This window comes from Dactylosporangium sp. NPDC051484, assembly GCF_040689395.1.
Classification (GTDB): domain Bacteria; phylum Actinomycetota; class Actinomycetes; order Mycobacteriales; family Micromonosporaceae; genus Dactylosporangium.
This window is the reverse complement of the sequence record NZ_JBFAZX010000004.1, coordinates 187583-242973: the sequence shown is the minus strand read 5'-3', so window position 1 is coordinate 242973 and position 55391 is coordinate 187583. Positions and strand designations below refer to the sequence as shown.

The 55391-nt window shown below is 72.0% G+C and carries 57 protein-coding genes and 1 pseudogene (2 of these 58 running past the window's edge); 24 read left to right on the top strand and 34 right to left on the bottom strand.

The annotated features are described in order from the left end of the window. Positions 1 to 349: the final stretch of a DUF58 domain-containing protein gene (locus AB0367_RS09900; protein WP_366225840.1), read on the top strand. 791 nt of this gene lie to the left of the window's left edge; 349 of the gene's 1140 nt are visible here — the last part of the coding sequence; its start codon lies beyond the left edge, outside the window; the stop codon is at positions 347 to 349. Beyond that, positions 343 to 2589 carry a DUF3488 and transglutaminase-like domain-containing protein gene (locus AB0367_RS09895; RefSeq protein WP_366225839.1) on the top strand — a complete coding sequence of 749 codons (2247 nt, stop codon included), beginning with the start codon at positions 343 to 345 and terminating at the stop codon, positions 2587 to 2589. Before AB0367_RS09900 ends, AB0367_RS09895 begins: the two co-directional genes overlap by 7 nt. 27 nt (positions 2590 to 2616) lie before the next feature. Here the strand turns inward: AB0367_RS09895 and AB0367_RS09890 are convergent, their stop codons facing one another. Next, positions 2617 to 3282 (bottom strand): response regulator transcription factor, encoded by a 666-nt coding sequence (locus tag AB0367_RS09890; protein WP_366225838.1) that lies wholly within the window; start codon positions 3280 to 3282, stop codon positions 2617 to 2619. Next, positions 3279 to 4523, bottom strand: a complete 1245-nt coding sequence (locus AB0367_RS09885; RefSeq protein WP_366225837.1) for a histidine kinase — start codon at positions 4521 to 4523, stop codon at positions 3279 to 3281. Before AB0367_RS09885 ends, AB0367_RS09890 begins: the two co-directional genes overlap by 4 nt. 189 nt (positions 4524 to 4712) lie before the next feature. On the opposite strand from AB0367_RS09885, the gene AB0367_RS09880 reads away from it, so the two are divergent. The 4 genes from AB0367_RS09880 to pth2 all read left to right on the top strand — a co-directional run bounded on the left by AB0367_RS09880 (position 4713) and on the right by pth2 (position 7146). Beyond that, positions 4713 to 5186 carry a DUF1707 domain-containing protein gene (locus tag AB0367_RS09880; RefSeq protein ID WP_366225836.1) on the top strand — a complete coding sequence of 158 codons (474 nt, stop codon included), beginning with the start codon at positions 4713 to 4715 and terminating at the stop codon, positions 5184 to 5186. 82 nt (positions 5187 to 5268) lie between these two features. Continuing rightward, a complete protein-coding gene (locus AB0367_RS09875) occupies positions 5269 to 5919 on the top strand; it encodes an SDR family NAD(P)-dependent oxidoreductase (RefSeq protein WP_366225835.1) in 651 nt (216 codons plus the stop codon). Positions 5920 to 5962: 43 nt separating this feature from the next. Then, positions 5963 to 6772: a metal-dependent hydrolase gene (locus tag AB0367_RS09870; RefSeq protein ID WP_366225834.1), complete on the top strand. Its 810-nt coding sequence runs from the start codon at positions 5963 to 5965 to the stop codon at positions 6770 to 6772. A gap of 11 nt (positions 6773 to 6783) precedes the next feature. Further along, the gene (gene pth2 / locus AB0367_RS09865) at positions 6784 to 7146 is read left to right on the top strand and encodes a peptidyl-tRNA hydrolase Pth2 (protein WP_366225833.1); all 363 of its coding nucleotides are present in this window, start codon (positions 6784 to 6786) and stop codon (positions 7144 to 7146) included. A 77-nt stretch (positions 7147 to 7223) separates the two neighbouring features. Here the strand turns inward: pth2 and AB0367_RS09860 are convergent, their stop codons facing one another. Further along, the gene (locus tag AB0367_RS09860) at positions 7224 to 7430 is read right to left on the bottom strand and encodes a hypothetical protein (RefSeq protein ID WP_366225832.1); all 207 of its coding nucleotides are present in this window, start codon (positions 7428 to 7430) and stop codon (positions 7224 to 7226) included. Positions 7431 to 7579: 149 nt separating this feature from the next. On the opposite strand from AB0367_RS09860, the gene AB0367_RS09855 reads away from it, so the two are divergent. From AB0367_RS09855 to AB0367_RS09845, 3 genes are read left to right on the top strand one after another with little or no spacing between them, the layout of a single operon-like run. Beyond that, a complete protein-coding gene (locus AB0367_RS09855) occupies positions 7580 to 8548 on the top strand; it encodes an LLM class F420-dependent oxidoreductase (protein WP_366226040.1) in 969 nt (322 codons plus the stop codon). Beyond that, complete coding sequence (locus tag AB0367_RS09850; protein WP_366225831.1) at positions 8545 to 8685, top strand: hypothetical protein; 141 nt, start codon at positions 8545 to 8547, stop codon at positions 8683 to 8685. Before AB0367_RS09855 ends, AB0367_RS09850 begins: the two co-directional genes overlap by 4 nt. Beyond that, the gene (locus AB0367_RS09845; protein ID WP_366225830.1) at positions 8682 to 9323 is read left to right on the top strand and encodes a nucleoside/nucleotide kinase family protein; all 642 of its coding nucleotides are present in this window, start codon (positions 8682 to 8684) and stop codon (positions 9321 to 9323) included. Before AB0367_RS09850 ends, AB0367_RS09845 begins: the two co-directional genes overlap by 4 nt. A 298-nt stretch (positions 9324 to 9621) precedes the next feature. Here AB0367_RS09845 and AB0367_RS09840 read toward each other — a convergent pair whose 3' ends face one another. Further along, the gene (locus AB0367_RS09840; RefSeq protein ID WP_366225829.1) at positions 9622 to 10209 is read right to left on the bottom strand and encodes a permease-like cell division protein FtsX; all 588 of its coding nucleotides are present in this window, start codon (positions 10207 to 10209) and stop codon (positions 9622 to 9624) included. Next, on the bottom strand, positions 10202 to 10699 hold the full coding sequence (locus AB0367_RS09835) for a sigma-70 family RNA polymerase sigma factor (RefSeq protein WP_366225828.1): 498 nt from the start codon (positions 10697 to 10699) through the stop codon (positions 10202 to 10204). The genes AB0367_RS09840 and AB0367_RS09835 overlap by 8 nt, the downstream gene beginning before the upstream one ends. A 125-nt stretch (positions 10700 to 10824) precedes the next feature. Here AB0367_RS09835 and AB0367_RS09830 point away from each other — a divergent pair, with 125 nt between their 5' ends. Beyond that, positions 10825 to 11424, top strand: a complete 600-nt coding sequence (locus AB0367_RS09830) for a hypothetical protein (protein ID WP_366225827.1) — start codon at positions 10825 to 10827, stop codon at positions 11422 to 11424. Positions 11425 to 11482: 58 nt separating this feature from the next. Beyond that, the gene (locus AB0367_RS09825) at positions 11483 to 12634 is read left to right on the top strand and encodes an FAD-binding oxidoreductase (protein ID WP_366225826.1); all 1152 of its coding nucleotides are present in this window, start codon (positions 11483 to 11485) and stop codon (positions 12632 to 12634) included. A 57-nt stretch (positions 12635 to 12691) separates the two neighbouring features. Here the strand turns inward: AB0367_RS09825 and AB0367_RS09820 are convergent, their stop codons facing one another. From AB0367_RS09820 to AB0367_RS09810, 3 genes are all read right to left on the bottom strand, one after another. Then, the gene (locus AB0367_RS09820) at positions 12692 to 12940 is read right to left on the bottom strand and encodes a hypothetical protein (RefSeq protein WP_366225825.1); all 249 of its coding nucleotides are present in this window, start codon (positions 12938 to 12940) and stop codon (positions 12692 to 12694) included. An 84-nt stretch (positions 12941 to 13024) separates the two neighbouring features. Next, on the bottom strand, positions 13025 to 14137 hold the full coding sequence (locus tag AB0367_RS09815) for an XdhC/CoxI family protein (RefSeq protein ID WP_366225824.1): 1113 nt from the start codon (positions 14135 to 14137) through the stop codon (positions 13025 to 13027). A 280-nt stretch (positions 14138 to 14417) separates the two neighbouring features. Continuing rightward, positions 14418 to 14987, bottom strand: coding sequence for a nucleotidyltransferase family protein (locus AB0367_RS09810; protein ID WP_366226039.1), 570 nt, complete (start codon positions 14985 to 14987; stop codon positions 14418 to 14420). 92 nt (positions 14988 to 15079) lie between these two features. Here AB0367_RS09810 and AB0367_RS09805 point away from each other — a divergent pair, with 92 nt between their 5' ends. Then, a complete protein-coding gene (locus AB0367_RS09805) occupies positions 15080 to 15577 on the top strand; it encodes an NUDIX domain-containing protein (RefSeq protein WP_366225823.1) in 498 nt (165 codons plus the stop codon). Here the strand turns inward: AB0367_RS09805 and AB0367_RS09800 are convergent. The 7 genes and pseudogenes from AB0367_RS09800 to AB0367_RS09770 all read right to left on the bottom strand — a co-directional run. Beyond that, complete coding sequence (locus AB0367_RS09800) at positions 15559 to 17244, bottom strand: bifunctional 3'-5' exonuclease/DNA polymerase (protein WP_366225822.1); 1686 nt, start codon at positions 17242 to 17244, stop codon at positions 15559 to 15561. The genes AB0367_RS09805 and AB0367_RS09800 overlap by 19 nt on opposite strands. 46 nt (positions 17245 to 17290) lie before the next feature. Further along, positions 17291 to 18208, bottom strand: coding sequence for a carbohydrate ABC transporter permease (locus tag AB0367_RS09795; RefSeq protein ID WP_366225821.1), 918 nt, complete (start codon positions 18206 to 18208; stop codon positions 17291 to 17293). An 11-nt stretch (positions 18209 to 18219) separates the two neighbouring features. Continuing rightward, positions 18220 to 19101: a sugar ABC transporter permease gene (locus AB0367_RS09790; RefSeq protein ID WP_366225820.1), complete on the bottom strand. Its 882-nt coding sequence runs from the start codon at positions 19099 to 19101 to the stop codon at positions 18220 to 18222. 40 nt (positions 19102 to 19141) lie between these two features. Then, a complete protein-coding gene (gene ngcE, locus AB0367_RS09785) occupies positions 19142 to 20563 on the bottom strand; it encodes an N-acetylglucosamine/diacetylchitobiose ABC transporter substrate-binding protein (protein ID WP_366225819.1) in 1422 nt (473 codons plus the stop codon). A gap of 22 nt (positions 20564 to 20585) precedes the next feature. Further along, the gene (locus AB0367_RS09780; protein ID WP_366226038.1) at positions 20586 to 21338 is read right to left on the bottom strand and encodes an SIS domain-containing protein; all 753 of its coding nucleotides are present in this window, start codon (positions 21336 to 21338) and stop codon (positions 20586 to 20588) included. 38 nt (positions 21339 to 21376) lie between these two features. Then, the gene (locus AB0367_RS09775; protein WP_366225818.1) at positions 21377 to 22402 is read right to left on the bottom strand and encodes a MurR/RpiR family transcriptional regulator; all 1026 of its coding nucleotides are present in this window, start codon (positions 22400 to 22402) and stop codon (positions 21377 to 21379) included. A 519-nt stretch (positions 22403 to 22921) separates the two neighbouring features. Then, positions 22922 to 23293, bottom strand: a pseudogene (locus tag AB0367_RS09770) (aminotransferase class III-fold pyridoxal phosphate-dependent enzyme); the annotation flags it as partial. 53 nt (positions 23294 to 23346) lie between these two features. Here AB0367_RS09770 and AB0367_RS09765 point away from each other — a divergent pair. Then, positions 23347 to 24360, top strand: coding sequence for a hypothetical protein (locus tag AB0367_RS09765; RefSeq protein WP_366225817.1), 1014 nt, complete (start codon positions 23347 to 23349; stop codon positions 24358 to 24360). Between the two features lie 9 nt (positions 24361 to 24369). On the opposite strand, the gene AB0367_RS09760 is transcribed toward AB0367_RS09765, so the two are convergent. From AB0367_RS09760 to AB0367_RS09750, 3 genes are all read right to left on the bottom strand, one after another. Continuing rightward, positions 24370 to 25902 carry a PucR family transcriptional regulator gene (locus AB0367_RS09760; RefSeq protein WP_366225816.1) on the bottom strand — a complete coding sequence of 511 codons (1533 nt, stop codon included), beginning with the start codon at positions 25900 to 25902 and terminating at the stop codon, positions 24370 to 24372. 136 nt (positions 25903 to 26038) lie between these two features. Further along, positions 26039 to 26764 (bottom strand): hypothetical protein, encoded by a 726-nt coding sequence (locus AB0367_RS09755; RefSeq protein WP_366225815.1) that lies wholly within the window; start codon positions 26762 to 26764, stop codon positions 26039 to 26041. A gap of 184 nt (positions 26765 to 26948) precedes the next feature. Then, positions 26949 to 27749: a DUF4184 family protein gene (locus AB0367_RS09750; protein WP_366225814.1), complete on the bottom strand. Its 801-nt coding sequence runs from the start codon at positions 27747 to 27749 to the stop codon at positions 26949 to 26951. Between the two features lie 122 nt (positions 27750 to 27871). On the opposite strand from AB0367_RS09750, the gene AB0367_RS09745 reads away from it, so the two are divergent. Then, the gene (locus tag AB0367_RS09745) at positions 27872 to 28696 is read left to right on the top strand and encodes an RNA methyltransferase (RefSeq protein WP_366225813.1); all 825 of its coding nucleotides are present in this window, start codon (positions 27872 to 27874) and stop codon (positions 28694 to 28696) included. Positions 28697 to 28784: 88 nt separating this feature from the next. Here the strand turns inward: AB0367_RS09745 and AB0367_RS09740 are convergent, their stop codons facing one another. The 3 genes from AB0367_RS09740 to AB0367_RS09730 form a co-directional block, all read right to left on the bottom strand. Then, the gene (locus AB0367_RS09740; RefSeq protein ID WP_366225812.1) at positions 28785 to 29906 is read right to left on the bottom strand and encodes an SPFH domain-containing protein; all 1122 of its coding nucleotides are present in this window, start codon (positions 29904 to 29906) and stop codon (positions 28785 to 28787) included. A gap of 6 nt (positions 29907 to 29912) precedes the next feature. Continuing rightward, positions 29913 to 30347 carry an NfeD family protein gene (locus AB0367_RS09735; RefSeq protein WP_366225811.1) on the bottom strand — a complete coding sequence of 145 codons (435 nt, stop codon included), beginning with the start codon at positions 30345 to 30347 and terminating at the stop codon, positions 29913 to 29915. Positions 30348 to 30605: 258 nt separating this feature from the next. Then, positions 30606 to 31409, bottom strand: a complete 804-nt coding sequence (locus tag AB0367_RS09730) for a DUF3097 domain-containing protein (protein ID WP_366225810.1) — start codon at positions 31407 to 31409, stop codon at positions 30606 to 30608. A gap of 75 nt (positions 31410 to 31484) precedes the next feature. On the opposite strand from AB0367_RS09730, the gene AB0367_RS09725 reads away from it, so the two are divergent. Further along, a complete protein-coding gene (locus AB0367_RS09725; protein ID WP_366225809.1) occupies positions 31485 to 32267 on the top strand; it encodes a hypothetical protein in 783 nt (260 codons plus the stop codon). A 244-nt stretch (positions 32268 to 32511) separates the two neighbouring features. Here the strand turns inward: AB0367_RS09725 and AB0367_RS09720 are convergent, their stop codons facing one another. The 7 genes from AB0367_RS09720 to AB0367_RS09690 form a co-directional block, all read right to left on the bottom strand. Then, on the bottom strand, positions 32512 to 33300 hold the full coding sequence (locus AB0367_RS09720) for an HAD-IIA family hydrolase (RefSeq protein WP_366225808.1): 789 nt from the start codon (positions 33298 to 33300) through the stop codon (positions 32512 to 32514). Between the two features lie 23 nt (positions 33301 to 33323). Continuing rightward, complete coding sequence (locus tag AB0367_RS09715) at positions 33324 to 34328, bottom strand: ferrochelatase (RefSeq protein WP_366225807.1); 1005 nt, start codon at positions 34326 to 34328, stop codon at positions 33324 to 33326. A gap of 20 nt (positions 34329 to 34348) precedes the next feature. Then, a complete protein-coding gene (fabI, locus tag AB0367_RS09710) occupies positions 34349 to 35119 on the bottom strand; it encodes an enoyl-ACP reductase FabI (protein ID WP_366225806.1) in 771 nt (256 codons plus the stop codon). Between the two features lie 87 nt (positions 35120 to 35206). Further along, the gene (gene fabG / locus AB0367_RS09705; RefSeq protein WP_366225805.1) at positions 35207 to 35911 is read right to left on the bottom strand and encodes a 3-oxoacyl-[acyl-carrier-protein] reductase; all 705 of its coding nucleotides are present in this window, start codon (positions 35909 to 35911) and stop codon (positions 35207 to 35209) included. 524 nt (positions 35912 to 36435) lie between these two features. Then, positions 36436 to 37386 (bottom strand): VWA domain-containing protein, encoded by a 951-nt coding sequence (locus AB0367_RS09700; RefSeq protein WP_366225804.1) that lies wholly within the window; start codon positions 37384 to 37386, stop codon positions 36436 to 36438. After that, positions 37383 to 38246, bottom strand: a complete 864-nt coding sequence (locus AB0367_RS09695; RefSeq protein ID WP_366226037.1) for a DUF58 domain-containing protein — start codon at positions 38244 to 38246, stop codon at positions 37383 to 37385. The genes AB0367_RS09700 and AB0367_RS09695 overlap by 4 nt, the downstream gene beginning before the upstream one ends. Before the next feature lie 56 nt (positions 38247 to 38302). Continuing rightward, positions 38303 to 39382 (bottom strand): MoxR family ATPase, encoded by a 1080-nt coding sequence (locus AB0367_RS09690; protein ID WP_366225803.1) that lies wholly within the window; start codon positions 39380 to 39382, stop codon positions 38303 to 38305. Positions 39383 to 39655: 273 nt separating this feature from the next. Here AB0367_RS09690 and AB0367_RS09685 point away from each other — a divergent pair, with 273 nt between their 5' ends. The 5 genes from AB0367_RS09685 to AB0367_RS09665 all read left to right on the top strand — a co-directional run bounded on the left by AB0367_RS09685 (position 39656) and on the right by AB0367_RS09665 (position 43089). Further along, a complete protein-coding gene (locus tag AB0367_RS09685; RefSeq protein ID WP_366225802.1) occupies positions 39656 to 39865 on the top strand; it encodes an acetone carboxylase in 210 nt (69 codons plus the stop codon). Further along, positions 39862 to 40365 (top strand): PH domain-containing protein, encoded by a 504-nt coding sequence (locus tag AB0367_RS09680; protein WP_366225801.1) that lies wholly within the window; start codon positions 39862 to 39864, stop codon positions 40363 to 40365. The genes AB0367_RS09685 and AB0367_RS09680 overlap by 4 nt, the downstream gene beginning before the upstream one ends. 19 nt (positions 40366 to 40384) lie before the next feature. Next, complete coding sequence (locus tag AB0367_RS09675; protein WP_366225800.1) at positions 40385 to 41713, top strand: PH domain-containing protein; 1329 nt, start codon at positions 40385 to 40387, stop codon at positions 41711 to 41713. Positions 41714 to 41831: 118 nt separating this feature from the next. Beyond that, positions 41832 to 42260: a hotdog domain-containing protein gene (locus AB0367_RS09670; RefSeq protein WP_366225799.1), complete on the top strand. Its 429-nt coding sequence runs from the start codon at positions 41832 to 41834 to the stop codon at positions 42258 to 42260. A 28-nt stretch (positions 42261 to 42288) separates the two neighbouring features. Next, positions 42289 to 43089 (top strand): MBL fold metallo-hydrolase, encoded by an 801-nt coding sequence (locus AB0367_RS09665; RefSeq protein ID WP_366225798.1) that lies wholly within the window; start codon positions 42289 to 42291, stop codon positions 43087 to 43089. Positions 43090 to 43124: 35 nt separating this feature from the next. Here the strand turns inward: AB0367_RS09665 and AB0367_RS09660 are convergent, their stop codons facing one another. Together AB0367_RS09660 and AB0367_RS09655 are read right to left on the bottom strand one after the other, a co-directional pair. Beyond that, a complete protein-coding gene (locus AB0367_RS09660; RefSeq protein ID WP_366225797.1) occupies positions 43125 to 45170 on the bottom strand; it encodes a catalase in 2046 nt (681 codons plus the stop codon). 29 nt (positions 45171 to 45199) lie between these two features. Beyond that, positions 45200 to 45814, bottom strand: coding sequence for a TetR/AcrR family transcriptional regulator (locus AB0367_RS09655; protein WP_366225796.1), 615 nt, complete (start codon positions 45812 to 45814; stop codon positions 45200 to 45202). 93 nt (positions 45815 to 45907) lie between these two features. Between AB0367_RS09655 and AB0367_RS09650 the strand changes: the two genes are divergently transcribed. Next, entirely contained in the window at positions 45908 to 46960 is a 1053-nt protein-coding gene (locus AB0367_RS09650; RefSeq protein ID WP_366225795.1) for an alpha/beta hydrolase, read from the top strand. Here the strand turns inward: AB0367_RS09650 and AB0367_RS09645 are convergent, their stop codons facing one another. Next, entirely contained in the window at positions 46961 to 47731 is a 771-nt protein-coding gene (locus AB0367_RS09645) for a DeoR/GlpR family DNA-binding transcription regulator (RefSeq protein WP_366225794.1), read from the bottom strand. 303 nt (positions 47732 to 48034) lie between these two features. Between AB0367_RS09645 and AB0367_RS09640 the strand changes: the two genes are divergently transcribed. Continuing rightward, a complete protein-coding gene (locus tag AB0367_RS09640; protein WP_366225793.1) occupies positions 48035 to 48925 on the top strand; it encodes a sugar isomerase in 891 nt (296 codons plus the stop codon). A 60-nt stretch (positions 48926 to 48985) separates the two neighbouring features. On the opposite strand, the gene AB0367_RS09635 is transcribed toward AB0367_RS09640, so the two are convergent. From AB0367_RS09635 to AB0367_RS09625, 3 genes are all read right to left on the bottom strand, one after another. After that, complete coding sequence (locus tag AB0367_RS09635; protein WP_366225792.1) at positions 48986 to 51493, bottom strand: DUF3516 domain-containing protein; 2508 nt, start codon at positions 51491 to 51493, stop codon at positions 48986 to 48988. Further along, a complete protein-coding gene (trmB, locus tag AB0367_RS09630) occupies positions 51490 to 52137 on the bottom strand; it encodes a tRNA (guanosine(46)-N7)-methyltransferase TrmB (protein ID WP_366225791.1) in 648 nt (215 codons plus the stop codon). Before trmB ends, AB0367_RS09635 begins: the two co-directional genes overlap by 4 nt. 68 nt (positions 52138 to 52205) lie before the next feature. After that, positions 52206 to 53048, bottom strand: a complete 843-nt coding sequence (locus AB0367_RS09625; protein WP_366225789.1) for a LysR family transcriptional regulator — start codon at positions 53046 to 53048, stop codon at positions 52206 to 52208. 72 nt (positions 53049 to 53120) lie between these two features. On the opposite strand from AB0367_RS09625, the gene metE reads away from it, so the two are divergent. Both metE and AB0367_RS09615 read left to right on the top strand, forming a co-directional pair. After that, the gene (gene metE / locus AB0367_RS09620; protein ID WP_366225788.1) at positions 53121 to 55295 is read left to right on the top strand and encodes a 5-methyltetrahydropteroyltriglutamate--homocysteine S-methyltransferase; all 2175 of its coding nucleotides are present in this window, start codon (positions 53121 to 53123) and stop codon (positions 55293 to 55295) included. Positions 55296 to 55299: 4 nt separating this feature from the next. Beyond that, positions 55300 to 55391, top strand: partial view of a cupin domain-containing protein gene (locus tag AB0367_RS09615; RefSeq protein WP_366225787.1) — the 5' end (the start) only. It continues 436 nt past the right edge of the window; 92 of the gene's 528 nt are visible here — the first part of the coding sequence; it begins with the start codon at positions 55300 to 55302; its stop codon lies off the right edge, out of view.

Below are 55391 nucleotides of genomic sequence, written 5' to 3'. Positions count from 1 at the left end.
CGCGCTGCGGCTGCTGTCGGGCGGCCGGCAGGTCCAGGTGGCCTCGGGCAACACCGCCCGCGACTACCTGGACCTGCTGGCCGAGGCCGAGATGTCGGATATGTCAGATAAACCGGAAGCACCCGAAAAGTCGATCGCGGCGCTGCGCACCCAGCGCCTCGGGGACACCCTCGTCTACCTCAGCGGCGAGGCTGACCTCTCCCGGGTCAGCACCCTGCGCACCGCATACCCCACCCTGGTCGCGGGCGTGTTCGGCGACGCCCGCCCGGCGCTGGAGCGCGTCGTCGTCCTCGCCGTGCGCGACGGCGCCGAGTTCGCCGCCGCGTGGGACGGGGTCCAGGCATGGTGAGCCGCCCGCTCGTGCCGGTGTCGCTGCTCGGCATGCTCGTCCTGGCCGGGCTCTCGCTCGCCCCGATCTACAACGGCACCCTGCTGCCGCTGCTCACCACCATCGCCGCGGCCGCCTCCGTGCTCATCAGCGTCGCGGTCCGCCGGCTGCCGGGCTGGACGGCGGCGCCCGCCTCGGTGCTCGGCCTGGTCGTCATGACGTTCGTCGCCGTGCGCGTCTCCGCACAGGCCGGGCAGATCCCGGGCGCGGTGCCCGACATCGCCCGGGAGGCGCTGCGCAACAGCATCCCGCGGCTGCTCACCGCGCTGATCCCGGTCGAGCCGCAGCCGGACACGGTCCTGCTGCCGGTCATCGCCACCTGGCTGGCCGGGCTCGCCGCGGCCGAGGTCGGGGTGCGCTACGGCCGGGTGCTGCTGTCCTACACCGCGCCGACGCTGCTGTACGCCGCCGCGCTGTACCTGGTCGGCCCCGACACCACGGCGGTGCGCGCCACGACGTGGATCCCGCTCGCCTACGCCGCCTTCGCCGCGCTCGGCCTGATCGCGAGTGCTCGGGCCGATCTGTCATCCGACGTCCTGACGAAAACGCAGAAGCGGACGATCGGCGTCCGGGTGGGTGCCGGCGCGGCGGCCGGCGTCGCCGTCGTCGTCCTGCTCTCCCAGCTCCTCGGCCCGGCCGTCGCCGGCCGGGGCAACGACACCCCGGTCGACCCGCGCAACTACGTCACCCCGCCGCAGCTGGACGCGCTCGACGAGAACCCGCTCGTGCGCCTGTCCGGCTGGAACCTCAACAAGGGCCAGCACCTCTTCGACGCGGTCGTCGCCCCCGGCCCCGGCGCCCAGCAGGAACCGCCGATCCGGCTCGCCGTGCTCAGCGACTACGACGGCGTCACCTGGCGGATCGGCTCGGTCTATCGCAACGCCGGCCGCGTCCTGGGCCGCCCCGAGGGCGACGGCCCCGAGGTCACCCAGACGATCACGATCTACGAGCTCGACGGCCGTCTGCTGCCCGGTGTCGCCACCCCGCAGCGCGTCGACGGCGTCCGGGTCGCCTACGACGCCGAGACCGGCACGGTCGCGCTCAATGACGGGGTGCGGAAGGGCCTGACGTACACGGTCACGTCGCGCCAGCAGCCGCGCCCCGACGACCAGGCCCTGTTCGTCGCCGACGTGCCCGCCCCCACCGAGGCGGCCCGCTTCCTCGCCCTGCCCGGCAAGGTCCCCGACTCGATCGCCCAGCTCTCCGCGCACCTCGGCGAGGGCGTCTCCAACCCGTACCAGCGCGCGTTCGCCATCCAGCAGTGGCTGAGCGAGCACTACAAGCTCGTCTCCGACGCGCCCAGTGGCCACGCGTACCCCAACGTCGAGCACTTCCTGTTCGGCAACAAGCAGCTCGGCGGGCAGAAGGGGACCTCCGAGCAGTTCACCGCCGCCTTCGCGGTCCTGGCCCGGCTGGCCGGCCTGCCCACCCGCGTGGTCGTGGGCTTCCAGACGCACAAGAACGACAAGGCGGTCCGCGGCGCCGACGCCATCGCCTGGCCGGAGATCCAGTTCAAGGGCTTCGGCTGGGTCGCGTTCGACCCGCTGCCCAAGTCCGACACCATGCAGCGCCCGATCGAGGACGACTTCCGCCCGAAGGCGCCGCCGTCGCAGCCGCCGCCGCAGCCGGTGCCGCCGCCGTCCGTCACCGCGAGCGCCCCGTCGGCCCGCTCGGGCTCCCCCTCGGTCGCCGCGGCTCCCGCCGGCTCCGCAGCCAGCCCGCTGATCGCCGCCTCGGCCGCCGTGGCCGCGTTGCTGTTCGTGGCCGGTTATTTCGTGGCGGTACCGCTGGTGCTGCGCAACCGCCGGCGTCGGCGCCTGGCGGAGGGTCCCCCGTCGGCGCGCATCGACGCCGCCTGGAGTGAGGTGCTCATCGGCCTGCGCCAGGCGGGCCGTCCCGCGCCGGCGCACCTCACGGCGGGTGAGATCGCCCACCACGCCGTGACGGCCGCCGAGCACCGGGCCCACGCCGCGCCGCGCCTCCTGCGCCCGGCCGCGCCCCCGATCGACGACCTGGCCGCGCTCGTCAACGCGGTGGCCTTCGCGGCTCCCGCCGCCGGCCCGGGCGAGCCCCAGGCCGCCCGCGCCACCGCCCAGGCCGTCGCCTACCTGGAGGAGCTCAGGTCGCGCCGCCCGTGGTGGCGCCGCCTGCTGTGGACCCTCGACCCCCGCCCGCTGCATTGGCAGCGCCGCCGCCGCTGAGCCCGCGCCCGGGCGTCACCGACGGTTTCAGCCGAGCCAGCCGGGGCGGACCAGGCCGGCCTCGTAGGCGAAGACGACGAGCTGGGCGCGGTCGCGGGCGCCGAGCTTGATCATGGCGCGGCTGACGTGGGTCTTCGCGGTGGCGGGGCTGACGTAGAGCTTCGCCGCGATGTCCTCGTTGGACAGGCCGGCGCCGACCAGGGCCATCACCTCGCGTTCGCGGTCGGTGAGGGTGTCCAGCGACATCGGGGCGAGCGGCGCGCGGGAGTGGCTGGCGAACTCCTCGATGAGCCGGCGGGTCACGCCCGGCGACAGCAGCGCGTCGCCGGCCGCGACCGCGCGCACGCCACGCAGCAGGTCGACCGGCTCGGTGTCCTTGACCAGGAAGCCGCTGGCGCCGACGCGCAGCGCCTCGAAGACGTACTCGTCGAGGTCGAACGTGGTCAGGATGACGATGCGCACGTCGGCGAGGCGGGCGTCGGCGGCGATCTGCCGGGTCGCCTCCAGGCCGTCGAGGACGGGCATGCGGATGTCCATGAGGACCACGTCGGGGCGGGTCCGCACCGCCAGGCGTACGGCGTCCGTGCCGTCGGCCGCCTCGCCGACCACCTCGATGTCGGACTGCGCGTCGAGCAGGGCGCGGAAGCCCGCCCGCACCAGCGCCTGGTCGTCGGCCAGCAGGACCTTGATCACGGTTTGTCTTCCTCACGCAGGGGGATCGTGGCGCGGACCTCGAAGCCGCCGGCCTCGCGCGGGCCGGCCTCGACGGTGCCGCCGAACGTGGCGGCGCGGTGGCGCATGCCGGCGATGCCGTTGCCGACCAGGCCGGCGTCCGCCGCCGCGCCCGCACCGTCGTCGGTGACGACGACGCTGAGCTCGGCCGGGCCGTAGCCGACGACGACCGTCGCCGTGGCGTGCGGGCCGGCGTGGCGGCGGACGTTCGTGAGTGCCTCCTGGACGATGCGGTACGCCGCCCGGTCCACCTGCGGCGGCAGTGCCCGGGGCTCGCCGACGGTGTCGAGCGTGACGGGCAGCCCCGCGCCGCGGGCCTCGCCGGCCAGCCGCTCCAGGTCGGCCAGGCCGGGTGCAGGGGTGCGCGGCGCCGCCTCTCCCGGGTTGAGTCCGGCGAGCACCGCCCGGGTCTCCTTGAGCGCCTCGGCGCTGGCGTGCTTGATCGCGGTGAGCGCCACCCGGGCCTGCTCGGGCTGCTCGTCCATCAGGTGCAGCCCGACGCCGGCCTGGACGTTGATGAGCGACAGGTGGTGGCCGATGACGTCGTGCAGCTCCCGGGCGATGAGCAGCCGCTCGTCGCTGGCCTGGCGGCGCTGCTGCTCCTTGCGGGCCTTCTCCTCCTCGGCCCGGGCGAGTGCCTCCTGATGCGCGCGGTCGCGGGCCATCTGGGCGTACCGCATGCCGCGCACCCGGGCCGCCTCGCCGAAGAACGCGATGATGACGCACCACACGCCGATGGCGACAAGCCGCCCGATGGAGGCGTGCGGCAGCACCAGCACGACGTACGCGCCGTAGGCGACGACCACGGCGATCCAGGTCAACCAGCGAAAACCCGCCGACAGGGCGGTGAAGACGGCGACGATCGCGGCGATGAAGCCCGGCCCGTTGGGGTACAGCTGTGCGAAGTAGGCGACCGTCGCGCTCAGCGCCCCCGCGAGCGTGAGCAGGGGCAGCTTGTGGCGCAGCACCAGGACCGCCGGGCCGACGATCAGCAGCAGGTAGCCGGTCTGGTCCAGCTCGTGGGCGGTGCTGCCGTAGGCCGCCGCGCGGGTGCCGAAGATCTGCAGGAGCGCGATGAACACCGCGAACGGCACCGGGTGCGGCCCGGGCCAGCGCCGCCCCTCGACGCGCCGCTCGAAGCGCTGGAACTTGCGCTCCAGCCGCTCGGCGCGGTGCTCGTCGGCCCACGGCGGTCGTCTCACAGCACAAACGTAGTGGAGGCGCCCACCTGCGGCATCGCCTCGCCGGCGCGCCGGCGTGTACTCCCGTGGGAGTACACGCCGGGCCCGGCTGCGTCGCCGGAGGTAGCGCACGAGCCGACGCCGGTGCGACGCGCCCGGCGCCGCCGAGCGCCACGCTGGAGCCCATCAACGGAAGGGGGCTTGGGACACATGAGCGGTAACACGTTCGGCGAACGGGTGCGCGCCTCGGACGAGGAGCGCGAACAGTACGCCAACATGGTGCGGGCCGGCATGACCGAGGGCCGGCTCACGCTCGAGGAGGGGGAGGAGCGGCTCGGCCAGGTGTACGCCGCGAAGTTCCGCGACGAACTGCCGCCGCTCACCGCCGACCTGCCCGAGGGCGGGCGGCGCGGACTCCACGAGACGCCGGAGGCCAAGGCGCGCTTCGCCCGGGACGGCCGCCGGCATCTGTGGGGCCACGCCGGCTTCGTAACCGTCGTCGCGGCGGCGCTGATGGGGCTGTGGGTGTTGTCCGGTGCGCACTTCTTCTGGCCGGCGATCCCGCTCTTCTTCATGGTGTTCGGCCTGGCCAGGCATGCGCGCTGGCGGGCGTACGGCGGGCACCACCCGCGCTGGGGCCACGGGCCGTGGGGGCACGCGGCGCGGCAGGGCTGGACCCGCTGACACCGATCGGGGGCCGCCGCGGCGATCACCGCGGCGGCCCCCACCGATACAAGGGCCGGCAAGAGGAAGGGGGTGGCATGCAGTGCTCGGATCGTCGTACTTCGAGTTGAAGGGCCGGGTCGCCGTGGTGCTCGGCGGGCCCGACGGGGTGTCCGCGGCGGTGTGCCGGATGCTCGCCGAGCGCGGCGCCCGGGTCGCCGTCGTCGGCCCGGACGAGGCCCGGCTCGCCGACCTCGTGGACGAGCTGCGCTGGGGCGGCGCGGAGGCGATCGGCATCCTGGCCGAGGAGACCGGAGCGGCCACGATGGACGCGGTGCGGCTCGGCGTGCTCGCCGAGCTCGGCCGGCCCGACCTGCTCTTCGTGCTGCCGTGCCCGTCGCCGTCCGGCGGCGGCTGGCAGCGGACCGTCGACAGTGGACTGACGGCGACCTTTCAGGCGCTGCAGGCATTCCTGCCCGGCATGACCGAGGCCGGCGTCGGCGCCGTGGTGACGCTCGCGCCCTACGGCCCCGACCCGGCGACCAACGCGGTCGGCGGCGGGGTGACCGCGCTCACCCGGCACTACGCCCTGCTGGTCGCCGACGCGGGCGTGCGGGCGAATGTCGTGTCCTGGACACCGCGCGAGTCGACCGTGGACGACGCCGCCTTCGCGGCCCTCTACCTGGCCTCGGACGCCGCAGCGAGCATGACGGCAACGACGCTCGACGTTAGAGGTACATCGATGCGATGGTAGCTCCTATGTACGAATGATCGTCCACCTGGGATAGTCACGTGTCATGATGGGCTCCTCGCATGCGCTCTCCGGGGCGGCCGTCTGGTTGACAGGTTCGCTCCTGCTGGATCAGGTCGCGCACTTCCACCAGACGCCGCTGCAACTCGCCGTCGGCACCGCGATCTGCGCCGGTGGCGCCCTGCTGCCCGACCTGGACCTCTCCGGCCGGGTCACCCGGAACCAGGGCGGGGCGACCGTGGCGCGCACGTTCGGCGTGCTCTCGCTGTTCGTCGCCGAGTGCGTCGAGAAGCTCTCGCTCGGCGTCTACAAGCTGACCCGCATGAAGCACGACCCGCCCCGGCAAAACGGCCATCGCACGCTCACGCACACGATCGTGTTCAACGTCGGCGTCGGATACGGCACCCTCGCCCTGTGCAACGCCTACGGCAAGTGGGCCGTCATGGGTGTGCTCTTCCTGTCGTTCGCGCTCGCGCTGCGCGGCCTGTTCGAGAAGTGGGCCGAGCGCGCCGGCTGGATCATCGTCACCCTCGCCTCGGCCGGCGCGGCGTACCTGGTCTACGAGCGTCTCCCCGGCGACCGCGGCTACCCCCTGCTCGGCCTCGCGGTCGGCGTCGGCGGCCTGGTCCACCTGCTCGGCGACATGCTGACCCGGCACGGCTCGCCGATCTTCTGGCCGATACCGACCGGCCGCCGGATGTGGCGCTGCGTCGGCCTGCCGCAGTCGATCGCCCTCACCGCCGGCGACAAGACCGAGATGGTGTTCCTGCGCATCGTATTCACCACGGTCGCCATCCTCTCCGGCACGGTCCTGCTCGTCCCGATGCTCCTGCAGCGGTTCAACATCGCGCTGTAGGGTCGTCAGCCGTGAGCGAGACCGCCGGCGAGTTCAGGCTCGTCATCGTGATGCGGACCGACCTCGGGATGGGGAAGGGCAAGATCGCCGCGCAGGCGGCGCACGCGGCCGTCGCCGCGGCGATGCGCAACCAGGGCACGGCGGCGTTCGCCGGCTGGTGGCGGGCCGGGCAGCCGAAGGTGGTGCTCAAGGTGCCCGACGAGGACACGCTCGGGCTCGTCGTCGGGGCCGCCGAGGAGGCCGGGCTGCCGGTCGAGGTGATCCACGACGCCGGACGCACCCAGGTCGCCGCCGGCACCCCGACCTGCTGCGCGATCGGCCCGGCCCGCGGCGACGCACTGCACCCGGTGACCGGCGGGCTGTCGCTGCTGTGATGCGGACCGTCGCCGCCGAAGCATGAGTGAAGCGGTCGCCCCCGAAGCGGGGGCGACCGTCGTGGGCGGTTCGACGATCAGTCGGCGAGCGAAACGATGCCCTGCGCCCACCGGAAGTACTTGTTGGTGCCCAGGTCGCGGACCGTCTTGATGTTGAAGGCGGCCAGCAGCTTCTCGGCGTCGCCCTCGCTGACGCCGGCGATCGCGGTGACGGGGGCGTCGGCGAGCTCCTGCGCGCTCTTGCCTTCCCACTGCTTCATCAGCTTCTTTTCCAGACCAAGCATTTCGCGCTCCTTCTCTCGGCGAAAACCCGCGCAAGGCTATGTGGCACATCGACGGTCTGCAACATGAGAGCTCACGCACGAGGGCGCCCTTCCGCTTGCCACATCGGCCGTTTCACGGAGATGATCGGCGCATGAACAGCCAATGGGGGCTGACGATCCCGCTCACCGGAATTCCGCTGCCCGACCACGCGGCGTTGCTGTCCGCGCTACCGGATCTCGGGTATACGGACGTCTGGTCCTCGGAGGTCGCCGGGACCGACGCGTTCACCCCGCTGGCGCTCGCCTCGGTCTGGTCCCCGGCACTGCGGCTAGGCACCGCGATCGTCCCGGTCTTCACTCGTGGCCCCGCTCTGCTGGCGATGCAGGCGGCCGCCCTCGCCGAGGCCGCGCCGGGGCGGTTCGCCCTCGGCATCGGGGCCTCCTCGCCGGTCGTGGTCGGCGACTGGAACGCGGTGCCGTACGACCGGCCGTACGAGCGCAGCCGGGACGTCCTGCGCTTCCTGCGCCGCGCGCTCACGGGCGAACTCGTCGACGGGCACTTCGACACGTTCACGGTGCGGCGGTTCCGGCTGGAGCGGGTTCCCGAGGTACCACCGAAGCTGCTCTTGGCGGGTCTGCGAGGCCGGATGCTGCGCCTGGCGGCGGCCGAGGCCGACGGCACGGTCCTCAACTGGCTGTCGGTCGAGGACGTGGCGACCGCGCGGGCCGAGCTGACCGCCGCGCCCGAGGGCTTCGAGGTGGCGGCGCGCATCTTCGTGTGCCCCACCGCCGACGCCGAGGAGGCCCGCGCGACCGGGCGCCGGCTGATCGCCGCCTATCTGACGGTGCCCGGCTACGCGGCGTTCCACCGCTGGCTGGGCCGCGGCGAGGTACTCAAGCCGATGTGGGACGCGTGGGCGGCCGGCGACCGTAAGGGCGCGCTGGCCGCGATCCCGGACGAGGTCGTTGACGCGCTCATCGTGCACGGCAGCGCCGAGCGGTGCCGTGCGCACGTGCGGCGCTACGCCGATGCCGGGGTCACCACGCCGGTGGTCGCGCTGCTGCCGACGCGGGAGCTCGTCGCCGGCGGCGCGCCCGCGCTGCTGGAGACGCTGCGAGAGCTGGGGGCACGGCCGTGAGGCTCGACGGGAAGGTCGTCGTCATCACCGGCGCGGCGGGTGGGATCGGCGCGGCGATGCCCCGCCGGTTCGCCGCCGAGAAGGCCGCCGCGCTCGTGCTGGCCGGCATGCGCACGCTACGCGACGCGCTCGCATGAGGCCCCTCGACGTGCTGCCGCCGGCCCTGGCCGCGGTCGTGCCGTTCGTCCGCGGCCGCCAGGGCCGCAGCATCATCGGCATCTGCGGCCCGCCGGCGGCCGGCAAGTCCACGCTGTCCAGCGCGCTCTCCGAAGCCTTGAACGTCCACGATGGACTGTCCAGTGTGGCCGTGCCCATGGACGGCTTCCACCTGTCCAACGCCGAGCTGGAGCGCCTCGGCCTGACCGACCGCAAGGGCGCCCCGGAGACCTTCGACGCGGCAGGCTTCGTGCACCTGCTGCGCCGCCTGCACGCCGGCGAGGACCTCGTGTACGCCCCGAGCTACAGCCGCACCCTGCACGAGTCCATCGGCGGGGTGATACCGGTTTCCTCGGACGTGCGCGTGATCGTGGTGGAAGGCAACTACCTGCTACTCGACCACGGCCCGTGGTCCTCGGTGCGCGGGTTGCTCGACCTCGTGCTGTACCTCGACGCGCCGGACAGGGTGCGGCAGGACTCGCTGGTACGCCGCCAGCTCGCGAAGGGCCTGGACCTGCCGGAGGCTCGGGACTGGGTCTTCCGCAGCGACGAGCGCAACGCCGAGGTCATCGCCGGCACCCGCGACCGCGCCGACCTGATCCTGTCGCGCAGTTCCTAACTTGGCGCGCGCTTCGCGCGGGCGCAGGCGGGGGGTGCCCACCCCGCGCCCCCCATGCCCGCTCCGCGGGCAGCTCACCTGCTCCCATGGCAGGATCGCTGTGCTCTGCGCCCTGGCCGGGCGGGCCGCCACCCTGAGCGCCGGGCGAAACCGCGATACCTCCGTCGTGCTTACGCTTTACGCCGCGCCGCCCATGGCCACTCGACTCGGTCTATCGCGGGCCGAACAGGCTCACGGCGATGTCCCAGCCGGTCCACAGCTCGCACTCTAGAGCGGCTAAATGTCATAGCCGGCATCTTCAGCGCGACGGCGTCGCTGTCCTGGTCGGCGGCGGTAGGACCGGCTTGTCGCGCGGTACGCACGAGCACCACACCCCGTCGGACGCCGGCTCGAGGCGCGCCCGCACGGCCGGGAAGTCCCCCGCGCAGGGCAGGCTGAACCACAAGGACCGGGGGAGAACGTCCACCTTCGTCGCATTGACGATGTCGGGGTGGTCGCGGTACTCCCACTTGAACCGGTCGTAGTTCTCCTCGACGGTCTCGATACGATACGACGCCACCTCCGGCGACCGGCCCAGGATGCTCCCCACCCGGGCGAGCTGCTCGTCGGTCGCCGCGTGAGGCAGGAACGCCCGGCCCTCCGCCGGGGCGCACCTCGGCGCCGCGGCCTGCCCGAATAGCACGGCCTCGCGTGCCACTCCCCAACCGGCCGCACCCACGGCGATCAATGCGAGTGCGGTACCACCGGCGAGCCCCGCCCGGCGCCGCCGCGCGGCCGGAGGGACCGTGCCCGCCCCCGGAACGCGGATCCGCTCCCGCGCGCGATCGCCCACTTCGCCCAGGGCGGCGCGCAGCCGCTCGTCGAGGTGCTCGTCGGGCTCAGGCATCGTCGTTCACCTCGTCGGTCAGGTGGCGGGCCAGGGCGATGCGGGCGCGGTACAGCCAGGTGCGCACGGCACCCTCCCGTGCCCGGCAGATCTCGGCGATCTCGGCGACCGGTAGGCCGGCCAGGTAGTACAGCACCACGGCGCGGCGCTGGTCGGCCGGCAGCGCGGCGAGCGCGCGCTCCAGGGCCACCCGCTCCGGCCCCGGCCCGGCGACCGACTCGGGCCGCTGGCCGCGCCAGTGCCGAAGGGCCGTGCGCGCACGCCGGATGCGGCTGGTCGCGAGGTTCCAGGCGACCCGGCGTACCCATGCGGCCGGCTCGTCGTAGCGGGCGATCCGGCCCCACCGGGCCCACGCCCGGGTGAACGCTTCCTGCGTGACCTCCTGCGCCTCCTCGGCGCTGCCGAGATACACGGCGAGCTGCCCGGCGATCGGCGCGAACCAGGCCGCGTAGCACTCGGCGAAGTCCGACGGCCCTTCCCGAGACGCCATGGCCCTCCCAGGGACGGTCGGCGGCGGCACGCCGTCGAGCGCGGGGATCGTTGTCATATCCCAAACACGCGCGACGGCGCGCATACGTCACACGCCGAAGCATCGGGGAATGACAGCATGGTCGGGTGACCAATGAGACTCGACGTTCTCTTCACGGGCTGGCCGAGCTGGTGCTCGCCGGGCCGCAGCACCGCGCCAGCGGGACGATCCGGCTTCGGATCACCGGCGACGGGTTCGCCACCGTGGCCGCGCCCGATCTGCGGGTGACCGCCGACGCGCTCGTCGCCGGGGGGCGGCGCGTGCCGCTCGCCGGGCGGACGCTGGGCGAGGTGGCGGACGACGCGGGGGTTGCGATCGGGGCGCCGCGCGGGCTCTACACGGACGGATCGGGGGCGGCGTCCGGCGACCGCATCGTGCTCGACGGGGCGGCGGCGATCATCGACGGGTTCGTCGTGGGGGACGCGGCGCTGCGGGCGATGGGTGGGGATGCGGTTCCGGTGCTGTGGCCGGAGCACTTCGACGTCGGCATCTCGCTCGACGAGGTGAACTTCGGGGTGTCGGCGGGCGACGGGACGATCGACGAGCCGTACGCGTACGTCGGGCCGTGGCAGCCGCGCTCGGGAGACTTCTGGAACGTCTCCTTCGGGGCCGCTCGTCCGCTGCGCGAGCTGCCGGACCTGGGCGCGTTCTTCGCGGAAGGCCGGCGCCGCGCCGCCGAGGGCTGAAGGGAAGGCAAGCCGGCCCGGAAGGGACAACGTGGCGCGCGCCGGGCAGGATGGGCGGATGGACCGCGTGACCGTGTGGGACGACCGTTTGACGCCGCACGAGCGGGCGGCACTGGCTCCCGGCCGGCCCGCTGACCTCGATCGGCGCCCGGACGTGCTGGTCGTCGGCGGCGGTGCGATCGGCCTGTCGGCCGCCGTGTTCTGCCGCCGGGCGGGCCTCGGCCGGGTGGTGCTGCTGGAGCGGGCGCCCCGGCTGGCCCCGGCCGCCTCGTCCGGCAACGGCGGCGCCATCGCTCCGGACATGCACCTGCTCACCGACTCCCCCGAGTTCGTCGCGTTCGGGCGCGCGAGCCGGGCGCTGTACCGCGAACTCGACGCCGAGTGGGGCGGCGCGATCGGCGCCTGGCCCACCCGCTGGCTGGACGTGCGCCCGGCGGGGACGGCGCCCGCGGGGCCACTGCCGGAGGGGCTGCGCGCGCTCGACGCGGCCGCAGTGCGGGAGCTGGAGCCCGACGTACGGCTGCCGGACGGCGCCACGGCGGTGCTCGCCGAAGGACAGCTCACGGTGAACCCCGGCCGGCTCGCCGCCGCGCTCACCGCGCGCGCCGGGCAGGTGGCGACCGGGGTGGACATGCTCGGCGTCACCGTGCGCGGCGACCGGGTCGCGGCCGTGCACACCACCGCCGGCGAATTCACGCCCGGCGCCCTGATCGTGGCCACCGGGCTGGTTCCGGCGCCGTGGGCCGACGGGGTACCGCAGCGCTGGATCAAGGGGCACATGCTCGCGCTGGCCCCCGGGCCCTGGCGGCTCGGCAGCGTCCTGGCCGGCCCGCTCGGCGGCGGCACGCCGTTGCCGGGCGGCGGCGTGGTCTGCGGCGGCACCTTCGACGACGGTGACGCGACCCCCGACGTGCGGCCCGAGATCGCCGACCCGATGGCGGCCTCGCTGGCCACCCTGCTGCCGGGGGCCGCCGGCGCGGCGATCAGCCATCGTTGGTGCTGCTTCCGGCCGTACATCGAGGGCCGCCAGCCGGTCGTGGACCGCCTTCCCGGTGCCGGCAACGCCTGGTTCGCCGGCGGGCACTTCACGACCGGCATCATGACGGCCCCGGCCACCGGCTCGGCCCTGGCCGCGTGGATCGCGTCGGGTGCCGCGCCGCCGGCCGTGCGCGGGTTCACCCTGCCCGGCGGCGCTGGCCAGCCCTCGTAGGCACGGCGGCAGCCTGTGCCAGAGGGCGGGCCGCCGCCGGATTGGCGACGAACCCGGTCAGCGACGCTTGATCCACCAGATGATGCCGAGCACGACGGCGAAGCTCGCGGCGGCGGTCACCACGTACGGCACCGCGCGGCGCACGGCGGAGCCCACGCCGCTGACGGCGAGCAGGTCGATCGGCTCCGCATCGGGCTGGACGGGCGCGAGCGGCTCGCCCGCGGCTTCCACCGGGGCCGATACCTCCGAAACGACAGCCACCTCCGAAACGACGCCCGCCTCCGATACGGTGTTCTCCAGTTGCACGGCCGAACCTCCAGCACTTGGTCGACGGGCCATCTGCGACGTTAGTCGCTTGAGGGCGACGGGCGCGGCGTAGAGATACCGCGATCAGTCGTGGTGGATCCGGCCGACGGTGGTGGTCAGGCGCGCTCCGCCGCCGCCCCAGCGGCCGGCGATGATCTCGGCCGCGATGCTCACCGCCGTCTCCTCCGGGGTGCGCGCGCCCAGGTCGAGGCCGATCGGCGAGGAGAGCCCGGCGAGCTCGGCCTCGCTGAGCCCGGCCTCGCGCAGGCGCGCCACGCGGTCGTCGTGGGTGCGCCGTGAGCCCATGGCGCCGACGTAGGCGAAGTCCCGCCGCAGCGCGACCCGCAGTACCGGCACGTCGAACTTGGGATCGTGGGTGAGCACGCACACGACGGTCCGGTCGTCGACCCGGCCGGCCTCGATCTCGCCCTCCAGGTAGCGGTGTGGCCAGTCCACGACCACCTCGTCGGCGCCGGGGAAGCGCTTGGACGTGGCGAAGACCGGGCGGGCGTCGCAGACCGTCACGTGGTATCCCAGGAAGCCCCCGATCCGCGCGACCGAGGCGGCGAAGTCGATGGCCCCGAACACGAGCATGCGCGCGGGCGGGGCGTACGTGGCCACGAACAGCGTCAGCCCCTCCCCGCGCCGCTCCCCGTCCAGGCCGTAGTGCAGGGTGTCGGTGCGTCCGGCGGCGAGCAGGCCGCGGGCGTCGTCGGTCGCGGCGGCGTCCAGCCGCGGCGAGCCCAGGCTGCCGTCCACCGAGCCGGGCCAGACCACGAGGCGGCGCCCGATGCGGTCGTCGGGACCCTCCACAATGGACACCACGGCGACCGGGTCGCGGTGCTCGATCGCGCGGGCCACCTTGTCCAGCGCCGGAAACGTGTCCGGGCCGACCGTCTCGACGAGCAGCTCGATGATGCCACCGCAGGTGAGGCCGACGGCGAACGCGTCGTCGTCGCTGACCCCGTAGCGCTGCACGACCGGGGTGCCGGTCTCGACCACCTCGCGTGCCAGCTCGTACACGGCGCCCTCGACGCAGCCGCCGGACACGCTGCCGACGGCGGTGCCGTCCGGGCCGACCAGCATCGTCGCGCCCGGCGGGCGCGGCGAGCTGTGCCAGGTGCGCACGACGGTGGCCATCCCGACCGGCTCCCCCGCGCGCCACCAGTCCAGCAGCTCGTTCAACACCTCACGCACGACGAACCTCCATGTTCTCCACCAGCGCCGAGAGCGTCGAATGGTATGGGGCCTCGGGCTCCTCGGCGGGCAACCAGGAAGATCGGCCGGGGCGGGCGCAGCGCGAGGAAGCCCGCCATCGCAAGCCCCTCGTCGGCGAGGTGGCCCACGTCGGCCAGGCGCGCCGCGAGAGCGGCCGGCGACGCGAAGTCCGGCACGCTCCCACTATGCTCCACCGGCGCCGAATCCCAAAAACCGTACGGGTCCGTACGACCGGGAATGTGAGGGCGCCGGGCGGGTGCTAACCCTCCGGTGGTACGTCCAGGTCGGTGTCGTCGGCGATGTCCTCGCACGGCACGCCCTGCACATCGGCGGCGTGGGCGATCAGGTAGGCGCGGGCGCCGACGTCCGCCGTGGCCAGGGTCGTCACGCCCGGCCAGTGGTCGCGGCCCAGGATCACCGGGTGGCCGCGCCGGCCCTTATACGTGGCCGTCAGCAGCGCCCCGGAGCCCCCGGACGCGGCGGCCAGCAGGCGAGCGACCGCTTCCGGGCCGATGCCGGGGGTGTCGACGAGCAGCACGGCCACCGCCTGAGCATCGGTCTCGGCCAGCTCGGCCAACGCGGCCAGGCCGACCCGCAACGAGGAGCCCATGCCGCTCTTCCACGTGGGGTTGTCGAGCAGCTCCACACCGGCGAGCCGCGCCTCGTCGCGCACCCGGCCCGACTCGGCGCCCAGGACCACCCAGATCCGCGTGCAGCCGCCGTCACGTAGCGTGGCGACGGCGCGTTCGACCAGCAGGCGGCCGTCCTCGTGACGCACGAGGGCCTTGGGCCCGCCATACCGGCGGCCGCCACCTGCGGCGAGAACCAGTCCGACTATCGCGCTCAGCGGGGCTCTCCTACGTCCAACGGGTCAGCACCGACTCGGATCAGATTAGTACCCTCTCGGTAGGCTGCATGCTCATGGCCCTCCATGATCACTGTTCGTATTGCGGCGCCGCTTATGCGCAAGGGGCGCCGTGGCCGCGGGTGTGTGCCGCGTGCGGCGAGACGACCTGGCGCAACCCGTTGCCGGTCGCCGTCGTGCTGCTGCCGGTCGACACGGACGAGGGGCGCGGCATCGTGGTGGTGCGCCGCGATGTCGAGCCGATGCGCGGCGAGCTGGCGCTGCCCGGTGGATTCATCGAGATCGGCGAGTCGTGGCAGGAGGCCGCGGCCCGGGAGCTACGCGAAGAGACCACGATCCTCGCCGATGCGGCCGACGTGCGCCTCTTCGACGTGCAGAGCGTGCGCAGCGGCAACCTGATCGTGTTCGGGCTGCTGCCATCGCGCCCGCTCGCCGAACTGCCGGCGTCGATCCGCACGGAGGAGTCGCTCGGTTTCGAGGTCTCGGTCGGGCCGCGGCCGCTGTGCTTCGAGACGCACACCGACGCGATGGCCGCCTACTTCGCGTCGCTATAGCGCTCCACGACCGACACGTCGAGGGGGAACCGCACCTCGGTGTCGCCGAACAGCAGTCGCCGTGCCTCGTCGCCGGCGGCGTGCACGACGGCGGCGACGGCCTCGGCCTCCGGCCGCGGGCAGTGCACCACGACCTCGTCGTGCTGGAAGAACACCAGCTCCGCGCGGCGCCCGGCCAGCGCCGCACGGAGGCGGGCCAGCAGCACCAGGGCCCACTCGGCCGCGGTGCCCTGGATCACGAAGTTGCGGGTGAACCGGCCGCGGGCCCTGCCCCGGGCGCCGCCGCGCGACTCGACCTCGGCGCCCGGCTCGTCGAACCCCTCGCGCCAGGTCGCCGAGGCCGGCGGGCAGGTCCGGCCCAACCAGGTGCGCACCAGTCCCCCGGTCTCGCCGGTGCGCGCCGCCCCCTCGACGAGGTCCCAGGCGGCCGGGTAGAAGCGCCGCAGCGCGGCGAGGGCCGGCGCGGCGTTGCCGCCTGTCTGGCCGTACATCGCGCCGAGCAGCGCCAGCTTCGCCTTGGCGCGGTCGCCGTCGAACGCCTCGGCGGCGAGGTTGGCGTAGAGGTCGCCCGCGTCGGCGGCGCGGGCCAGGCGGCGGTCACCGGAGACGGCGGCGAGCACGCGCGGCTCCAGCTGCCCCGCGTCGGCGACGACGAACGCCCAACCGGGGTCGGCGACGACGGCCCGCCGGACGACCTTCGGGATCTGCAGGGCGCCGCCGCCGCGGGTGGCCCAGCGCCCGGACACGACGCCGCCCGGGATGTATTCGGCGCGGAACCGCCCGCCGGTGACCCACTGCTCCAGCCACGACCAGCCGTGCGCGACCCAGAGCCGGTAGAGCTCCTTGTACTCCAGCAGGATCGGCACCGCCGGGTGGTCGACGTGCTCGAGCTCCCAGCGACGGGTGCTGCGCAGCATGATCCCGGCCCGGGCGAAGGCGCGTAGCAGCTCGGCCGGCGAGTCGGGGTGCACGCGCTGACCCAGGGTCTCGTTGAGCCGGGCACCGAGCTCGGCCAGGCGCGCGGGCGGGCCGCCGACCGGCGAGGGCGGGCCGAGCAGCTCACGCAGCAGGGCGTCGTGCACGTCGGCGCGCCAGGGCAGCCCGGCCAGCCCCATCTCGACGGCGACCAGCGCTCCGGCGGACTCCGCCGCGATCAGGGCGCGCATGCCGCCGCCCCGGGGCGCGAGCCGGGGCGCGGACGGCAGCTCGGGCAGCGCCTCGATCCGCGCCCGCTGCGCCGCATAGACGTCGAGAAGTTCCCGCAGCGGTACGGCCGGGGCGTCGAACGCGTCGAAGAGCGAGTCCTGCGACAGACCGGGCGGCTCGGCCGGCCGCGCCGGCGGGTCGGGCGGCACCGGTCGTCCCGCCAGGCGGGCGCTCGCCGCGGCCAGCGCCCGTGGCTGGCCCCAGGCGCCCTCCGCGCCGAGCAGGAGTGCCTCGGCGAGTTCGAGATCGTGGCAGCGCTCGACGCGGACTCCCGCTCGCAGCAGTCGGGGATAGATGTCCGCCGTCGACGCCCACAGCCAGCGGGGGCGGTCGCGTGACTCGACTTCCGCGACCGCCCCCGCCAGATCAGTGACGTGCCGCTCGGGCCCCGCTGGCGTGCCGTCGTCGGCCAGCGGCCTGAGTAGGCCACCGGCCCCGGAGGGTGTCAGCGCGACGAGCACGAGGGCATTACATCGCACCCGCCGGGGCCTGCGGCGTACTTGCGCTTTACTTCACGGCGCCAGCGGTGAGGCCGGCCTGGATCTGGCGCTGGAAGATGATGTACATCACGATCATCGGCAGGATCGAGATCGTCAGCGCGGCGAAGAGGCCAGACCAGTCCGCCTCGTATCCGGCCGCCGTCGAGATGTCGGCGATGCCCTGGGTGAGCACCCACTTGTCCCTCGCGCCGGCCATGAGGACCAGCGGCAGGAGGTACTGCGCCCACTGCCCGATCAGGTTGAAGATCGTGAGGCTGATCAGCCCCGGCTTGGCCATCGGCAGCATCACCGAGAAGAACAGCCGGGTGTGCGACGCGCCGTCGATCGTGGCCGCCTCGGCCACCGAGTTCGGCAGCGACCGGAAGAACGCCGACAGGAAGAAGATCGTGAAGGGCAGGGAGTAGGCGATGTACACCAGGATGAGCCCGGTGTAGCTGTTGAGCAGCCCGAAGTTCTTCACGACGAAGAACAGCGGCACGACGGCGAGGAACGGCGGGAAGGCGATGCCGGCGACGAAGGCGAAGTAGATCAGCCGGTTGCCCCAGAACTTGTACCGCGCCAGCACGTACGCCGCCATGGAGGACAGCAGCATCGTGCCGAACGTGCTCAGGCTGACCACGATCACGCTGTTGATCACATAGGTGCCGACGTGGGCCTTGGTCCACGCCCGGCCCCAGTTCTCCCAGCGCAGGTGGGCCGGCATGGTCCACGGCGCGCTGAAGATCTCCGTGGTGTTCTTGAACGAGGCCAGGAACACCCAGAGCAGGGGCACGATGATGAGCAACGCCCACACGGCCAGCAGGACGTGCCCGAGGCCGCCGAGCACGTTGATCTTCCGACGGGGCGTCGTGGCCTGCACGCGGCTCCGGGCCTCGGTCGTTCCGCTGCGCTGGCCAGGCGTCTCCCGGCCGACGGTGGCAGTCATGTCCCGGCCTCTCAGAACTCGTACGACTCGCGCCGGGTGACGCGCAGCGTCAGGGCGGCGAACGTGAGGGTCAGCAGGCACAGCGCGACGCCGTAGGTGGTCGCGTCGCCGAGGCGGCTCTGCTGCATGTTGTTGTAGATCTCCAGGCCGAGGACCGTGGTGGCGCCGTCCGGGCCGCCGTTGTCCTGGGCCAGCACCGACACGATGGCGAAGCCGTCGAAGGCCATGATCCCGAGGTACACCCAGGCCGTCTGCAGCGTGTCCCACAGCAGCGGCAGCGTGACCGAGAAGAACAGCCGGATCTTCGAGGCGCCGTCGAGCTCGGCGGCCTCATAGATTTCGCCCGGGATGTTCGCCATGCCGGCGGAGAACAGCACGACGTAGAAGCCGACCGCCTGCCACACGAGCACCGCGATGATCGACGGTAGCGCCAGGTTCTTGTCGATGAGGAAGCCGACCGGAGCGTCCAGGCCGGTCTTGAGCAGCACACCGTTGATCAGGCCGGACTCGTTGGGCCGGTAGACGGTCTGGAACAGCACCGCGATGACCGGGATCGCGAGGACCTGGGGGAGGAAGAACACCACGCGGTAGAACTTCGACCCCCAGACACCCGCGGTCTTGCCGCCCTGGCCCCTGCCACCCACGTTGAGCAGGAAGGCAAAGACCAGGGCAAACGCGATGGTGATCAGCGGCAGGAAGACCAGCATGATTGCGTGGTGCTCCAGCGCCTGCCAGAACCGGTGGTTGTGGAACATGCGCGAGTAGTTCTCCGTCCCGACCCACTTAGGCGGGACGAACCCACGCCACTGGGTGAACGACAGACGGATCGTCTGCACATACGGGGACAGGACGAAGATCGCGTACAGCGTCACCGGCGCAACCAGGAACCCCACAATGAAGGGGTATCTTCCGTGCCGCATGATCAGGCTCCGATCAGCGCTTGAACTTGGAGATGGACGAGTCCTTCTTGATCTCGTCGGCCTTCTTCTGGATCCGCTCGACGAACGCGTCGGCCTTGATCCGGCCGAACATCAGCTCGTTGGTGGCGGTACGGGCCTCCTTGTCGAGGTCCTTGTACCAGCCGTCGAAGAACAGGTTGAACACTTCCTGGCCGGCCGCCTTGAGGGCGTCCTGCGAGGACTGGATGCCGGGGGTGAAGGAGAGACCCTCGGTGCTGCCCTGCACCACGGTGGGCGCCTTCACCGTCTCGGTGAAGCCCTTGCCGCCCGCCTTCGACAGCATCTGGCGCATGTACTCCAGGCCGCCCTTGGGGTTCTTGCTCTTGGCCAGGACCACGTAGCCCTCACCGGCCGCCGCGCGCAGCGCCGTCGACTTGAGCTTGTCCGACGTGGTGACGCTCGGCGTGGTCAGCAGCTGGTACTTGAAGCCCTCCGGTGTGTCCTTCTTCTGCTCGTTCTCGAGCCAGTCGCCGGACGGGTAGAACGCCAGCTGGTACTGGTTCTGCTTGAGCTGGACGTCGGTGTGCTTGAGCCCCTCGGCGCCCTGCAGGTTGTACTTCGCACCGATCTCGGCCCACGCCTCCGCGGCCTGCTTCACCGCGTCGACCTTCCAGGCACCGTCCTCGAGGTTGTCGATGTTCTTGAGGACGTCCGCGCCACCGATCTTCGCGGCGCTGGTGAGGATGATGTTCCACTGGTAGTACGCGGCGTTGGCACCGGCGTACGCGTACGGCGCGATGCCGGCCTTCTTGATCTCCTCGCAGAGCGCGGTGAACTCGCTCCACGTGGAGGCGGGCTTCCAGCCCTTGTCGGCGAAGAGCTTGCCCGAGTACCAGATGCCGTAGACGGTCGAGACGTAGTACAGCACGTACGGCTTGCCGTTGAACGAGCCGGCATCGATCGTGCCGGGCACCAGGGTGTCCCGGACCTTCTTCGACGGGTCGTCGACCGACGGCGCGTCGAAGAGCGCGGTCAGGTCCTGCAGCTGGCCGTCGGCGACGAGCGCGCCGAAGTCCATCATCTTGTCGCCGGAGTTGTTGACGAACTCCGGAGCGTTGCCGCCGGAGATCAGCGGCTGAACCAGCGTGGCGATGGCCTGGCTGGACTGGTGCTTGACCTCGGACTTCGGGTGCGCCTTCTTGTACAGCGGCTCGTGCACGTCGGTCGCGTACTTCTCGCCGTAGCCGCCGTTGAAGATGACGACGTTGATCGGCTGGTCCTCGGGCGCACCGAGGGGGTTGGTCGCGCTGACCGCCCCCCCGGCGGTGTTGGTGTTGGTGGGCTCATCGCTGCCGCTGTCCGCGCAGGCGGACAGCAGGCCGGCGGCCGGCGTGGCGAGCAGGCCCGCAGCCGCAGCGCGCCGCAGGACGGTACGACGAGTCAGATCATTGGACATTTGGGGGTCTCCTCGGTTCGGGTCAGGCGGTTCGCCGGACGCGTCCGGCGTACCGCGACTCGAGGGTGTGGTTGTGCTCGTCCCCGCCGGGGACGTTTGCGGAGAGGTAGACGGGAGCCACCTCACCCGCGGCCTCGATGCGTCGCACGACCTCGGCGACCACCAGCTGCGCGATGAGCGCGTTGGTGACCGAAGAGACCGGGCAGACCGCGCCGCCGCTATCCAGCGACAGCAGTGCGTCGCCGTACGGCGCGCCGTTGTCCAGCACGACGTCGGCAATGTCGGCGAGCCGCTTGCCCGAGGGGTGCCTGGGGGACACCCGGAGGGTGTGCTCGACCGAGGTGATGGCGATCAACTTGTGCCCGCGCTGCTTGATCAGCAGCGCCATCTCGACGATCCCCCCGTTGATCCCCGACTGCGAGGCCATCACGAACACGTCCTCCGGACGCGGCGCGGCGATCTCGTAGAGCCGGGCGGCGATGCTCGGATCGCGTTCCAGCTTCTCGTCCTCGAGGATGCTGGGGTCCGCGCCGCCGTAGACGACGAGGTCCCGAAGGAGGATCTTGTTCGTCGGCACGAGGCCCCCGGCGCGGCCGGCGAAGTCCACCGCCACCGCCTCGGAGTGTCCCGTGCCGAACGCCTGGAGGAGGCCGCCGGCGCGCAGCGCGGCGGTGATGTGGTCGGCGGCCTGGCTGACGCCGTCGACCTGGGTCAGGGCGATCCGGTCGATGACCGACTGGATCGCGGAGACGTAACCGTGAGCGGTGATGGCCATCCCGTCGCCCTTTCGCGCGTGAGCGTCCTGGAAGGTGGTCACGACACTTCCTTTCCAGAGGCCGACCGGTGACCGGCGACCGCCTGGGCCGTGACGGAGAACGCTGCATGGGCGCGCTCGTGGGTGCGCTGCGCGATCGCGATGTACAGCAGATCGAGCACCACGAGCTGCGGGTGCCGGGCCGAGAGGGCATCCGGCCGGAAGGTGGTCGCCTGCGTCGCGGTGAGCAGGACGATGTCGGCGACCTCCGCCAGCGGCGAGCGCGGGAAGCTGGTCAGCGCGATCGTCGTCGCGCCCCGGCTGCTCGCCTCGGCGATCATTTCGACCGTCTCGCGCGCCTGGCCGCTGTGCGACACGCCGAGCGCCACGTCGCCGGCCTTGAGCAGCGCCGCGCTGGCCAGGCCGTTGTGCACGTCGGTCCAGGCCCATGCGGCGACGCCGATGCGGTGCAGGCAGAACTGCATCTCCCCGCCGACCAGCGCGCTGCCGCCCTGGCCGTAGATGTCGACCCGGGTAGAGCGGGCGATGGCCTCCGCGGCGCGTTCCACCTCGGTGAGGTCCAGCAGGGCGGCGGTGTCGTGCATCGCCTGCGTGTCGGCGGCCATGATCTGGCCGAGCACGCGCTCCAGCGGGTCGGTCGGCTGGATCTCGCGACCGATGTCCACCGTCCAGCCGCCGGTGCGGGCGGCCCGGCCGGTCTCGCCGGCGATGGCCAGCCGCAGCTCCGCGTAGCCGACGAAGCCCAGCGCCCGGCAGAAGCGGGTCACGGTGGCGGGCGAGGTGCCACTGCGCTCGGCGAGCTCGACGATCGTCGAGCGGGCCGCCGCCGCGGGGTCGGCCAGGATCAGCTCGGCCACGCGCTGCAGGGCGCCGGTGAACTCGGGCAGCCCGGCGCGGACCCGCACCAGGACGCTCTCGCCGGCGCCGGGCGCGGCGATCACGAAGCCGTCGACGGGACCGGCGATCGGGGGCGGCGGGACCTGAGCAGCCGCGGGAACGGACGACACGGGCGAGGCACCGACCGCGGTCTGCACCGCCGTCGTGAGCTCCTCGCGTGACGTCATGGCGTCCCCTTCGAAAAAGTTCCTTAACGGTTAGTGGTAAAAGTTCTTACTGAGGGGCCCTTCTTGTCAAGGAGTTGGGCGAAGTTTTCAAACCGTTACCAAAGAAGTGGATCTTAAAGTTAGCTAAAAGCCCAGCTCAGAGTAGATCTCGATCTTGAGGTGACGCCGCCCGCCGGGCGCCCAAGGGGACCGCCCGGGACGGGGCGACGGCAGGGGTGGACCGAGATTTAGCCCGTTTTGTTACAAGCGGAGGGTGGGCCGGAATCCATCGATTTTCATGGAAAAGGCCGAACCAACCCGTCTGAGATGGTTCGGCCTGCCGACGATCGTCGGGTTGAACTGGGCGTTATCGGCCCAAAACGCCCCAGCGCTCGTGCAATGCGCTGGGCAGAATTTCCAGGCCCTCGCGCACCTCGCCCTCGGTGAGGTTCAGCGGCGGACCCATGCGCAGAGTCGTGCCATGGCGGCCGCGCTGGTCAGCTCGACGCCGATCATGAGGCCCCGGCCGTTGTTGCCGCCGCGCTTGCTGGTGACGGCCCGCAGGGCGGCCTCGCCGGCCCCGGTGCCGGAGTGGGTGCGGAAGACCCGGGCGGCGGGGATGCCGGACGGCCGCGCGATCTTCTCGGCGAGCTCCACCTGCTGGCGGACGAGGTAGAGCGTGGAGGTGTGCACGATGCCGGTGCGCGACTGACGCTCGGCCACCTCGCGGACCTCCGGCAGATCGTCACCGAGCGAGTTGATCAGCGCGCCGACGAAGAAATCCAGGTAGATTTTTCCATTACTGTCCGTGACGCTTGGACCCTTGTCGGTGACCAGTTCGATCGGTTCGTCGTAGTACACGGGCATCCAGGCGGGCATGACCCGCCGATGACGGATGAGTAGGTCGTCCATACCGTGAGTTCTCTCGCTGGTGTTTTCAGGACGCTTCGGTATGCTGACCGGCGATGTTGACGGCACCCAGACGTCTCCTCACGCTGGCGGTCACCGCGTTGCTGTTGGTGGCCACGTTCGGCAACTCCGCGACCGCGGAGCCGACACCCGGCGAGGATGGCGGGCAGAATCTTACCGTGCGTCAGGCCCTGGACAAGGCGAACGCGGAGTACAACGACGCGAAGGGCCGGCTCGACAAGTCCGTCGCCGACCAGGCCTCGATCGGCGAGCAGATGACCAAGACGCAGACCCGGCTCACCGAGCTGCAGGCCGCGGCCGGAGCGCTCGCCTCGGCCGCATACCGGGGCCGCCGGGTCAGCCTGCTCACCGTGATGGTCGGCGCGGACAACCCCGACGACCTGCTGCACAACATGGTCACCGTCGAGTACATGCTGCAGCAGGAGGACAGGCAGCTGCATGCGGTGGTCGAAACGCAGAAGCAGCTCGAACAGCAGCGCAAGGACATCGACGCGTCGATCGCCAACCAGCAGGCGCAGCTGAAGATCATGGAAGCCAACAAGAAGGCCGCCGAAACCGCGCTGCGCAAGGCCGGCGGCGGTGCGGACGTGAGCGGCGGCACGCCGACGGGCGGCAAGGTGACCACGAACTCGGGCACGCGCAACTCCGACGGCTCGTTCCCGTCCGAGGGCTGCTCACTCAAGGACCCGACGACGAGCGGGTGCATCTCGCCGCGCATGCTCAACTTCTACAACGAGGCGCGCAGGGCCGGCTTCACGCGCTACACGTCGTGCTACCGCGGCGGCGGTGGCGGCGACCACCCGCGGGGCAAGGCGTGCGACTTCTCGTCGAATGCATCGACCTTCGTCAATGCGCGAGCAACCGGCGGCGACAAGACCTACGGCGACAACCTGTCCGCCTGGGCGATCGCGAACGCCAAGAACCTCGGCGTGAAATACGTGATCTGGTACAAGCAGATCTGGCAGCCGAGCAGCGGCTGGAAGTCCTACGGCGGCGACGGCACCCCGGCCGGCGACCATTACAACCACGTGCACATCTCGATGCAATAGCCGGCGGGATCAGCTGCGCAGGGCGTCCAGTGCCAGCAGGGCCACATGCAGCGACAGGCACACCGGGACCGCGTCGAGGTCGGCGCCCAGGATCTTGCGGATCTTCGCCAGTCGCTCGTAGAACGCCGGGCGCGACAGGTGGCTGTGCTCGGCCGCGGCGGACTTGTTGCGGCCGCACTCGAGGTAAACCCGAAGCACGCCCAGCAGCTGCTCGCGCGGGTGCTGGGCGTCGTAGGCCAGCAGCGGGCCCAGCTCCCGCTCCACGAACGTCTGCAACCGCGGCTCATCGCGCAGCATGTGCAGCAGGCCCGGCAACCTGACGCCGGTGAGGCGGACGACGCCGGCGACCGGGTGGCGTACCACCGCGGCGACCTGGGCCGCCTCGACCAGTGACCGGCGCGCCTCGCGCGGCGACCACACCCCCTCGCCGGCCGCGACGACGATCGACCGGTCACCCTTCTGCAGACGCTCCGCGAACTGTCGCAGTACTTCCGACTCATCCGATTTGTCGCGCAGGGCCAGCAGCACGCCCGCACTCATCGCGTCCAAGGTCCCGACAAGGCCCTTGATCGACATTTCCGACAACGCGCGTTCGGCTTCGGCGGCCAGCGCCGGGCGGATCACCAGTCCGACGAGGTGACGGCGCTCCAGCGGTACCCCCAGCGCGCGGGAGCGCAGCGCCACGTCCTCGACCGGCATGGTGTGGTTGAGCAGCGCGGTGAGCAGGGTCCGCTGCGGGCCCTCCGGGTCGGGGTCGATCAGCCGGCCAAGGGCGAGCGTCGAGGCGGCCCGCTCGATCAGGATGACGTACCGCGCCTCCACCGACGGCACCCGCATGAGCAGCCGCCCCCAATCCTGGCCACGCGCGCCCACGGCGGTCACGAGCCAGCCGGACTGCGCGTCGTGGCCGGTGCGCCCGGCCGGCCGGATCGCCCGCGAGTGCGCCTCCCAGCTGGCCAGCAGCAATGCCGCCGAGCCGCCCGCGGCGTCGTACGCCAGGACCTGCCGCGACAGGTTCTCCAGCACCACCGGCGCGCCGGCCAGGGCCGCGGCCTGAGCGACCACCTCGGCCGGGCCCGCGCCCTCGACGGACAGTTCGGTGAAGCGCTGGTGGATCTCCTCCGTCGCGCGCAGCTCGGCCAGCTGCGCGTCGATGATCATCGAGTGCACCGCCTCGGTGATGGCCACGAACGGCGTGCCGCGGTGCAGCTCGACCAGCGGCAAGCCGAGCTCGTCCGCCGTACGCGTCAGGACGGCCGGCAGTCGCTGTGCGTAACGGCGCCCCATCTCCACGGCCAGGCCGCAGGCGCCGATCTCGGCCAGGTCGGTGATGTAGCGGCGCAGCCCGGCGTCGTCCGGCGGCAGCCCGATGCCGGTGGTCAGCACCAGCTCCCCGCCGCGCAGCAGGGTGGCGATGTCGGGCACCTCGGAGCTGTGGACCCAGCGCACGGCCTGATCGAGACCGCACTCGCCCGCCACGATCCGCGGAGCGCCGTTGCGCACCGGCTCCAGGGCGAGCACCTCGCGAACGGTCGGGAACATCAGCGCGGATCGTACAAGCAGAACGGGCCTCATGGACGTACCCGAGCGCCGACGATTTCGCGGCTCGCGCGCGCAACGGGCAGCGGCGCATCAGCCGTCGAGCGTGGACCGGGCCACGGCGGCCCGGTCCACGCCGTCATGCCTTCGGGACCTTCGTCAACATGCCCTTCACGAGGGCGACCATGTTCGTCTTCATGGCGTCCGAGTCCCAGGGCTCGTTACCACCGGCGGTGAAGCGGACCTCGACGTACAGGTTCTGGTCGGTGCAGACGAGGGTCGCCTCGATGCGCTTGTCGCCGGCGCTGAGCCGTCGGATGTAGAAACCCTGCGAGCCGCAGCCGGTGACCTTCTCGTCGTCGAAGCCGGCGATCTTCGGGTACACCTCGGCGGACTCCTTGTAGCGGGCCGCGGTGTCGCCGTCGACGTTGGCGAACGTCTTGAGCCCCTGAGCGCCGTCTGCGGCGGAGAGGAAGTACTCGCAGCCGTTGAGGGTGTACCTGGTCTTCTCCTCGACGGGCTCTGCCGTGCCGGTGCCGACGCGCGGGCCGAGCAGGCTCGGGTCGGCGAGCGCGCACAGATCGGTGGGCTGCTTGTAGCCGCCGGCCGGGTTCCCGGCCCGGGTGGCCGCCGGAGTGGCCGCCTGGGTGGCCGAGTTGGTGGCGACCGGCTGGTCGCCGTTGCCGTCGGCGAGGACGAGGACGAGGACGGTCCCGAGAACGAGGCAGACCGCGAATATCCCGCCGACGATGCCGAGGACGAGGCCGAGGACCTTCTTGCGGTTGGGTGCGGGGCTCGGCGGCCCCGGGAACGGCGGTGCCGCATATGGAGCGCCCTGGTAGGGCGGTTGGTGTGGCGCACTCATGGTCGCCAAGTCTGGCGGCGTGCGGGCGGCCATACCGTCGGGCGGCGGATGCCGGGCAGGTCGGCTTTCCGACCGCTGTCGGCTATGCGCCGTCCACGCGGAGGCTGAAGACGCATTTCGGGCACGTGATGGGCGCTGGTGGTGAAGACACGGGAACGCGGCCGGAGCGCCCACGCCCACACAGCTAAGGTCCTGCGGGTTCTCGTTTGCTGCGCCGGCCCACCGACAGTTGCCAAAGCACGGCGTAGACCAGCACTCCCACACCGACGCCGGACATCGCGCTGGTCACAACCAGACGCAGCACAGCCATCGAGTGAACAGCGTCGAGCACGCCGTAGCCGTGCCACGCCAGCTGCAGGACGGCTGCGATGACGCCGGCCGCCGCCATCGCCGCGAGGGTCCACCAGCGCGCGGCCGGGCTGAGCGTCACCCGCGGTCCGGCCGGGACGCCGGGCTGACGGCGCCACCAGCGGTAGATCCAGCTGACCATGGCCAGCGCCCCGACAAGGGTGCTCGCCCACCACAGGCCCTCGGTCACCTTCTGTGTGTCCGGCAGCGGCGACCACGAAGCGGAGCCGTTCTCGTGGACCAGCGCGTCCCAGACCAGGTGACTGAGCACTCCGATCGCCGTGGACAGGATGATCCAGGCGACCTGCCGCACCCCCGACCAGCGGAACTGTGCTGCGGGCCCGGTCAGGCGCCCCGCCGCAGCGGCCGGGAGCAGGGCGATCAGCGGGCGCTTGAGCACCTGGTGGAACAGCGCGACCAGGATCAGCGCTCCGATCGTCCCGGCGATCATCCCGGTGCCGAACTCGTGCGTGTAGGTGAGGTTGTAGTCGCTGTACGGCCCCCACGCTGCCGAGGTGGCTTGCGGGAGGACGTAAGGCAGATCCGGGGCGACCGCGCCGGCGACCAGGGCCGAGGCAACGAACGGACGGCGGCTCAGCGGCAGGATCAAAGCCGGGTGGCTCAGCGTGAAGGGCATCAGCCTCCTCCTCAGGAGCTCATCGCCCCGGCTCTTTGTCGATCAAGACTTCAGGATACTTGCGTCACCCCAGGCGACGACCTGAGTCGGTTCGCCCCGCCACACAAGGCAGAATCCAGTGAGTGCGGGCAGCAGAGACGATCACCGACCACAATGATGAACGAATCGCCGACTACCGGGCGCTCACCGACGTGGAACTGCGGACCCGGTGGGAGCCACCGAACGGACTGTTCATCGCCGAGGGCGAGCTCGTGCTCCGCCGGGCCCTGCGGGCCGGCTATCGGATGCGCTCGGTGCTGATCGACGCCAAACGCGTCAGCCAGCTCGATGACCTGCCCCTCGGCGACGTGCCTGTCTACGCCGGCGACCAGGCGACGCTCGAGGCCATCACCGGGTTCCACGTCCACCGCGGCGTGCTCGCCTCATTCCATCGCAACCCGGAACGGGCTGCCGGCGACGTGCTCGCGTCAGCCCGGCGGATCGCGGTCCTGGAAGACATCAACAACCATACGAATCTCGGCGCTCTGTTCAGGAGCGCGGCGGCGCTCGGCATGGACGCTGTCCTGCTGTCACCGTCGTGCGCCGATCCGCTCTACCGCCGCAGCGTCCGAGTCAGCATGGGCGAGGTGTTCGCCGTACCGTACGCCAGGCTGGAGCCATGGCCGGACGCGCTCACCCACGTGCGGCAGGCCGGTTTCACGGTGCTCGCGCTCACCCCGGCCGCCGACGCGGTGCCGATCCAGCGGCTCACCGCGGCACAACGCGCCCGGCCGGCGCTCCTGCTGGGCGCGGAGGGCCCCGGCCTGACCGCCAAGGCACTCCACGCGAGCGACGCCCGCATTGTCATCCCGATGCGCCGGGGCGTCGACTCGCTCAACGTGGCCAACGCGGCGGCGGTCGCGTTCTGGGAGCTCACCCGAGGTGACGATCAACAAGCCCCGGCCTGAACCACGCAGGCAGCCTGAACGACGCAGGCGGCTCGCCTGACGTCCCGCGGTCGCTCGTCCGGCGGGACGAGCGACCGCGAGCGGTTCGTCAGGTGTTGTCGCGGTTCTGCTCGGGCGCGGGGTCGAACGCCGAGGGCGCGATGCCCGCCGAGCCGGTCAGCTCGCGGGGCGGCTGATCGCCGGAGACCTGGGCCGCGGCCGCGGCCGCCTCCGCGTTGGCCGCGGCCGCCGCCTCCTCGGCCGCCCGGCGGGCCTCCAGGACCTCCGCCGACTCGGCCTCCTCCACGGCGCTCTGGTCGATGTGCCGGCTGCGCTCGTCGTTGGACATCTGAGCGATGCCACCCAGGGCACCGCCGATGCCCTCCAGGGCCTTGGTCAGCTCGACCGGCAGGATCCACAGCTTGTTGGACTGGCCGGCGGCGATCTGCGGCAGCGACTGCAGGTACTGGTACGCCATGACCTTGGAGTCCGGGTTGGCCAGGTGGATCGAGTCGACAACGGTCCGGATGGCCTTCGCCTGGCCCTCCGCCGTCAGGATGCGGGACTGCCGCTCGCCCTCGGCCCGCAGCACCGCCGCCTGCTTCTCACCCTCGGCGGTGAGGATCTGGGACTGCTTGAGGCCCTCGGCGTGCAGGATGGCGGCGCGCCGGTCACGCTCCGCACGCATCTGCTTCTCCATCGAGTCGCGGATGCTCGGGGGCGGCTCGATCGCCTTGATCTCCACGCGGGTCACCTTGATGCCCCAGCGGCCGGTGGTCTCGTCGAGCACGCCGGACAGGTGGCGGTTGATCTCGTCGCGGCTGGTGAGCGCCTTCTCCAGGTCGAGCGAGCCGATCACGTTACGCAGCGTGGTGACGGTCAGCTGCTCGATCGCCTGCAGATAGGAGTAGATCTCGTACGTCGCGCGCACCGAGTCGACGACCTTGAAGTACAGCACCGTGTCGATCGACACGACCAGGTTGTCGGAGGTGATCACGGGCTGCGGCGGGAAGTTGACCACCGCCTCGCGCTTGTCCACCTTGTTGCGCACGGCGTCGATGAACGGCACCAGGATGTTGAGGCCGGGGGTGAGTGTCCGGCTGTACTTCCCGAGCCGCTCCACCACATACTCGACCTGCTGCGGTACCACCTTCACCGACTTGGACACCGTGATGATGCCGATCAGGGCGACGGCGATCACCAAAATGGCCAGGAGCACGGTTGCATCCACTGGGCCTCAGTCCTTCCAAACCATTGCGGTAGCACCCTTGATCTCGATCACCCGGACCCGCTCACCCTTGGCGAAGCTCTGGGTCACGTCATACGGGCGGGCCCGCCACAGCTCCCCGTCGATCTTGATCATGCCGCTGTCATTGTCGACATCTTCCAGCACAAGCGCCATCGAGCCTTCGATGGCCTCGACACCCATCTGCGTGTCGCGTTCGTCGCGGTGCATGTAGCGGCGCAGCGTGGGCCGCACCGCCACGAAGGACAGCGCACTCACCGCGGCGAAGACGGCGGCCTGGATCGGCTCGTTGGCGCCGAGGGCGGCGGCACCCGCGGCGGCGAAGGCCCCGATCGCGAACATCAACAGCACGAAGGTGGTCGTGAAGACCTCCGCCGCGACGAGGGCGACGCCGACGATCAGCCAGACGATCAGCCAGACATCCACGCTTCGATCGTGTCACGCCGATGCACGTCACGCCCGCCCGCACAGCCCTTCCCGCAAGATCGTCGCAAGATCGTCGCAGGATCCGGTCGGCTCCCCGCCACCTTCCCCCCTGCGGTGCACAGTTGGGGCAGGTCAGATTGCCGTGACGAAGGAAGGCGAATCCCGTGTGCCTCCTGCCCGAAACCGTCTCCCGCATCGACGAGCTGGTCGCCCGCGCCCATGCCGGCGCGCGAGCCGTGGCCGACGCCCTGAGCCCGCTCAGCCGGCCTCGTCCGGCTCCGTCACGAAGTCGATCAGGCGCTCCATCGAGTTGATCAACGGCGTCTCCACGTCCCGGAAGCTCGACACCGACGCCAGGATCCGCCGCCACATGTCGGATGGGTCCGCGACGCCCAGTGCCACGCACACGCCCTCCTTCCACGGGCGCCCCGGCGGCACCACCGGCCACGCCCGGATGCCGACGGCCGAGGGCTTCACCGCCTGCCAGACGTCGACATACGGGTGGCCGGTCACCAGGACGTACGGCGACTGGACCGACGCCACGATCCGGCTCTCCTTCGAGCCGGGCACGAGGTGGTCGACGAGCACGCCGAGGCGCGCCACCGGGCCCGGGTCGAACCGATCGACCTCGGCCGCCAGCTCGTCGATGCCGTCCAGCGGCTCCACCACCACGCCCTCGACGCGCAGGTCGTCGCCCCAGATGCGCTCGACCAGCGCGGCGTCGTGGACGCCCTCGACCCAGATCCGGCTGCGGCGGGCGACCCGGGCGGTGTGCCCGGCCACCGCGATGGACCCCGATGCGGTCATTCTGCGCTGGTGTACCCGCTGAGGCGCCGGCCGCACGAGCGTCACCGGCTGCCCGTCGAGCAGGAACGCGGCCGGGTCGAGCGGAAAGTTGCGCCGCATGCCGTGCCGGTCCTCCAGCACCACGGCGCCGAGCTCGAATCCGACCACGGCCCCGCAGAATCCCGAGTCGGCATCCTCCACGACCAGGTCGACCTCGGCCTCGACCACGGGTACGGTGCGCCGGCGCCGCCAGTCGTTGTTCGCCAGGACGTCCATGGCCGGGAAGCGTATCCGCTGACGGCCCCTTCGCCCGCGAGACATACCGGCACGCCAGCACGTACCCTTGCTCCCATGTCCCCCGCAGCACGCGCGGCGACCCTGCAGGCGCGCCGCTCGGCGCGTTTCGTGGCATGGGTCCGGGCGTGGCGCGCCGGCCTGGTGCCGTGCGACGACGCCGCCGCCGAGATCTCCGGCGACGAGGAGCACATGGTCTCCGACGTCCCCGGCACGTGGACCGACGTGTCGCTCGCCCACGCCCTGCCGTCGCTGTCGAAGCTGCACCCGGATGAGGTACGCCTCGTGCTGCCCGCACCGGGCGACCCGCGCGGCCTGCCCGGCCCCGGCCCGTTCACCGGCGCCGCCCTGCTCGCCGGCGAGGGCGTGATCGCGGGCGGCCTGGGCTTCGTGCCAGAGCTGCGCCTGCACACGTCCGGCTCGGGCGACGAGTTCGAGACGGTGCGCTGGCAGGTGTTCGCCCTGCCGGAGGAGCGCCCCCCGACCCACGAGCCGAGCGCCGCCGAGGCCGAGGCGGAGCTGTCCGCCGAGCTGGCCACCGCGACGCGCACGCTGGCCAAGCTGGACATCGCCCAGTGGCGCCCCGAGCTCGCCGGCGCGATCGAGGCCATCCGCAAGCCCGACGGCGCGACCGACCTGCCGCCCGGCTACGACCCGAGGGCCCGTCGCCTGTATGCCCGGGCGAGCATACTCGACCGTGTCCTGGCCCTCGCCGAGCACGCCGCCCCGGGCGGTGCGATCAACGGCTACGAGGTCCAGCAGCGCGACGCAGCCCTGCGCCCGCTGACGACCGCCTGCCGCCGGGCCCTGGTTGCCGCCTGCAACGCGCCCCTGCTGTAGCCACCGCTCCAGCCAGCATGTTCGCCGTGATCACGGAGTGAACATGCACAAGAAGCAGCACGTTCACTCCGTGATCACGGCGAACCCCGCGCATCGTGGACGCCAGCGCATGATCACGGAAACATCGCTCGCGGGCTGCCGCTACCAGCCCAATTGACGGCCCCTCTGATCGGCTATTCAGCCGGCTTGTCACAGCGGGGAGAGCGGATTGCCGAGCACTCGGCCCGGCAATCCGAGGCGACGATCAGACCTCGTCGATCAGTTGGGCGACCGACGGGATGATCCGGGACGGGCGGTAGGGGTAGCGCTCCACGTCCGCCGCCGTGCTGATGCCGCTGAGCACCAGGATCGTCTCCAGGCCGGCCTCCAGGCCGCACAGGACGTCGGTGTCCATGCGGTCGCCGATCATGGCGGTGGTCTCCGAGTGCGCGTCGATGCTGTTCAGCGCCGAGCGCATCATCATCGGGTTGGGCTTGCCGATGAAGTACGGCTCGATGCCCGTCGCCTTGGAGATGAGGGCCGCCACGGCGCCGCAGGCGGGCAGGGCGCCCTCGTTTGACGGGCCGGTCGCGTCCGGGTTGGTGCAGATGAACCGGGCGCCGTCGTTGATGAGGCGGATGGCCGTGGTGATGGCCTCGAAGCTGTACGTGCGGGTCTCCCCCAGCACCACGTAGTCGGGCTCGGTGTCGGTGAGGATGTACCCGACCTCGTGCAACGCGGTGGTGAGGCCCGCCTCTCCGATGACGTAGGCGGTGCCGCCGGGGCGCTGCCTGTCGAGGAACTGCGCGGTCGCCAGGGCCGAGGTCCAGATCGCGGACTCGGGCACGTCGAAGCCTATGCGCCGCAGCCTCGCCTGCAGGTCGCGCGCGGTGTAGATGGAGTTGTTGGTCAGGATCAGGAACGGCTTGCCCGACGAGCGCAGCCGGTTGACGAACTCCGGTGCGCCCGGCACGGGCTCGCCCTCGTGGACGAGGACCCCGTCCATGTCGGTGAGCCAGGACTCGATGGGCTTGCGTTCTCTCACGCTCGACATACTCCCTCAGAAACGTTTCGAGCCTATGCGCGTTTCGGTGACGCGCAGCAGTCGGCCGGACAGTAGTCCCAGGTAGGGACGGTGCCGAGCGCGTGACGCACATTACTGTGAGCAAGGACGCGCTCATCGACCAGCGCTCGGATCATGTCCGCGAAGCGCGGGTCGACGCCCGGGGTGGCGGCCCGGGCAAAGGCCAGTCCGAGGCGCGCGGCGGTCGCGCGGGCCTCCTCGTCGAGGTCCCAGATCACCTCGAGATGGTCGGAGATGAAGCCGATGGGGCTCACCACGACCTCGGTCACGCCCTCCTTCGCGAGGGCCTCCAGGTGGTCGTTGACGTCGGGCTCCAGCCACGGCACCTGCGGCGGGCCGGAGCGGCTCTGCCAGACCAGGTCCCACTCGAGCTCCGGCGCGGCCTCGGCGGCGACGAGGGCCGCGGTCTCGCGCAGCTGGGCCTCGTATCGCCCGACGCCCCTGGGGCCGCTGGCCGCGTTCATCGACGTGGGGATCGAGTGGGCGGTGAACACCAGCCGGGCCTTCATCCGCGACGGCAGGCTGTCCAGCGCCTCGCGCACGGCGTCGGCGTGCGGTGCGATGTACCCGGGGTGGTCGTGGTAGTGCCGGATCTTGTCGATGACCGGCGCGTCCGGCACCTCGGCCCGCGCGCGGTCGATGTCGTCGAGGTACTGCCGGCACGAGGACTGCGACCCGAACGGGCTGGTCACGAACGCGATCGCCCGGTGGATCCCGTCGTCGCGCATCTGCCGCACGGTGTCGGCCAGCATCGGGTGCCAGTTGCGGTTGCCCCAGTAGATCGGCAGGTCGAGGCGGGGGCGCAGGGCCTCGATGAGCGCGCGGCACTGGGCGTTGATCGGGGAGACGCCGCCGAAGTGGCGGTAGTGCCCGGCGACGGCCTCCAGGCGCTCGCGCGGGATGCCCCGGCCGCGGGTGACGTTCTCCAGGAAGGGCAGGACGTCGTCCTGCCCTTCCGGGCCGCCGAAGGAGAGCAGGAGGAACGCGTCGTAAGCCACGCCCTCATTCTGCTCCTTGATCAGGACGAGCCGATTGCGTGGTACCCGCCGTCGACGTGGACGATCTCACCGGTCGTGGCCGGGAACCAGTCGGACATCAGGGCGCAGCAGGCCTTGGCCGCGGCGACCTGGTCGTAGAGGTCCCAGCCCAGCGGCGCGACCTTGGCCCAGGAGTCCTCGAAGACGGCGAAGCCGGGGATCGACTTGGCCGCCATGGTGCGCAGCGGGCCGGCCGCGACGAGGTTCACCCGGATGCCGCGCGGACCGAGTTCGCGCGCCAGATAGCGCGACGTGGACTCGAGGCCCGCCTTCGCCACGCCCATCCAGTCGTACACCGGGTAGGCCTTCGACGCGTCGAAGTCCATGCCCACGATCGAGCTGCCCGGCCCGAGCAGCGGCAGGCACGCCACGGCGAGGGCCTTGAACGAGAACGTCGAGACGTGGATCGCGGTGGCCACGTCCTGCCAGGGCGCGGCGAGGAAGTCGCCGCCGAGGCAGCTGGCCGGGGCGAACCCGATCGAGTGCAGCACCCCGTCGAGCCCGTCGACGTGCTCACGCACCTTGTCCGCGAGGCCGTCGAGGTGCTCCTGGTTGGTCACGTCGAGCTCGATCACCGGGGCCTCCTGCGGCAGCCGCTTGGCGATGCGCTCGACCAGCGACAGCCGGCCGAAGCCGGTGAGCACGACCTGGGCGCCCTGCTCCTGGGCGACCTTCGCGGTGGAGAAGGCGATCGACTGTTCGGTGATGATCCCGGTGATCAGCAGCCGCTTGCCCTCGAGAAGTCCAGCCATGGTTTGCGGAGTCTCCCTTGATGATGATGTGTCCGAAGAATCTGGCGCCCGCGCCCGATTCTTCGCGACGCCAACGACCGACCGACGTCAGTGACCCATACCGAGGCCGCCGTCGACGGGAATGACGGCACCGGTGATGTACCCCGCGGCGTCGCTGGCGAGGAAGGTGACGACGTCGGCGACCTCCTCGGGCTTGGCCATCCGGCCGGCCGGGATGCTCTTCTTGTACTCCGCCTGGGTGGCCTCCGGAAGCACCGCCGTCATGTCGGTCTCGATGAAGCCGGGCGCGACGACGTTGGCGGTGATGTTGCGGCTGCCGAGCTCGCGGGTGATCGAGCGGGCCATGCCGACCAGGCCGGCCTTGCTCGCCGCGTAGTTGACCTGGCCCGGGCCGCCGTAGAGGCCGACGACCGAGGAGATGAAGATGATCCGCCCCCAGCGCGCCCGCAGCATCTTGCTCGCGGCGCGCTTGGCGCAGCGGAACGAGCCGGTGAGGTTGGTGTCCAGCACCCCCGTGAACTGCTCCTCGCTCATGCGCAGCAGCAGGGTGTCCTGGGTGATGCCGGCATTGGCGACGAGCACCTCGACCGGACCGAGCGCCTTTTCCACCTCCGTGAACGCGGCGTCGACGGCGGCGCTGTCGGTGATGTCACACTGCACGCCGAACAGCCCGTCGGGCGCGCCCGAACCACGGTGCGTCACCGCCACGCGGTCGCCCTGCTTGGCGAACGCCTGCGCGATCGCCAGTCCGATGCCCCGGTTGCCGCCGGTGACCAGCACGGTCCTCGCCACGGTGCCGCCTTTCGTGCTCAAAGATCTTGCTTGTGGGATCCACTACGGAGACTAGGCGCTACCGAATGGTAGGACCCAATGCGCCGGGCGGCTGATGCTGGGCATGGCGGTTCGCAGTACGATGTGGAGGTTTGGATGTCCGGCCGCCAGGCGGCTGGACCCGTTCGCTGCCCGTCCGGCACGGCAGCCGCTCCCCAGGAGGTGATCGCTGTGCGAAGTAGCGATCCCTCCAGTCGTGGCCGGTAACAGCAGATCACCCGCCACGGCTTCCGTGTGTCTGTTCTCGCTTTCCCATTTGAGACAACACCCGTTGGGAGCACGTCGTGAGCCGTTTTGTCGCGCCCGTTGGCTTCTTCTTGGCCGCGATCTGGGTCGCCGCCCTGTTCTTCCTCGTCGGCGCCCACTGACCCGCCGGCCGCCGCGCCACACCGGCTCGACTGTGACTCGACTACGGCTCGGCTCTGGCGAGGCATTGGCACGGGCGAGGCCGCGGCGATCACCACGGCCCGCGACACCGTTCTGTTCTACGGAAGCCGGGACCCCCACAGCAGGCTGAGCCCGCCCGCACACAGCGCCATGAGGAAGCCGAAGCCCAGATACCACTGCGTGATCTCGCGCGGCTTCGTGCGGTAGCCGATCGAGCTGCCCATGTCCGAGTAGACCCGCTTGAGCTCTTCCTTGCTCGCGGCCTCGTAGAAGTACCCCTTGGTGACCTCCGCCACCTTCTGCAGCGACGGGCGGTCCACCGGCACCCGCTGCGGCGTGTTGCCGATGCGGACCACGCCTTCGTCGGTGCCGAACGCGATCGTGGAGACCGGCACGTTCGCCGCCGAGGCAGCCGCCGACGCGTCCTCCAGCGAGCGGCCCGCGGTGCGGAACCCGTCGGACAGCAGCACGATACGGGCCGGCGGCGGGCCGTCCGCGCCGTCGGCGGGCACGGTGCGGATCGCGTCGAGGCTGGTGAACACGGCCTCGCCGGTGGCCGTCGACTCCTGCAACGTCAGGCCGTTGATCGCCTGCAGGATCGAGCTGCGCTCCTTGGTCGGCGACACCAGCACGCTGGCCGTCTTGGCGAACGAGACGAGCCCGACGTTGAAGTTCGCCGGGAGCTGTTTGACGAAGTCGATCGCGGCGGACTTCGCGGCTTCGATCCTCGTCGGCTGCACGTCGGTGGCCTGCATCGACAGCGACACGTCGATGGCCAGCATGATCGTGGCCCGCTCCAGCGGCTCCTTGGTGTCCACCGACGGCCGGGTCATGCCGAAAGCCAGGATGACCAGGCTGAGCAGGAAGGCGGCTGCGCTGACGTGCCGGCGCGCGCCGATGCCCTTGGGCACCAGGCTGCTGAGGAGGTCGACGTTGGTGAAACGCACGGCGAAGGCGCGCCGGTGCAGCTGGCGCCACACGTACACGCCGATGACCGCGGCGACGGGCACCAGGGCCAGCAGCCACCACGGTGAGAGCAGACGGATCATCGGGTCGTACCTCGAGTTCGGGCGTGTCGCTGGGCCGCGACGAACCGGACGATGTCCAGGAGCCAGTCGGAGTCGGTGCGCAGCCGCAGGTGTGCCGCGTTGGCGCCACGCAGTGCCGAGGCTATCTCGGCGCGCTGGGCGGCCGCGGCGTGGGCGTAGCGATGGCGCAGCTTCGGGTCGGCGGTCTGCACCTCGTGCGTCCGGCCGGTCTCCGGGTCGACGAGGGCGATCACCCCGACGTTGGGCAGCTCCAGCTCGCGCGGGTCGACGACTTCGACGGCGAGCAGGTCGTGGCGCACGCCGAGCTTGCGCAGCGGCCGCGCCCACTGCTGCGGCGGCGTCATGAAGTCGGAGATGACCACGGCGACGCCGCGCCGGCGCGGGGGCCGGTTGAGCATGTCGATGAGCGCGCCGAGGTCGGCGCGGCCGGGCCGGCCCTGGGTCAGCGCGATCGTGCGGAGCAGGCCCTGGGCGTCCTTGCGGCCGGGGCGCGCCGGGAGGCGGGTGAGCGCCTCCGCCGTACCGACGACGGCTCCGATGCGGTTGCCACCGCGGACGGTGAGGTGCGCCACGGCGGCCGAGGCGGCCACCGCCAGGTCGCGCTTGAGGTATCGGGCCGTGCCGAAGTCCAGGCTGGCGCTGAGGTCGACGGCGAGCCACGTCTCCAGCTCGCGGTCGGCGACCGTCTGGCGCACGTGCGGCAGCGTGGTGCGGGCCGTCACCGGCCAGTCCATGCGTCGCACGTCGTCGCCCGGCCGATACTCCCGCGACTCCCCCGCCTCGGTGCCCGGCCCCGGCAGCAGGCCCAGGTAGTCGCCCTGCAGCAGGCCGTCGAGCTTGCGCGTGACGAGCAGCTGCATGCGGTTGAGGACGACCTCCGCACGGCCGTCGTCCAGCCCGGTGCCGCTCTGGATCTTCACCGCCCCGGCCACGTGGTGATCGTGGTGGTCGCCTGCGCCTGTGGCTGTGGCTGGCCCGCCGGCGCGGTGGTGGCCTGCTGGCGCGGCGCGACCGTGGGCGGCGGCACCGCGGCGAGGACCCGGCGCACCACGTCGTCGGCCGGGATGTCGTCGGCGAGGGCGTCGTAGGACAGCACCAGGCGGTGGCGCAGGATGTCGGGGGCGATGTCCTGCACGTCCTGCGGCAGCGCGTAGTCCCGGCCGCGCAGCAGGGCGAGCGCCCGGCTGGCCCGCACGATGCCCAGCGAGGCGCGGGGGCTGGCACCGTACTGGATGAGGTGCGCGATGTCGGCCAGGCCGTGCTCGGCGGGGGCGCGGGTGGCGACCACCAGCCGCACCGCGTAGTCGACGAGCGCGTTGTGCACGAACACGTCGTCGGCCTTGTCCTGCAGCGCCATGAGTTCCTGGGTGGTGAGCACCGCTACCGGCTCCGGGGTCTTCACGCTGACCCGGTAGACGATCTCGCGCTCCTCGGCGTCGGTGGGATACCCCACCTGGATCTTCATCAGGAAGCGGTCGCGCTGGGCCTCGGGCAGCGGGTAGACACCCTCCTGCTCGATCGGGTTCTGGGTGGCCATGACCAGGAACGGGCGGGGCACGTCATACGTCTCGCCACCGATGGAGACCTGCTGCTCGGCCATGACCTCCAGCAGGGCCGACTGCACCTTGGCCGGCGCGCGGTTGATCTCGTCGGCGAGCAGGAAGTTGACGAACACCGGCCCGAGCTCGACGTCGAACTTCTCGCTGGACTGCCGGTAGATCCGGGTGCCGACGATGTCGGCGGGCACGAGGTCGGGCGTGAACTGGATGCGGGAGAACGTGCCGCCGACGACCCGGGCGAGCGTCTCCACGGCGAGCGTCTTGGCGACGCCGGGCACGCCCTCGAGCAGCACATGGCCGCGGCAGAGCAACGACACGAACATCCGCTCGATCATCCGGTCCTGGCCGACGATCACCCGCTTGACCTCGAAGAGAGCCCGTTCGAGCACGGTCGCGTCCTGAGCAGGGGTCGAGACAGGGTTGCTCGGCTGGGTCACCGGTCCTCCACGCGTGTTTTCGTCTGCTGCCAATCATCGGCAGACCTAGCGTCGCACGACGCGGCGACCGCCCGCGATCCGACGCTGCTGAGAGCCTACTGGGAGTTCACGTCCGGGCGACTTCAACCGATATATCGGATATGTGGCTATCGATTCGGGGGATTTTCTCTCACCCTGGCCTCATGGACTGGACATCACCCGTACCGGAGTGGGTACGATTCACCCGTCGCCGGGCGGCTTCCCCCGTGGCCGCCCGGCGCTCACACTCATGGCGTGGAAGAGCTCATCTGCTCCGCCAAGGGCTGCCGTAACCGAGCCTTGTGGCAGCTGCTGTGGAACAATCCGAAGCTACACACTCCCGACCGGCGCAAGGCCTGGCTGGCCTGCGACGAGCACCGGGAGTCGCTGTCGTCGTTTCTGAACGCGCGCGGATTCCTGCGGGAGACCGTGCCGATCAGCGATCCGGATAGGCTCGGGGAGTGAATGCTCCGGTAGCACCAGACCCACTGTGCCCGTGGCCGGATACCGTCGTGTGGCGGCCGATCTCCGCGCGGTACTTCGTGGTCAGGCTGGTGACGCTGGCCGCATGGGTGGTCGTGCTGGCGCTCGCCTGCGTGGTCGCCGGCGTGCTGTGGTCGGGGTGGTTCCTCCTCGCCGCCGTGGCGGTGCCGGTCGCCGGCGCGGTGCGGGCGGTGTTCATGCGCCGGTCCATCCGGTCCTGGGGCTACGCGGAGCGGGCCGAGGACCTGCTGGTCCGCCACGGGCTGCTGATCCGGCGACTGTCCATCGTGCCGTACGCCAGGATGCAGTTCGTCGACGTGACCGCCGGCCCGATCGAGCGCGCCGCCGGCCTCGCCACCGTCACCCTGCACACCGCCGCCGCGGCCAGCGACGCCACCGTGCCCGGCCTGGAGGCCGCCGAGGCCACCCGCCTGCGCGACCGCCTGGCGACGCTCGGCGAGATCCGCGAAGAGGGCTTATGAGCAGCGATGCGGAGGCGGTGTGAGCGGACCGCTGACCCTGCCCCGGCGGCGGCTGCATCCGTTGACGCCGCTGGTGCGCGGGGCGAAGTTCGTCGCCCTCGCCGCGGTCGCGGTCTCCTGGCGCGGGCTGGGCGACCTCGGCCTGGAACACTGGCTGCTGGCCATGACCGCGATCCTGGTGCTGGCGGTCCTCATGTCCGCGGCGCTCTGGGCCGTGACCGGCTACGAGGTGATCGGCCGCGAGCTGCGCGTCCACGAGGGGCTGCTGTCGCGCCGGGTGCGCACCATCCCGCTCGATCGGGTGCAGGCGATCGACGTCGTGCGCCCCGCCCTCGCGCGCGTGTTCGGCCTCGCGGAGCTGCGTCTGGAGGTCATCGGCGGCGGCAAGACCGAGGCACCGCTGGCGTATCTGACCGTGGCCGACGCGACCGAGCTGCGCACCTCCCTGCTCGGCATGGCCACCGGCGCCTCGCCCGCCGAGCCCGCGGCCGAGCGAGCGCTGTTCGCCGTGGACAACGGCCGGCTGCTGCTCGCCCAGTTGCTCACCCCGCCGATGCTCTCGGTGCCTGTCGGCGCCGCGTTCGTGGTCTGGCCGGCGCTCGCCCACCCCGACTGGACGCTCATCGGCGCGGCCAGCACGATCACGGCGTTCCTGGGCGTGTTCCAGGTGCCGGTCCGCCGGGTGCTGGACGAGTGGGACTTCCGCATCGCCGACGACACCGCGGCGCTGCGGCTGCATCAGGGCCTGCTCAACAAGCGCAGCCAGTCCGTGCCGCCGCGCCGCGTGCAGGGCATCAAGATCACCTGGCCGCTGCTGTGGCGCGGCGCCGGCTGGGCGCGGGCCCGCATGGACGTGGCCGGCTATGGCGGCGGCGACGGCGAGCAGCTGCGGGCCGGCACCCTCGTGCCCGTAGCCCGGTCCGCGCACACGGTGGCGGTGGCCGCGACGGTGCTCGGATCGGCCGTCGACCCGCGCCCCGGCCCGGCGCCGATCGACGCGGCGGCCCTGCCCGTCAGCCGCCCGCCCGCGCGCGCCCGCTGGCTGGCCCCGCTGGCGTGGTCCCGCATCGGGGTGGCCGTCACCGACGACGTGGTGGCCGTCCGCGAGGGCGTGCTGACCCGCGAGCTGACCGCGGTGCCGTTGGCCCGGGTGCAGAGCGTCCGGGTGACCCAGGGCCCGCTGCAGCGGCTGCTGTCGCTCGCCACGGTCACCGTCGACACCGCGGGCGGCCTGCACGCCACGGCCCGTCTGCGCGACGCCGCGGACGCCTACCGCCTCGCCGGCGAGCTGGCCGTCCTCTCCCGCACCGCCCGCCACACCTTCTCCGCGCGCCGAGCCGTGCTGTAGGGCTGGGCCGGGCGGTGCTTCAGGGGTGGGCCGCGGCCACCAGCGACGGCAGGCCCGCAGGGTATGGCCCGCCCAAGGAACACTGCCTTCGAATTACCGCGGTCGCTACGCTTGGGTTATGCAGCCGAGTGAGCGCCCCACCGTCGATGCGACCCCCTGGGTCGGTGCTGTCACCCGCGTCGAGCTCACGGTGACCGATGCCGACACCGCGCAGGCGGTGGGCTCGGGCGACGTGCCCGTCCTCGGCACGCCGCGGGTGCTGGCGCTGGCCGAGGCGGCGACCGTCGGCGCGACCGCGAGCCGGCTGCCGCCGGGCTTCACCACCGTCGGCACGCGCGTCGAGATCGAGCACCGCGTCGCGACCCCGATCGGCGGTCGCGTCGTCGCCGAAGCGCGCATGGCCAAGGTCGACGGGCGCAAGCTCGTGTTCGAGATCGTGGTCAGGGACAGCCGGCAGGTCGTCGCCGAGGGGCGCGTGGAGCGGGTGATCGTCGATCGCGCCCGTTTCCTTGCCAAGGCGCTGGAGGACCGCGAAGCCACCACGTGACCGGTCCGGAGCGAGCGGAGGTTTCGCAATGACCGTGCTGCATGAGATCGCCGCGGGGATTCACGTGCTGCGCTACCCGGTGCTCGACGTCAACGCCACCCTGGTCGTCGGCGGCGAGGCGGCGCTGGTCGTCGACACCCTGTCCACGCCGGGCCAGGCCCAGGACCTCTTGGCGGCGGTACGCCGCGTGACCCCCCTTCCCCTCGTCGTGGTCAACACGCACCACCACTTCGACCACACGTTCGGCAACATGGTCTTCGCCGACGGCGGCGCGCCGATCTGGGGCCACGAGGAGGCCGCCGCCCTGATCGGGCCCGGGCTGCGCGAGCGGGCCGTGCCCGAGCACCCCGACCTGGCCGCTGACCTGGCCTGCCTCACGCCCGTCCCGCCGACCCGTCTGGTCCGCACCTCCGCCGAGCTGGACCTGGGCGACCGCGTGGTCAGGCTGCGCCACTACGGCCGGGGTCACTCCGTCGGCGATCTGGTGACGCTCGTGCCGGACGCCGAGGTCGTCATCGCCGGCGACCTGGTGGAGGAGAGCGGCCCGCCGCAGTTCGACGACGCGTATCCGCTCGAGTGGCCCGACACCCTGGCCGCCCTGCTGCTCGACCTCAGCCCGCAGACCCAGGTCGTGCCGGGCCACGGCGCCGTCGTCGGACCCCGCTTCGTGACCGCCCAGCACGAGCAGCTGGCGGCCCTGGCGTGGCTGATCCGCGACGGCGACCGGGACGGCGCCCCGGCCGAGCGGGTGGCCGCGAAGGCGCCGTTCCCGCACGACATGTCGATGGGCGCGGTGAGACGCGGCTACGTGCAGCTGAACATGCCTTAGTCAGCCGGCCACGCGGCAGGTCAGGCCGGGATGTGTCAGGCCGGGATGCTGGTCACCTCGCGGTCGAAGTTGCGATGCGACGCCAGCGCGGCCAGCAGGGTGTGCGGGAAGTCCGGGGTGAACTCCTCCTCCACGATCAGCGCCGGATCCGACGCGGCCGTCGTCAGCGGGATCTGCGCCCGCTGCAGCACGCCCAGGCCGGTGCCGAACGCGCCGACCGGCTTGCCGTGCTTGTACGCCTCCGCGGCGAAATGCACCGCCGCGCCCTCCACCGACAGGTCGGCCGCGGCGCTGGGTACCACCACGGCGTCGTAGAGGACCGACGCGGTCGTGGTGATGGCGTGGGTGACCTCCAGCGGCACGCCGTCGGAGGTGGTCACGGCGGCGTCGGTGATGCCCAGCAGGTCGACCACGGCGCCCGCCTCGGTGCAGGAGTCGCGCAGGTGCGCGAGGACGCGGGAATCGGCGCCGTCGGCCATCAGTACGGCCACGCGGCGGGTGCGCGCCGAGGCGCCGGCGACGTCGCGCGCCTGGGACAGCGCGGGCGAGCTGCGGCCGTGGTTGTCGACGGACTTGACCGGCTCCTCGACGCCGATGCCCTGCGCGACGGCCACCGCCAGGTCGTGGTCGATGCGGTTGAGGTGCTCGACCGCGCGGACGCGGATCGGCATCGCGGTGACCTTGCCGAGCTCGAAGCGGTACGCCGCGATGATGTGCTCCTGCTCCCACGCCGACATGCTGTTCCAGAACAGGGTCGCCTGCGAGTAGTGGTCGGCGAAGGTTTCGCTGCGCTTGCGCTCCTTCGGGCCGTCGACGTGCTCGGGGTACGACGTGAGGCCCGGCCCCACCTGCAGCGTCCCGCCCAGGGAGCTGGGGTGGTAGTTGGTGCGGCCGGTCGGCACCGCCTCCTGGTGGAAGCCGTCCTGCTGGTGGTTGCGCACGGGCGTGAGCGGGCGGTTGATCGGCAGCTGCGCGAAGTTGGGGCCGCCGAGACGGGTGAGCTGGGTGTCGAGGTACGAGAACAGCCGGGCCTGCAGCAGCGGATCGTCCGAGAAGTCGATGCCGGGCACGGTATTGCCGACGCAGAAGGCGACCTGCTCGGTCTCGGCGAAGAAGTTGTCCGGGTTGCGGTCCAGGGTGAGCCGGCCGACGGGGGTGACCGGCACGAGCTCCTCGGGGATGAGCTTGGTCGGGTCGAGCACGTCGATCTCTTCGAGGTCGAAGGCGCGCTCCTCCGGGATGAGCTGCAGGCCGAGCTCCCACGACGGGTACTCGCCGGCCTCGATCGCCTCCCACAGGTCACGGCGGTTGAAGTCGGGGTCGCGGCCCGAGATCAGCTGGGCCTCGTCGAACACCAGCGAGTGGATGCCGAGCGCCGGGGTCCAGTGCAGCTTCGCGAAGGTGCTGCGGCCGTGGCCGTTGATCAGGCGGAAGGTGTGTACCCCGAAGCCCTGCATCATCCGGTAGCTGCGCGGCAGCGCGCGGTCGGACATGAGCCAGATGACGTGGTGCATGGTCTCCGGCTGGAGGGTGACGAAGTCCCAGAACGTGTCGTGCGACGACGCGGCCTGCGGCATCTCGTTGTTCGGCTCGGGCTTGAGCGCGTGCACCAGGTCGGGGAACTTGATGCCGTCCTGGATGAAGAAGACCGGCATGTTGTTGCCGACGAGGTCGAAGTTGCCCTGCCGCGTGTAGAACTTCACGGCGAAGCCGCGCACGTCGCGGGGCGTGTCGGTGGAGCCGCGCGAGCCCTGGACCGTGGAGAAACGCGCGAAGACCGGCGTGCGGGCGTCCGGGTCGGTGAGGAAGTCCGCGGTCGTGTACTCGTCCAGCGGCTCGTACACCTGGAAGTACCCGTGCGCGCCGGAGCCGCGGGCATGCACCACCCGCTCGGGGATCCGCTCGTGGTCGAAGCGCATGAGCTTCTCCCGCAGGTGGAAGTCCTCGAGCAGGGTGGGCCCGCGAGCGCCGGCCCGCAACGAGTTGTCGGTGTCGTCGACCGGGATGCCCTGGTCGGTGGTCAGCGCCCCCTCGGTGAACGGGCGCCTACGCGCGGCGATCTGCCGGTCCTTGGAGGTCATGCCCCTTGCGCTACCACGACCCGGGCGGTTTACACCTTCTGCACCACGGCCGAAGACCCGGAGGCGACCAGCCGCTCGCACACGGCGCGCAGCGCGAGGGCCAGGTCCCGGCCGCTCATCGCACGCTCCGGCGCGACGAGGTGCTGCACCACCACCCCGGCGAGCAGCGCCTGATAGAGCCCGCCCACGGCCCGGGCCAGCTCGGGCTCGGCGGCGGAGTCGATCCCGTGGAACAGCGCGGCCAGCGCCGCCTCCGCCTCGACCTGCGCCGCCGCCCACGGCGACTCGGGCGCGGCCTGCCGGCCCAGCTTCGTGACGAGCTCGAACTGCGTGGTCCACAGCGAGCGGTTGGCGGTGACCGACGCGATCACCCGGTCCCAGATGGCCACGAACCGCTCCTCCGGGTCGGCAGGCGTAGGGCTGCCGGCCCCGCCGGTGAGCGCCCGCTCGAGCTCGTCGCTCCACTGGTCGAGCGCCCGCCGCAGCGCCTCGTCGAGCAGCGCCTCGGTGGTCCTGAAGTGGTAGTTGATCGCCGCGAGGCTCACCCCGGCCGCGGCGGCGATGTCCCGCGCGGTGGTGGCCGCGTACCCCTTCTCGAGCAGGCACTGCTGCGCGCCGTCGAGGAGCTTCTCCCGGTTACCCATGGCTCCGATCGTACCGTCTGAAAATTCCGTCTTGAACAAATGTCTCAGACGTCTGTACAGTCAATCGCGTCAGATCCGACCAGGGAGGTCCCGATGTCCGTGCTCGTCGCCGCCGCCGTCACCGCCGCCGCCATCGCTGCCGCCGGCTCCGCGCCGCTCGCCTACCGGGCCGCCCGCAAGCGGCAGCGGGCCGCCGAGGCCCGCATCGACACCCCCGCCGGCATCGCCGAGGGCCGCTACGTCAGCATCGGCGGCGTCGAGCAGTGGCTGCAGATCCGCGGCGAGGACCGGGCCAATCCGGTGCTGCTCGTCGTGCACGGCGGCCCCGGCTCGCCGTACTCGGTGTTCACCCCGCTCCTGCGGGAGTGGGAGCGGCACTTCACCGTCGTGCAGTGGGACCGCCGCGGCTGCGGCCGGACGCTGCGGCGCAGCGGCTTGCACCCGGAGGAACTCACGTTCGACCGGCTGGTCGACGACGGCATCGAGGTCGCCGAGTACGTGGGCGAGCACCTCGGCCAGAGCCGCGTCATCCTGATGGCCGGCTCGATGGGCACGATCGTCGGCCTGCCGATGGTCCGCCGCCGCCCCGACCTGTTCAGCGCGTACGTCGGCACCGACTTCTACGTGAACATGATCGAGAACGAGCGCCGGGGCCGGGCCGAGACGCTGCAACGGCTGCGCGCGGCCGGCAACCGGCGGGGCGTGGCCGCGCTGGAGGCGCTCGATCCCGACCCGCGTGCCTGGGGCTTCAAGGCGTGGGGCACCCGGATGCAGTGGTCGATGGCCACCGATCCGACCACCCCGAACGCGGTGTTCCGGCTGCTGTTCCCGCTGCTGCTGACCAAGCCCGACTACTCGCTGCGCGACGTGGCCGCCTGGCTCAGGGGCTTCAGCAAGGTCAACGAGGCGATGTACGAGCAGTTCATGCGCTTCGACGCACGGGCGCTCGGCACGACGTTCGAGGTCCCGTTCTACCTGTTCCAGGGCGCGCACGACGTGGTGACGCTGATCGAGCCCGCGGTGGAGTACTTCGCCGAGGTCCGGGCCCCCGAGAAGGAGCTGGTCCGCATCGAGGGCGCGAGCCACTTCGCCGCGTTCACCGAGCCGGGGCAGTTCCTGGAGGCGCTGCGCCGCGTCCGGTGCTGATCAGAAAGTGACGACGGTGCCGGTATGGCGGGCCACCACGACCTCGGTGCCTGCCCGGCGGATCGCCTCCACCTGGTCGGGGTCCGCGCTCGCGTCGGTCACCAGCACGGCCACGTCCGTGATGGCGCAGATACCCGCCAGGCAGTTGCGGCCCACCTTGGAGCCGTCGGCGACCACCATCACCCGCTCGGCCCGCCGGATCATCGCCGCGTTGGTGTGCGCCTCGATCTCGTCGTGCGTGGTCAGGCCGCCGCGCGCGCTGATGCCGTCGACGCCGACGACGGCGACCTCCATGTTGAGTCCGGACAGCGCCTGATCGGCGATGGGACCGACCAGCTCGTACGACTGGGTGCGGGACACGCCGCCCGTCATGATCAGCTTGAGCTGCGGGCGCAGGACCAGCTCGGAGGCGATGTTGAGGGCGTTGGTCACCACGGTCAGGTCGACCCGGTCGGCGAGCAGGCGGGCCAGCATGAACGTGGTCGTACCACCGGTGAGGCCGAGCGTCAGCGGGCCGCGCGGCAGCAGCGCGGCCGCGCGCTGGGCGACCAGCGCCTTCTCGTCGCGCTGCTGGCCCACCCGGTAGCGCACCGGCAGCTCGTAGGCCACGTCCACGGCGACGGCGCCGCCATGCGTGCGCGACAGCAGCCGTTGCTCCTCCAGCACCTGCAGGTCGCGGCGAATCGTCGCCGTGGAGACCGCGAACTCCTCGGCGAGGCCGCCGGCGTCGACGGAGCCGTGCCGCGAAACGCGCTCAAGGATGGCCGACATACGGTCGCCCCGCCGCAGCGAACTCCGTGCCACCCCAAAGCTCCGATCGACGGATCACGATAATGATCAAACGCGCAACGATCATAGTCCGTTTCCGCGCGGACCGCGCGCTTCGCGAAGGGGTCGCAGGGGCGAAGCCCCCGACAGGGCGAGCGAAGCGATGCAGTGCGAGCGAAGCGAGCATGGGGGGTGTGGGGTGGGAACCCCCCACTGATGCTCGAGCGAAGCAAGAGCCAGGCTAGAAACAGTCCATTTGCGCAGCCGCCCTTGTGCATTCTGCGCGAACGCGCATAACGTTCGCGCATGACCGACACCGCACTCGAAATCGCCAGCCAACCGGCCGTGTGGGCCAGTGGGATCGCCCTGGCCGAGGAGGCCCGCGCCGCGCTCGCCGCCCCCGGCGCGCGGACGCTCATCCTGGGCTGCGGCACCTCCTGGTTCGTGGCCCAGAGCCTTGCCGAGTTGCGGGAGGCGGCCGGCCTCGGCGAGACCGACGCCGTGTGCGCGTCGGAGTTCGTGCCGCGCCGCCGATATGACCGGGTCGTGGCCATCACGCGCTCGGGCACGTCGACGGAGGTGCTCGAAGCGCTGCGCCGGCTGCCGGCGGGGGTGCACCGGGTGGCGATCACCGCGGTCGACGGCGAGCCGGTCGACGATCTCGTCGATACCCGGGTCCTGCTCGGTTTCGCCGACGAGCGCAGCGTCGTGCAGACCCGCTTCCCGACGACGGTGCTGGCGATGGCCCGCGCGGCGTTCGGCGAGGACCTCGGCCATCTCGCCGCCGACGGCGCGGCCGCGCTGGCCGCCCCGCTGCCGGCCGACCCGGCCGGGATCGAGCACCTCGTGTTCCTCGGCACCGGCTGGACCGTCGGGCTGGCCCACGAGGCCGCGCTCAAGGTGCGTGAGGCGGCGCAGGCCTGGTCTGAGTCGTACCCCGCGATGGACTACCGCCACGGCCCGGTCGCCGTCGCCGGCCCGCGCAGCCTGGTCTGGTCGTTCGGGGCGGTGCCCGCGTCGCTCGACGACGCCGTGCTCGCCGCCGGCGCGCTGCCCTACCGCGACGGCCGTGACCCGCTCGCCCAGCTGGTCCTCGCCCAGCGCTTCGCCGTCGCGCTCGCCGCGCACCGGGGCCTCGACCCCGACCACCCGCGCCTGCTGACCCGGTCGGTCGTGCTCGCCGACCCGCTCGCCTGAGGGCTGCCGCCTCGTCGACCCGCGCAAAATACCTGCGGACCGCCGCCGGGCTGACCAGCCCTACCCGGAGGCGGGGCCGACGGAGATGACTCGCACCGCCGCGGCGCCCTGGGCGTCGGACTCGGCCAGGTCGACCTCGGCGACGATCGCCCAGTCGCGGTCGCCCTCCGGGTCGTCGAAGATCTGGCGCACGTGCCAGCGGTCCGGCTTCTGCTCGATGATGAGCAGGGCCGGGCCGCGCGCGTCGGGACCGACGCCGAGGGAGTCGTACTCATCGAAGTACGCCTCGATCGCGTCCTGCCACGCGTCCGCGGTGAACCCGTGCTCGCCGTCGAGCTCGCCCAGCTCGTCGTAGCGGTGCAGCGCGGCGAGCTCGACCCGGCGGAAGAGCGCGTTGCGCACCAGGACCCGGAACGCGCGCAGGTTGCGGGTGACCGCCGGCGGGCGCTCGTCGCGCACCAGAGTCTGCTCTTCCCCGGGGTTGCGCAGCCGTTCCCACTCGTCGATGAGGCTGGAGTCGACCTGACGGACCAGTTCGCCGAGCCACTCGATGAGGTCGCCGAGCTCCTCGGTGCGCGCGTCCTCCGGCACCGTCTGGCGCATGGCCTTGTAGGCGTCGGCGAGATACCGCAGCACGAGCCCTTCGGAGCGCGACAACCCGTAGAACCCGACGTACTCGACGAACGTCATCGCCCGCTCGTACATGTCGCGCACCACGGACTTCGGCGACAACGCGTAGTCGGCGACCCAGGGGTGGCCCTGCTTGTACAGGTGGTAGGCGTTGTCGAGCAGATCGACGAGCGGCTTCGGGTGGGTGACCGACTCGAGCAGCTCCAGCCGCTGCTCGTACTCGATGCCCTCGGCCTTCATCGCCGCGACCGCCTCGCCGCGGGCCTTGAACTGCTGCGCGGAGAGCACCTGCCGCGGGTCGTCCAATGTGGACTCGATGACGGAGAGCACGTCGAGGGCGTAGCCGGGCGCCTCCCGGTCGAGCAGCTCGATCGCGGCCAGCGCGAACGGCGACAGCGGCTGGTTGAGCGCGAAGTCCATCTGCAGGTCGACGGTGAGCCGCACCCGGCGGCCCTCCTCGTCGGGTTCAGGCAGCTGCTCCACCACTCCGCCGGCCAGCAGGGCCCGGTAGATGGCGATGGCGCGGCGGATCAGCCGGCGCTGCGAGTGGGCGTCCTCGTGGTTCTCGGTGAGCAGGTGCCGCATCGCCGCGAACGCGTCGCCGTGGCGGCTGATCACGTTGAGCAGCATCGCGTGCGACACCTGGAAGCTGGACCTCAGCGGCTCGGGCTCGGCATCCACCAGGCGGTCGTAGGTGGGCCGGCCCCAGCCGATCGAGCCCTCCGGCGGCTTCTTGCGCACCACCTTGCGCCGCTTCTTCGGGTCGTCGCCGGCCTTCGCGAGGGCCCGCTCGTTGTCGATGACGTGCTCGGGCGCCTGTACCACGACCGTGCCGACGGTGTCGAACCCGGCGCGCCCGGCCCGGCCGGCGATCTGGTGGAACTCCCGGGCGTACAGCAGGCGGGTCTTCTGCCCGTCGTACTTCGACAGCGCCGTGAACAGCACCGTGCGGATCGGCACGTTGATGCCGACGCCGAGGGTGTCGGTGCCGCAGATCACCTTGAGCAGCCCGGCCTGGGCCAGGGTCTCCACCAGCCGGCGGTACTTCGGGAGCATCCCCGCGTGATGCACGCCGATCCCGTGCCGCACGAGGCGCGACAGCGTCTTGCCGAAGCCGGCGGTGAACCGGAAGTTGCCGATGGCCTCGGCGATCATGTCCTTCTCGGCGCGAGTGGACACGTTGACGCTCATCAGCGCCTGCGCCCGCTCCAGCGCCGCGGCCTGGGTGAAGTGCACGATGTAGACGGGGGCCTGCCGGGTGCCCAGCAGCTCCTCGATCGTCTCGTGCAGCGGGTCCATCGAGTAGGTGAACATGAGCGGCACCGGTCGCTCGGCGTTCTTCACCACCGCCGTCGGGCGCCCGGTGCGCCGGGTCAGGTCCTCTTCGAAGCGCGTCACGTCGCCGAGCGTGGCCGACATGAGGACGAACTGGGCCCGCGACAGCTCGATGAGCGGCACCTGCCAGGCCCACCCGCGGTCCGGTTCGGCGTAGAAGTGGAACTCGTCCATCACGACGATGCCGACGTCGGCCTGGGCGCCGTCGCGCAGGGCGATGTTGGCCAGGATCTCCGCGGTACAGCAGATGATCGGCGCGTCGGCGTTGACGCTGGCGTCGCCGGTGAGCATCCCGACGTTCTCCGCGCCGAACATCTCCACCAGCGCGAAGAACTTCTCCGACACCAGCGCCTTGATCGGCGCGGTGTAGAACGTGGTCCGGTCGCTCGCCAGGGCCGCGAAGTGCGCGCCGGCGGCGACGAGGCTCTTGCCGGAGCCGGTCGGGGTGTTGAGGATGAGGTTCGCCCCGGAGACGATCTCGATCAGCGACTCCTCCTGGTGCGGGTACAGGCTGAGCCCCTGCTCACCCGCCCACTCGGAGAAAGCCTCGAAGACCGCGTCGACGTCCCCGCCACGCGGCACTCTTGCCGCCAGATTCTTCATGTCCGCTCGTACATCAGGTCGAAGGACGGCCGGCCGGCGCGCACGGCGCGCAGCTCGAACTTGGTCATGGGCCGGTGGTCCGGGCGGGGCGCGAAGCCGTCGAAACGGTTGGTGAGCCCGGGGTCGGCGTCGAGGGTCTCCAGCATCGCCTGCGCGTAGCCGGCGTCGTCGGTGGCGCAGTGCAACAGTCCGCCGGGGCGCAGCCGCTCGCGCATCAGGGCCACCCGCCCGGGCACGATGAGCCGCCGCTTGTGGTGGCGCGACTTGGGCCACGGGTCGGGGAAGAACACGTGCACGGCGGCGAGGCTCGCGATCGGGATCTCCTCGCGCAGCAGCTCGATCGCGTCCACCGCGGCGACCCGCAGGTTGGTCAGGCCCTGCCGCTCGATCAGCGCGAGAAGGTTGGCCACGCCGGGAGTGTGCACCTCCACGGCCAGGTAGCGCCGGCCCGGGTCGGCCGCAGCCATCTGCGCGGTGGCGTCCCCCATCCCGGAACCGATCTCGAGCACGTCGACGGGCTCGCCGGGCACGAACGCGTAGCGCTCGGCGAGGCGCTCGAGGGCATCGAAATGCCTGCCGCTGAGCCGCCCGCGGCGCGGGTGATAGGTCCGGACGATCCGGAGCGGACGGTCGACGGTGGTCATGGGGACCCAACCTTACCCGACCACGAACGCCGCCCGCCCGGGCACGGGTTCGGCGCGGCCGGGCGCGGTCACCGGCGCAGCGCCTCCTGGGCCGCCTGGACCAGCGCCATCACATCCTCGCCGGCCGTCGCCGCGGACCAGACCAGCGCGAACGTCAGGCGCGGTGGCGGGCCGGCCAGCGGGACGAACCGGACGTCGGGCCGCCGGACGGTGTCGACGAGCAGCTGCGGTACCGGCAAGGCGCCCCGGCCGGCCGCGACCAGGTCCAGGGCGGCGGCCGGATCGTCGACCGGCTCCGGGGCCAGCGGCGCGCCGTCGGGCAGCGCGACGCCACGGGGCAGCAGCAGCCGCCCAGCCCGGTCCAGGGTGAGCGTGGGCGCGGTGGAGAGCCGGTCGGCGGCCGGCAGCGCCAGATGGGTCAGCGGCACGTGAAACCGGGCGGCGGTGGCGAAGCCGGGCGGGAACGGCGCGCTCATCAGCGCCGCCGCGGCCCGGCCCCGGGTCAGCTCGTCGGTCGCGGCCCGCCAGCCGGCCGGGGCCAGCTCCAGATCGACGCCGGGCTTGCGGCCGGTGAGGCGGCGCGCGACCCGGGCGGCGAACCCGCCGGCGAGCGGCGCATAAGCGAGGCGAATCGTCGCCGGGGCGGGCACCGCCAGCCGGGCGGCCTCCGCGGCGAAACCGGCCGCCTGCTCCAGCAGCGCCTCCGCGTGTGGCAGCAGCGCGGCGCCGGCGTCCGTCAGCGCGACCTCGCGGCTGGTGCGCTCGAACAGGCGTAGGCCCAGCTCGCGCTCCAGGCGGGCGACCGCCTGGCTCACGGCCGGCTGGGACAGGCCCAGGGCCGCGGCGGCCCGCGAGAACGACCGGTGCCGCGCGACCAGCGCGAAGCATTCGATGTCTCGCAGGGGCGCCATGACGATCAGTATCGGCCATTCGCGCCGCTTATCGATTGCCCATTTCCCGCGCCGAGCGGCCACGATCCGCCCGTGACCCATGACTTTCCCGCTTCCACTGTGCTCGGGTACCCGCGCATCGGGCCGGACCGTGAGCTGAAACACGCCCTCGAGGCCTACTGGGCGGGCCGGATCGACCGGGCGGCGCTGGAGGAGACCGGCCGGTCGCTGCGCGCCGGGACCTGGCGCCGCCTGCACGAGCTGGGCCTGCGGGAGCCGGGGGCCCTGCCGTCGAACACGTTCTCGCTCTACGACCACGTCCTCGACGCCGCCGCCATGGTCGGCGCGGTGCCGCAGCGCTACCGCGACGCGCCCGACCCGTACTTCGCGATGGCCCGCGGCGCGGACGGCGTCGCACCGCTGCGGATGACGAAGTGGTTCGACACCAACTACCACTACATCGTCCCCGAGATCGGGCCGCGCACCGCGCTGCGCGCCGTGCCGGACAAGCCGCTCGCGGAGCTGCGCGAGGCCCGCGAGCTCGGCTACGCGACCCGCCCGGTGCTGCTCGGCCCGGTGACGCTGCTGCGGCTGGCGCAGGCGGCACCGGGCGCCAGCCTGTGCCAGACCGGCTTCACGCCCCTGGACCGCCTCGACGACCTCCTCGACGTGTACGGCGAGCTGCTGTCCGCCCTGGCGGAGCACGCCGCCTGGGTGCAGCTGGACGAGCCGGTGCTCGTCACCGACGGCGGCTCGCCCGCGGTCCGCCACGCCTACCGCCGCCTCGCCGGCCTCAGCCGGCGCCCGAAGCTTCTGGTCGCCTCCTATTTCGGCGACGCCGGCGACGCGCTCCCGGCGCTCGCGGTGGCGCCGGTGGACGGGGTCGCGGTCGACCTGACCCACGGGGTACCGGCGCATCTGGAGCTGTTCGAGGGCCGCACGGTCGTCGGCGGGGTCGTGTCCGGCCGCAACGTGTGGCGCACCGACCCGGACGCGGCGCGGGCCCTGCTCGCCGCGTCCGGCGCGACCGCGGTCGGCACGAGCTGCTCGCTGCTGCACGTGCCGTACACGCTGCGCGGTGAGGAGGGTCTGTCATCCGGTCTGCCCTCGGAGCTGGCGTCTCGCCTCGCCTTCGCCGAGGAGAAGGTCGCCGAGGTCGTCGCGCTGGCCGGGCTCGGGCCGAAGCCTGGGCCCCTACCGGCGCCGCCGCGGTCCGCCGGGCCGGTGCGAAGCGAGTCGCGCGGCGCGTACGAGGCCCGCGCGGCGGCGCAGCGCGACCTGGGGCTGCCCGCGCTGCCGGTGACCACGATCGGCTCGTTCCCGCAGACCGGCGAACTGCGCGCGGCCCGGTCGGCGGCGGCCGCGGGCCGGCTAGCACCGGCCGAGTACGAGGCGCGCATCGAGGCCGAGATCGCCCGGGTGATCGGCGAGCAGGAGCGGCTCGGCCTGGACGTGCTCGTGCACGGCGAGCCGGAGCGCAACGACATGGTGCAGTACTTCGCCGAGCGCCTCGACGGCTTCGCGGTGACCCGCAACGGTTGGGTCCAGTCGTACGGCTCGCGGTGCACCCGCCCGCCGATCCTGTACGGCGACGTCAGCCGGCCCGCGCCGATCACGGTCCGCTGGGCGGCCTACGCCCAGTCGCTGACGCGGCGCCCGGTGAAGGGCATGCTCACCGGCCCGGTGACGATCGTGGCGTGGTCGTTCGTGCGCGACGACCGGCCGCTGCGCGACGTGACCCTGCAGGTCGCCGACGCGATCCGGGAGGAGGTCACCGACCTGGAGGCGGCCGGCATCCGCATCATCCAGGTCGACGAGCCGGCGCTGCGGGAACTGCTGCCGCTGCGGCGGGAGGAGCGCGCGGAGTACCTGGCGTGGGCGGTCGCCGCGTATCGCCGGGCCACCTCCGGCGCCGCGGACGCCACCCAGATCCACACCCACCTGTGCTACAGCGACGCCGGCGAGGTGCTGGAGGCGATCGACGCCCTCGACGCCGACGTGACGAGCATCGAGGCGGCGCGCTCCGGGTTCGCGGTCGGGGCGTTCGGCCGCGGGATCGGCCCCGGGGTGTACGACATCCACTCCCCGCGCGTCCCGGACCGGGAGGAGATCGCGGCCCGGCTGCGGGCGGCGCTCAGGGCGATCCCGCCGGCACGGCTGTGGGTGAACCCGGACTGCGGCCTGAAGACCCGCACGTACGAAGAGGTCCGCGCCGCCCTGACCAACGTCGTGGAAGCCACCCGAACCCTCCGCGAGTCCATATCGTGAGGGTATGTCGTATCCTCCCCCGCGCTACCTCGGCGAGACGAGGGAGCTCAGCGCCGCGTCCCGGCCGTCGCCGCGCTTCCATCGCTTGATCTCGGA

Coding starts and splice junctions, on each gene's coding strand:
- AB0367_RS09765 (WP_366225817.1), top strand. CDS start 23,347: ATGTTGACGGCACCCAGACGTCTCCTCACGCTGGCGGTCACCGCGTTG.
- AB0367_RS09895 (WP_366225839.1), top strand. CDS start 343: ATGGTGAGCCGCCCGCTCGTGCCGGTGTCGCTGCTCGGCATGCTCGTC.
- AB0367_RS09835 (WP_366225828.1), bottom strand. CDS start 10,699: ATGGCGTCTCGGGAAGGGCCGTCGGACTTCGCCGAGTGCTACGCGGCC.
- AB0367_RS09805 (WP_366225823.1), top strand. CDS start 15,080: ATGGCCCTCCATGATCACTGTTCGTATTGCGGCGCCGCTTATGCGCAA.
- AB0367_RS09695 (WP_366226037.1), bottom strand. CDS start 38,246: ATGCAGCTGCTCGTCACGCGCAAGCTCGACGGCCTGCTGCAGGGCGAC.
- AB0367_RS09880 (WP_366225836.1), top strand. CDS start 4,713: ATGAGCGGTAACACGTTCGGCGAACGGGTGCGCGCCTCGGACGAGGAG.
- AB0367_RS09795 (WP_366225821.1), bottom strand. CDS start 18,208: ATGACTGCCACCGTCGGCCGGGAGACGCCTGGCCAGCGCAGCGGAACG.
- AB0367_RS09665 (WP_366225798.1), top strand. CDS start 42,289: ATGACCGTGCTGCATGAGATCGCCGCGGGGATTCACGTGCTGCGCTAC.
- AB0367_RS09775 (WP_366225818.1), bottom strand. CDS start 22,402: ATGACGTCACGCGAGGAGCTCACGACGGCGGTGCAGACCGCGGTCGGT.
- AB0367_RS09670 (WP_366225799.1), top strand. CDS start 41,832: ATGCAGCCGAGTGAGCGCCCCACCGTCGATGCGACCCCCTGGGTCGGT.
- AB0367_RS09700 (WP_366225804.1), bottom strand. CDS start 37,386: ATGATCCGTCTGCTCTCACCGTGGTGGCTGCTGGCCCTGGTGCCCGTC.
- AB0367_RS09730 (WP_366225810.1), bottom strand. CDS start 31,409: ATGGACGTCCTGGCGAACAACGACTGGCGGCGCCGGCGCACCGTACCC.
- AB0367_RS09755 (WP_366225815.1), bottom strand. CDS start 26,764: ATGAGTGCGCCACACCAACCGCCCTACCAGGGCGCTCCATATGCGGCA.
- AB0367_RS09840 (WP_366225829.1), bottom strand. CDS start 10,209: ATGCCTGAGCCCGACGAGCACCTCGACGAGCGGCTGCGCGCCGCCCTG.
- AB0367_RS09870 (WP_366225834.1), top strand. CDS start 5,963: ATGATGGGCTCCTCGCATGCGCTCTCCGGGGCGGCCGTCTGGTTGACA.
- AB0367_RS09640 (WP_366225793.1), top strand. CDS start 48,035: ATGACCGACACCGCACTCGAAATCGCCAGCCAACCGGCCGTGTGGGCC.
- AB0367_RS09760 (WP_366225816.1), bottom strand. CDS start 25,902: ATGTTCCCGACCGTTCGCGAGGTGCTCGCCCTGGAGCCGGTGCGCAAC.
- ngcE (WP_366225819.1), bottom strand. CDS start 20,563: ATGTCCAATGATCTGACTCGTCGTACCGTCCTGCGGCGCGCTGCGGCT.
- AB0367_RS09725 (WP_366225809.1), top strand. CDS start 31,485: ATGTCCCCCGCAGCACGCGCGGCGACCCTGCAGGCGCGCCGCTCGGCG.
- AB0367_RS09750 (WP_366225814.1), bottom strand. CDS start 27,749: ATGCCCTTCACGCTGAGCCACCCGGCTTTGATCCTGCCGCTGAGCCGC.
- AB0367_RS09845 (WP_366225830.1), top strand. CDS start 8,682: ATGAGGCCCCTCGACGTGCTGCCGCCGGCCCTGGCCGCGGTCGTGCCG.
- AB0367_RS09655 (WP_366225796.1), bottom strand. CDS start 45,814: ATGGGTAACCGGGAGAAGCTCCTCGACGGCGCGCAGCAGTGCCTGCTC.
- AB0367_RS09860 (WP_366225832.1), bottom strand. CDS start 7,430: ATGCTTGGTCTGGAAAAGAAGCTGATGAAGCAGTGGGAAGGCAAGAGC.
- AB0367_RS09650 (WP_366225795.1), top strand. CDS start 45,908: ATGTCCGTGCTCGTCGCCGCCGCCGTCACCGCCGCCGCCATCGCTGCC.
- AB0367_RS09720 (WP_366225808.1), bottom strand. CDS start 33,300: ATGTCGAGCGTGAGAGAACGCAAGCCCATCGAGTCCTGGCTCACCGAC.
- AB0367_RS09660 (WP_366225797.1), bottom strand. CDS start 45,170: ATGACCTCCAAGGACCGGCAGATCGCCGCGCGTAGGCGCCCGTTCACC.
- trmB (WP_366225791.1), bottom strand. CDS start 52,137: ATGACCACCGTCGACCGTCCGCTCCGGATCGTCCGGACCTATCACCCG.
- AB0367_RS09780 (WP_366226038.1), bottom strand. CDS start 21,338: ATGGCCATCACCGCTCACGGTTACGTCTCCGCGATCCAGTCGGTCATC.
- AB0367_RS09825 (WP_366225826.1), top strand. CDS start 11,483: ATGGACCGCGTGACCGTGTGGGACGACCGTTTGACGCCGCACGAGCGG.
- fabI (WP_366225806.1), bottom strand. CDS start 35,119: ATGGCTGGACTTCTCGAGGGCAAGCGGCTGCTGATCACCGGGATCATC.
- AB0367_RS09625 (WP_366225789.1), bottom strand. CDS start 53,048: ATGGCGCCCCTGCGAGACATCGAATGCTTCGCGCTGGTCGCGCGGCAC.
- AB0367_RS09645 (WP_366225794.1), bottom strand. CDS start 47,731: ATGTCGGCCATCCTTGAGCGCGTTTCGCGGCACGGCTCCGTCGACGCC.
- AB0367_RS09635 (WP_366225792.1), bottom strand. CDS start 51,493: ATGAAGAATCTGGCGGCAAGAGTGCCGCGTGGCGGGGACGTCGACGCG.